Annotated in this window: 41 protein-coding genes and 2 tRNA genes; 25 read left to right on the top strand and 18 right to left on the bottom strand. The window is 74.4% G+C overall.

Features of this window, described 5'->3' with window-relative positions; translation table 11 throughout:
• Positions 1 to 36 precede the first annotated feature (36 nt).
• The 4 genes from ACFVN3_RS05310 to ACFVN3_RS05295 all read left to right on the top strand — a co-directional run bounded on the left by ACFVN3_RS05310 (position 37) and on the right by ACFVN3_RS05295 (position 2615).
• Positions 37 to 109, top strand: a tRNA-Arg gene (locus tag ACFVN3_RS05310).
• A 101-nt stretch (positions 110 to 210) separates the two neighbouring features.
• Positions 211 to 813, top strand: coding sequence for a GDSL-type esterase/lipase family protein (locus ACFVN3_RS05305; RefSeq protein WP_378231282.1), 603 nt, complete (start codon positions 211 to 213; stop codon positions 811 to 813).
• Positions 814 to 936: 123 nt separating this feature from the next.
• Positions 937 to 1545 carry a TetR/AcrR family transcriptional regulator gene (locus tag ACFVN3_RS05300; RefSeq protein WP_378231280.1) on the top strand — a complete coding sequence of 203 codons (609 nt, stop codon included), beginning with the start codon at positions 937 to 939 and terminating at the stop codon, positions 1543 to 1545.
• Positions 1546 to 1583: 38 nt separating this feature from the next.
• Complete coding sequence (locus ACFVN3_RS05295; protein WP_378231278.1) at positions 1584 to 2615, top strand: alpha/beta fold hydrolase; 1032 nt, start codon at positions 1584 to 1586, stop codon at positions 2613 to 2615.
• Positions 2616 to 2657: 42 nt separating this feature from the next.
• On the opposite strand, the gene ACFVN3_RS05290 is transcribed toward ACFVN3_RS05295, so the two are convergent.
• On the bottom strand, positions 2658 to 3113 hold the full coding sequence (locus ACFVN3_RS05290; protein ID WP_378231276.1) for a hypothetical protein: 456 nt from the start codon (positions 3111 to 3113) through the stop codon (positions 2658 to 2660).
• A 131-nt stretch (positions 3114 to 3244) separates the two neighbouring features.
• On the opposite strand from ACFVN3_RS05290, the gene ACFVN3_RS05285 reads away from it, so the two are divergent.
• A complete protein-coding gene (locus ACFVN3_RS05285) occupies positions 3245 to 3868 on the top strand; it encodes a GyrI-like domain-containing protein (protein ID WP_378231274.1) in 624 nt (207 codons plus the stop codon).
• Positions 3869 to 3913: 45 nt separating this feature from the next.
• Here ACFVN3_RS05285 and ACFVN3_RS05280 read toward each other — a convergent pair whose 3' ends face one another.
• The 11 genes from ACFVN3_RS05280 to ACFVN3_RS05230 all read right to left on the bottom strand — a co-directional run bounded on the left by ACFVN3_RS05280 (position 3914) and on the right by ACFVN3_RS05230 (position 22991).
• Positions 3914 to 4627 (bottom strand): anaerobic ribonucleoside-triphosphate reductase activating protein, encoded by a 714-nt coding sequence (locus tag ACFVN3_RS05280; RefSeq protein WP_378231272.1) that lies wholly within the window; start codon positions 4625 to 4627, stop codon positions 3914 to 3916.
• A gap of 157 nt (positions 4628 to 4784) precedes the next feature.
• Positions 4785 to 6818, bottom strand: coding sequence for an HlyD family efflux transporter periplasmic adaptor subunit (locus ACFVN3_RS05275; protein WP_378231270.1), 2034 nt, complete (start codon positions 6816 to 6818; stop codon positions 4785 to 4787).
• Positions 6811 to 7833, bottom strand: coding sequence for a hypothetical protein (locus tag ACFVN3_RS05270; protein ID WP_378231268.1), 1023 nt, complete (start codon positions 7831 to 7833; stop codon positions 6811 to 6813). The genes ACFVN3_RS05275 and ACFVN3_RS05270 overlap by 8 nt, the downstream gene beginning before the upstream one ends.
• A gap of 43 nt (positions 7834 to 7876) precedes the next feature.
• Entirely contained in the window at positions 7877 to 9094 is a 1218-nt protein-coding gene (locus ACFVN3_RS05265) for an ABC transporter permease (protein ID WP_378231265.1), read from the bottom strand.
• On the bottom strand, positions 9091 to 9840 hold the full coding sequence (locus ACFVN3_RS05260) for an ABC transporter ATP-binding protein (protein ID WP_378231262.1): 750 nt from the start codon (positions 9838 to 9840) through the stop codon (positions 9091 to 9093). The genes ACFVN3_RS05265 and ACFVN3_RS05260 overlap by 4 nt, the downstream gene beginning before the upstream one ends.
• Positions 9837 to 11321, bottom strand: coding sequence for an efflux RND transporter periplasmic adaptor subunit (locus tag ACFVN3_RS05255; protein ID WP_378231260.1), 1485 nt, complete (start codon positions 11319 to 11321; stop codon positions 9837 to 9839). Before ACFVN3_RS05255 ends, ACFVN3_RS05260 begins: the two co-directional genes overlap by 4 nt.
• A 198-nt stretch (positions 11322 to 11519) precedes the next feature.
• Entirely contained in the window at positions 11520 to 15497 is a 3978-nt protein-coding gene (locus ACFVN3_RS05250; protein ID WP_378231258.1) for a discoidin domain-containing protein, read from the bottom strand.
• Between the two features lie 337 nt (positions 15498 to 15834).
• Positions 15835 to 19551, bottom strand: coding sequence for a glycoside hydrolase family 97 catalytic domain-containing protein (locus ACFVN3_RS05245; RefSeq protein WP_378231405.1), 3717 nt, complete (start codon positions 19549 to 19551; stop codon positions 15835 to 15837).
• A 199-nt stretch (positions 19552 to 19750) separates the two neighbouring features.
• Positions 19751 to 20653 carry a carbohydrate ABC transporter permease gene (locus tag ACFVN3_RS05240; RefSeq protein ID WP_378231256.1) on the bottom strand — a complete coding sequence of 301 codons (903 nt, stop codon included), beginning with the start codon at positions 20651 to 20653 and terminating at the stop codon, positions 19751 to 19753.
• Positions 20650 to 21552 carry a carbohydrate ABC transporter permease gene (locus ACFVN3_RS05235; protein ID WP_378231254.1) on the bottom strand — a complete coding sequence of 301 codons (903 nt, stop codon included), beginning with the start codon at positions 21550 to 21552 and terminating at the stop codon, positions 20650 to 20652. The genes ACFVN3_RS05240 and ACFVN3_RS05235 overlap by 4 nt, the downstream gene beginning before the upstream one ends.
• A gap of 140 nt (positions 21553 to 21692) precedes the next feature.
• The gene (locus ACFVN3_RS05230) at positions 21693 to 22991 is read right to left on the bottom strand and encodes an ABC transporter substrate-binding protein (RefSeq protein ID WP_378231251.1); all 1299 of its coding nucleotides are present in this window, start codon (positions 22989 to 22991) and stop codon (positions 21693 to 21695) included.
• Positions 22992 to 23363: 372 nt separating this feature from the next.
• Between ACFVN3_RS05230 and ACFVN3_RS05225 the strand changes: the two genes are divergently transcribed.
• The 7 genes from ACFVN3_RS05225 to ACFVN3_RS05195 all read left to right on the top strand — a co-directional run bounded on the left by ACFVN3_RS05225 (position 23364) and on the right by ACFVN3_RS05195 (position 35818).
• Positions 23364 to 24482 (top strand): ROK family transcriptional regulator, encoded by a 1119-nt coding sequence (locus ACFVN3_RS05225; protein ID WP_141390638.1) that lies wholly within the window; start codon positions 23364 to 23366, stop codon positions 24480 to 24482.
• The gene (locus ACFVN3_RS05220) at positions 24479 to 25612 is read left to right on the top strand and encodes a substrate-binding domain-containing protein (RefSeq protein WP_378231249.1); all 1134 of its coding nucleotides are present in this window, start codon (positions 24479 to 24481) and stop codon (positions 25610 to 25612) included. The genes ACFVN3_RS05225 and ACFVN3_RS05220 overlap by 4 nt, the downstream gene beginning before the upstream one ends.
• Positions 25609 to 26421, top strand: coding sequence for an ATP-binding cassette domain-containing protein (locus ACFVN3_RS05215; RefSeq protein ID WP_378231247.1), 813 nt, complete (start codon positions 25609 to 25611; stop codon positions 26419 to 26421). The genes ACFVN3_RS05220 and ACFVN3_RS05215 overlap by 4 nt, the downstream gene beginning before the upstream one ends.
• Entirely contained in the window at positions 26418 to 27632 is a 1215-nt protein-coding gene (locus tag ACFVN3_RS05210; RefSeq protein ID WP_378231245.1) for a sugar ABC transporter permease, read from the top strand. Before ACFVN3_RS05215 ends, ACFVN3_RS05210 begins: the two co-directional genes overlap by 4 nt.
• Entirely contained in the window at positions 27632 to 28771 is a 1140-nt protein-coding gene (locus ACFVN3_RS05205; protein WP_378231243.1) for a LacI family DNA-binding transcriptional regulator, read from the top strand. The genes ACFVN3_RS05210 and ACFVN3_RS05205 overlap by 1 nt, the downstream gene beginning before the upstream one ends.
• A 173-nt stretch (positions 28772 to 28944) precedes the next feature.
• On the top strand, positions 28945 to 34371 hold the full coding sequence (locus tag ACFVN3_RS05200; RefSeq protein ID WP_378231241.1) for a GH92 family glycosyl hydrolase: 5427 nt from the start codon (positions 28945 to 28947) through the stop codon (positions 34369 to 34371).
• A gap of 151 nt (positions 34372 to 34522) precedes the next feature.
• The gene (locus ACFVN3_RS05195; protein WP_378231239.1) at positions 34523 to 35818 is read left to right on the top strand and encodes an AGE family epimerase/isomerase; all 1296 of its coding nucleotides are present in this window, start codon (positions 34523 to 34525) and stop codon (positions 35816 to 35818) included.
• 142 nt (positions 35819 to 35960) lie between these two features.
• Here ACFVN3_RS05195 and ACFVN3_RS05190 read toward each other — a convergent pair.
• A tRNA-Gly gene (locus ACFVN3_RS05190) sits at positions 35961 to 36031 on the bottom strand.
• Positions 36032 to 36184: 153 nt separating this feature from the next.
• On the opposite strand from ACFVN3_RS05190, the gene ACFVN3_RS05185 reads away from it, so the two are divergent.
• From ACFVN3_RS05185 to ACFVN3_RS05135, 11 genes are all read left to right on the top strand, one after another.
• Positions 36185 to 36826, top strand: a complete 642-nt coding sequence (locus ACFVN3_RS05185; protein WP_378231237.1) for an NINE protein — start codon at positions 36185 to 36187, stop codon at positions 36824 to 36826.
• 107 nt (positions 36827 to 36933) lie between these two features.
• Complete coding sequence (gene dcd, locus ACFVN3_RS05180) at positions 36934 to 37509, top strand: dCTP deaminase (protein WP_141390646.1); 576 nt, start codon at positions 36934 to 36936, stop codon at positions 37507 to 37509.
• A gap of 65 nt (positions 37510 to 37574) precedes the next feature.
• Entirely contained in the window at positions 37575 to 38648 is a 1074-nt protein-coding gene (locus tag ACFVN3_RS05175) for a hypothetical protein (protein WP_378231235.1), read from the top strand.
• A 192-nt stretch (positions 38649 to 38840) separates the two neighbouring features.
• Positions 38841 to 41900, top strand: coding sequence for a Na+/H+ antiporter subunit A (locus ACFVN3_RS05170; RefSeq protein ID WP_378231233.1), 3060 nt, complete (start codon positions 38841 to 38843; stop codon positions 41898 to 41900).
• Positions 41897 to 42502 (top strand): Na(+)/H(+) antiporter subunit C, encoded by a 606-nt coding sequence (locus ACFVN3_RS05165; protein ID WP_378231231.1) that lies wholly within the window; start codon positions 41897 to 41899, stop codon positions 42500 to 42502. The genes ACFVN3_RS05170 and ACFVN3_RS05165 overlap by 4 nt, the downstream gene beginning before the upstream one ends.
• Positions 42499 to 44094 carry a Na+/H+ antiporter subunit D gene (locus ACFVN3_RS05160; RefSeq protein ID WP_378231229.1) on the top strand — a complete coding sequence of 532 codons (1596 nt, stop codon included), beginning with the start codon at positions 42499 to 42501 and terminating at the stop codon, positions 44092 to 44094. The genes ACFVN3_RS05165 and ACFVN3_RS05160 overlap by 4 nt, the downstream gene beginning before the upstream one ends.
• Positions 44091 to 44690 (top strand): Na+/H+ antiporter subunit E, encoded by a 600-nt coding sequence (locus ACFVN3_RS05155; protein ID WP_378231227.1) that lies wholly within the window; start codon positions 44091 to 44093, stop codon positions 44688 to 44690. The genes ACFVN3_RS05160 and ACFVN3_RS05155 overlap by 4 nt, the downstream gene beginning before the upstream one ends.
• Complete coding sequence (locus ACFVN3_RS05150; RefSeq protein WP_378231225.1) at positions 44687 to 45094, top strand: monovalent cation/H+ antiporter complex subunit F; 408 nt, start codon at positions 44687 to 44689, stop codon at positions 45092 to 45094. The genes ACFVN3_RS05155 and ACFVN3_RS05150 overlap by 4 nt, the downstream gene beginning before the upstream one ends.
• A complete protein-coding gene (gene mnhG / locus ACFVN3_RS05145) occupies positions 45094 to 45618 on the top strand; it encodes a monovalent cation/H(+) antiporter subunit G (protein ID WP_378231223.1) in 525 nt (174 codons plus the stop codon). The genes ACFVN3_RS05150 and mnhG overlap by 1 nt, the downstream gene beginning before the upstream one ends.
• 101 nt (positions 45619 to 45719) lie before the next feature.
• Positions 45720 to 46712, top strand: coding sequence for a cation diffusion facilitator family transporter (locus ACFVN3_RS05140; RefSeq protein WP_378231221.1), 993 nt, complete (start codon positions 45720 to 45722; stop codon positions 46710 to 46712).
• Between the two features lie 79 nt (positions 46713 to 46791).
• Positions 46792 to 47817, top strand: coding sequence for a CAP domain-containing protein (locus tag ACFVN3_RS05135; RefSeq protein WP_378231218.1), 1026 nt, complete (start codon positions 46792 to 46794; stop codon positions 47815 to 47817).
• Positions 47818 to 47844: 27 nt separating this feature from the next.
• Here ACFVN3_RS05135 and ACFVN3_RS05130 read toward each other — a convergent pair whose 3' ends face one another.
• The 4 genes from ACFVN3_RS05130 to ACFVN3_RS05115 are packed head-to-tail and all read right to left on the bottom strand — an operon-like array spanning position 47845 to position 51741.
• A complete protein-coding gene (locus ACFVN3_RS05130; RefSeq protein ID WP_378231216.1) occupies positions 47845 to 48411 on the bottom strand; it encodes a methylated-DNA--[protein]-cysteine S-methyltransferase in 567 nt (188 codons plus the stop codon).
• Complete coding sequence (locus tag ACFVN3_RS05125; RefSeq protein WP_378231214.1) at positions 48408 to 50018, bottom strand: AlkA N-terminal domain-containing protein; 1611 nt, start codon at positions 50016 to 50018, stop codon at positions 48408 to 48410. The genes ACFVN3_RS05130 and ACFVN3_RS05125 overlap by 4 nt, the downstream gene beginning before the upstream one ends.
• 33 nt (positions 50019 to 50051) lie before the next feature.
• Positions 50052 to 50726 (bottom strand): YitT family protein, encoded by a 675-nt coding sequence (locus ACFVN3_RS05120; RefSeq protein ID WP_378231212.1) that lies wholly within the window; start codon positions 50724 to 50726, stop codon positions 50052 to 50054.
• Between the two features lie 43 nt (positions 50727 to 50769).
• On the bottom strand, positions 50770 to 51741 hold the full coding sequence (locus ACFVN3_RS05115; RefSeq protein WP_378231209.1) for an alpha/beta hydrolase: 972 nt from the start codon (positions 51739 to 51741) through the stop codon (positions 50770 to 50772).
• Between the two features lie 99 nt (positions 51742 to 51840).
• On the opposite strand from ACFVN3_RS05115, the gene ACFVN3_RS05110 reads away from it, so the two are divergent.
• Positions 51841 to 53172, top strand: coding sequence for an enoyl-CoA hydratase/isomerase family protein (locus ACFVN3_RS05110; protein ID WP_378231207.1), 1332 nt, complete (start codon positions 51841 to 51843; stop codon positions 53170 to 53172).
• A gap of 127 nt (positions 53173 to 53299) precedes the next feature.
• On the opposite strand, the gene ACFVN3_RS05105 is transcribed toward ACFVN3_RS05110, so the two are convergent.
• Complete coding sequence (locus tag ACFVN3_RS05105; RefSeq protein ID WP_378231205.1) at positions 53300 to 54622, bottom strand: LppM family (lipo)protein; 1323 nt, start codon at positions 54620 to 54622, stop codon at positions 53300 to 53302.
• A gap of 294 nt (positions 54623 to 54916) precedes the next feature.
• Here ACFVN3_RS05105 and clpB point away from each other — a divergent pair, with 294 nt between their 5' ends.
• Positions 54917 to 57538 (top strand): ATP-dependent chaperone ClpB, encoded by a 2622-nt coding sequence (clpB, locus tag ACFVN3_RS05100; RefSeq protein ID WP_378231203.1) that lies wholly within the window; start codon positions 54917 to 54919, stop codon positions 57536 to 57538.
• Positions 57539 to 57671: the final 133 nt, after the last annotated feature.

Raw genomic sequence — 57671 nt, 5'->3', positions numbered from 1 at the left:
CGACGGCCGGTGAGCGATCAGCGGCGAGCAGGACCAGCGCCCGTAGCTCAACGGATAGAGCATCTGACTACGGATCAGAAGGTTGGGGGTTCGAATCCCTTCGGGCGCACCCCATGACGAACGGCCTCACCCGCACGGGTGGGGCCGTTCGTCGTTTCTCTCGGCTCCGTGCGCAGCGGGTGCCGGGCGCGGCGCTCGTAGACTGCGCCGGTGCGACCTTTGGACCGTGACGTGCGGGTGTGCTTCGTGGGTGACTCGTTCGTCGCCGGGGTCGGGGACGGGTCGGCGCTGGGCTGGGTCGGGCGGGTCGTGGCCGCTTCGGCGGCCCGAGGGCTGCCCCTGACCGCGTACAACCTGGGGGTACGGCGCGACACCTCGGAGCAGGTCGCGGAGCGCCTGGCTCGCGAGGTCGCGCCACGTCTCGCCCCGGCCGCGGAGCCGCGCGTGGTCGTCTCCTTCGGCGTCAACGACACCGCCCTCGGGGACGACGCCCGCCCGCGTGTCGACCTCGCGGGCTCCCGCGCGGCGCTGCGCCGCATCGCGGCGGACCTCGGCCCGGTCCCGCTGCTCCTGGTCGGTCCGGTCGCCGTGGACGACGACGACCACAACGCGCGCTCGGCCGCGCTGGACGCCGCGCTCCGCGACGAGGCGTCGACGCTCGGCGTGCCGTACGTCCCCGTGCTCGACCGGACGGCGCGGGACGCGACGTGGCGGCGCGAGGTGAGCGAGAGTGACGGTGCGCACCCGGGCGCGGCGGGCTACGCGGTCCTGGCGGGGATGGTCGAGGAACCGGTCCTCTCCTGGATCGGCTGAACTTCGCGTGGATCGGCTGAACGTCGCGCGGGGGACCTTGCGACGCGTGCGAGGTCGTCGCCGGATGCGCGCCGTCGCCGCCGGGGGCTCCCGATTTCCGCACGATCGTGCTACGTTCTCCGGGTGACCAAGGGCGACGAGACGCGGCAGGCGATCCTGCACCGTGGCGTGGAGGCCGCGTACCGCGTCGGGCTGACCGGGCTCACCATCGGCGAGCTCGCGTCGGCCACGGGCATGTCGAAGTCCGGCCTGTACGCGCACTTCCGCTCCAAGGAGTCGCTCCAGCTCGCGGTGCTCGGCCAGGCGCGCGCGGAGTTCATCGACACGGTGGTCGCGCCCGCGCTGCGCACCCCGCGCGGCGAGCCGCGGATGCGGGCGCTGTTCGAGGGGTGGCTCGCGTGCGACCTGCGCCAGGACCCCGGCGGTTGCCTCTTCGTCAAGGCAGCGACCGAGCTCTCCGCGCAGCAGGGCCCCGTGCGGGACCAGCTCGTGCGTGACCACCGCGACCTGTGCGACGCCGTCGCGCAGGTCTTCCGCACGTGCGTCGCGGAGGGTGGCTTCCGTGCCGACGCCGACCCGGAGCAGTTCGCCTCCGACCTCTACGGCGTCATGCTCGGGGTGAACCACGCGCACGTCTTCATGGCCGACCCGCTCGCCGAGGAGCGCGCCCGGCGTGCGTTCGAGGCCCTGCTCGACGCGGCGCGCACACCGGCGCCGGTCCCCGTCCGCTGACCGCAACCGTCTGCACCACCGACCGAGAGGAACCTCCCGTGGGCGTCTCAGGCTCGAAGAAAAGCACGACCGTTCGTGCCGATCGTCGTCGTGCGGCACGACGTCGCAAGGCCGCTCTCCAGCTCACGCTCGTCCGCGCACGCCTCGCCGCATTCCAGGCGGTCTCGCCGCGCCGGGCCGCGCGCCTCGCGCTCGACCTGTGGTGCACCCCGCCCGACGGCGCCGGGCGACGTCGGGACGACCGCACGACCCCCGGCACGCTCACCACGGTGACGACCGGCGCCGGGTCACGCGTCGTCGTCGAGACGTGGGCCGCGGCCGGAGCCGGCTCCGAGGAGCGGACGGGCCGTGACGGTGGCCCGACGGCGACCGGCTCTCTCGCCGAGGCAGGCGTCGTCTACCTGGCCCACGGGTGGGGCGGGTGGCGCGGCCAGCTCGGCGCGTTCGTCGAGCCCCTCCGGGCTGCCGGCTACCGCGTCGTCGCCTTCGACGCGCCGAGCCACGGCGATGCGGGTCCCGGCCGTCTCGGTCCGCGGCGCAGCACGATGCCCGAGCTCGCGGACGCCCTCGCCGCGGTGGTGCGGGAGCACGGCGACGCGACGGCCGTCGTCGCGCACTCGCTCGGCACCGCGACGACCGTCCTCGCGGTCCGCGACGGGCTGCCCGCGGAACGGCTCGTGCTCGTCGCGGCGATCGCCGACGTGCTGGGCGAGCTCGACGGGTTCGCCGACCTGCTCGGGCTCTCGCGCCCGACCCGCGAGCTGCTCTGCAGTCTGCTCTCCGACGTCGCCGGTCGGCCACTGGCCGAGCTGGACGTGCGCGACACCCTGCGGACCCACCCGGTCCCGCCCGCGCTCGTCGTGCACGACCGGGCGGACAAGGAGGTCCCGTACCCGGTCGGCGCAGCGCTCGCCGCGGCCTGGCCCGAGGGCGAGCTCCTCACGACCGAGGGGCTCGGGCACCACCGCCTGTTGCGCGACCCCGGGGTCGTGCGCGCCGTCGTGGACTACGTGACGCCCGTGCACCCCCACGAGCCGGTCGAGCACGACCTCGCGCGCCGCGGGGCCTGAGCGGGTCGTCGTCCCGGTCACCGGGACGAGCGCGACCCCGCGTCAGGCGGGCGGCACGTAGCCCGTGGCCCGCGTGAGGGCACGCGCCCGGTTCGAGCGGGAGAGCATCACGCAGCCCGGGATGAACGCGCCGAGCAGCACGGGCCCGCCGACGAGCATGACGGCCCAGACGACGATCGCCAGGTAGCCCGCGGCGGAGTTCTGCGACGGGTCGCTGTCGGCGTACGCGAGGAGGACGATGCTGAGGACCGCCGCCGCGACCATGAGCACGACGGGCACCCAGATCAGCGTCCACGCGGTCGTCCGGTACCGGCGCGTGAACGCCGCCGGCGGGAGGGTCGGCAGCGGAGGGTAGCCCGCGTGCGGCGATCCCGGCTGCGGGTATCCCTGGCGCGGGTGTCCGGGGTGTCCGGGCGGGGGCGGCCCCGGGGCGGGGCGCGCCGGAGGGTACGCGGCGCGGGGGTCCTGCTGCGGGTACGGGGGCGGCGAGGCGGTCACACCGTGTGGATACCAGTCCCCGGACGGGGGCGCCAGCGCCGTCCACGCCGGGTGGTCGCCGCGCGGTGGGCCGGACGGGCCACGTGAGGCGCGGGCGGGCCGTCGTCGGGGGCGGCGGGTAGCGTCGGGCCATGCCCTCGGACAAGGTGGACCTCAAGGCGCAGTACCGCGAGCTGTACGCCCCGCCGCGGGGACGGTTCGTCGAGGTGGACGTGCCGACGCTCGCCTACCTGGCGGTCGACGGCGAGGGCGACCCGAACACCTCGCCCGCCTACGCGGCGGCGGTCGAGGCGCTCTTCTCCGTCTCCTACGCGGTGAAGTTCGCGAGCAAGCGGGAGGGGCGCGACTACGTCGTCGGGCCGCTGGAGGGCCTGTGGGCGGCCGAGGACCCGGGCACGTTCGTGCGGCGGGAGAAGGACGCGTGGCGCTGGACGCTGCTGGTGCTCCAGCCCGACTGGGTGGACGAGGACCTCGTCGTCGTGGCCACGGAGACGGTCCGCGCGAAGAAGGACGCCCCGGCCGCGCTCGACCTCGTGCGGCGCACGAGCCTCACCGAGGGCCGGTCGGTGCAGACGCTGCACGTCGGGTCGTACGACGACGAGGGCCCGGTGCTCGCGGAGCTGCACGACGTCTACCTGCCCGAGCACGGGCTCACGTTCGCCGGGCCGCACCACGAGATCTACCTGAGCGACGTGCGCCGCACGGACCCGGCGAGGCTGCGCACGGTGCTGCGCCAGCCCGTCCGCCCGGCCTGACCCTCGACTCGGCGACCCGCCGACGACCTGCCGACGGCCCGGCCCTCACGCGGCCGAGCGGCGGCGTGCCCAGGCGAGGTCGGTGTCGTCGAGCACGTCGGTGAGGCGGCGGCCCGCGAGCGTGCGCGCCCAGGCGGTGGACGCGCCGTCGGGCATGGCCTCCTGGAGCACCCACTCGCGCACGCCGAGGCGACGCAGGTGCGTGCCGAGCGCGAGGAGCTCGGTGCGGGAGTGCACGCTCGGGTCGACCGTGGTGCGCACCTCGTGGTCGACGCCGGAGCGCAGCAGCACCGTCAGCGCCTCGAACGCGCGGCGCCCGGACGGGATCGTCCCGGTGACGACGGGGTAGCGCGAGGGCAGGTGCTTGATGTCGAGGCCCACCCAGTCCACGAACGGCAGGAGCCGCGCGAGCCGCGCGGGCCAGGGGCCGGCGGTGTGCAGCCCGACGTCGAGGCCGAGGCCGCGCACGTCGTCGATCGCGCCGAGCAGACCGGGGTGGAGCGTCGGCTCGCCGCCCGAGAACACGACGCCGTCGAGCAGCCGACGGCGCGGGGCGAGGAACGCGACGACCTCGGACCACGGGACCGCGTCACCGGGCGGCGGCGACCCGTGGGCCGCGACCGCGCACAGGCCCGGGTGGTGGCAGTACCCGCAGTGCCACGGGCAGCCTTGCGTGAGGACCGTGGCGACCCGCCGCCCGGGCCAGTCCGTGACGGACAACCGGTTCACTCCGGCGACCACGAGGCCGGGGCGGGTCATCGGCGGCTCCTTCCGACGCACGACTGCCCGGGAGTCCGACGGGTCGGGGTGCCCGCCGCGCTGCCAGGACCTCGAACGTAGCGCCGCCGCCCGGTGCACCGGACCGGTCGAAGGTCCCGACCTGCCCGGCGCACGACGGTGGTCCCGGCCGGGGCGCTCAACCCGACGGCGGACCGCCGAACCCGCCCCCGCCCTGCGGGAACCCGCCGCCGGGGAAGCCCCCGCCGGGGACGTCCCCGCGCGCGTCCGAGCCGTCCGAGCCCAGCCCGGTCAGCCCCGACGACTCGTCGTCGTCCTGGACGAGCTGCTGGGCGAGGTCCGCGAGCACGACCTCGTCGCCGGCCGAGAGACCGTCCGTGATCTCGGTGAGCTCCGGCCCGACGGCGCCCGTCGTCACGGTCACGGTGCGGACGTCGGCGCCGTCGAGCACCCGGACCGTGCGCGCCGACCCGTCGGCCGCCACGGCGGACGTGGGCACGACGAGCACGTCGTCCACGTCGGCGACGGCGATGGTGGCGGCCGCGGACGCCCCCTCCGGCAGCTCGCCGTCGACCCGGTCGAGCGCGACGGTCGCCGCGTAGGACGGGGTCGAGGTCTGGGAGTCGCTGAGCACCGCGATGCTGCTCACGGTCCCCGTGTACTCGGCGCCGGTCGCCGGGACGGTCGCCGTGACGGCCTGCCCGACCGACACGACCTTCACGTCCGCGAGGTCGAGCGTGGACGACAGCACGTACCCGCCGTCTCCGAGGATCGTCACCGCGACGTCGCTCGTGCCGACCGACGTCCCGGCGGCCACGTCGACCTGCGCCACGGTCCCGGCGATCGGTGCGGTGAGCGTCCCCGCGGCGGCGGCGGCCTCCGCGACGTCCACCTGCCGCTCCGCGACCGTCACGGCGGCGCGGTCGGCGAGGATGCGCTCGGCCGTGACGGTTCCCGACGAGGTCGCGCGCCCGGCGGCACCGCTTCCCGACGGCGCGGAGCCCGCGGAGGGTTGGTCGTCGCCGCCCGACGAGCCGCCCGACGAGCCGCCCGACGCACCTCCCGGCGCCGCGCCGGACGTCCCGCCCGAGGGTGCCCCGGAGGCGCCCCCCGACGGCGCGGCGGTGCCCGGGCCGGGCGTCGTCGCGGAGCCGCCCGAGCCGGAGCCCCCTGAGCCCCCGGTCCCGCCGCTGCCGCCGGCCCCGGCCTCCTGCGCGTCGAGGAGGGCCCGGACCGCGGCGTCGAGCGCGGCGGACCGCTCGCCGAGCGTGGCGACGGTGTCGTCGAGGTCGGCGACGAGGTCGACGAGCACGCCCTGCGCGGTGCCCGTCGTCCGCTGGGCGGCGTCGGTAGCGACCAGCGCCTCCTGCGCGGCGACGACCGCCGCGGCGCACGCGGCGAGGTCGTCGGCGGTGGCCGCCGCACCGGCGTCGGCACCGAGGACGACGGCGCACGCGCCCTGGTCGCCCGTGGCAGCCTCGACGGCCGCTCCCGAGGCGCCGAGCGCCGTCGTGCCGGCGAGCACCGCGTCCTCGACGGACGCGTACCCGGCGAGCAGGGCGTCCTGCGCCGCCTGCACGTCCGCCTGCGCGGCGGCGAGCGCGTCGCGCGCGGCGACGACGGCCCGCTCGGCCGCGGCGGCGCTGCTCGCGTCCACGGCCACGGCACGCGTCTCGCCGGTGCTCGTGGTGCCGACGACCAGGACCGCGGAGCCCGCGGCAGAGCTCGCGCCGACGCCCCCGGTACCGGACGCGCCGGACGCGGCGCTCGTCGACGAGGTGCTCGACGAGGTGCTCGACGACGCGCTCGACGAGGTGCCCGACGCCTGTGCCTCGAGGTCGTCCGCCAGCACCTGCTGCGCGTCGGCGAGCGTCTGCCGCGCGTCGTCGACCGCGTCCTGGAGGTCGTCGGCGTCCAGGGTCGCGAGGACGTCGCCCGCCTCGACGCGGTCGCCCGCCGCGACGGCGACGGTCGCGACCGTCCCCGACGTGCCGAACGTCGCGTCCGCGCGGGCCGCCGACGCGACCGTGGCGCTCGTGGACACCTGCTGCGCGACGTCGCCCGTCGCGACGGTCGCGGTGCGGTACTGGGCGTCCGCGGGACGCAGCGCGTAGGCGGCACCGCCCACGCCCACCACCGCGACCGCCACGCCCGCCGCGACGAGCCGGTGGCGCCGTGACCGGCGACGCCGACGGACGACCGCGTCACGCATCGCTACCACCGGCACCCCGGTCGCCCTGGCCCCGCTCCTGGCCGTCGCGACCGCCGGGGAAGCCCCCGGGGAAGCCGCTCGTGCAGCCGTCGTCGCCCGGCACGGAGAGGGTCAGGCTCGTCGCGGTGAGTGTGCCGTCGTCCCCGCTCTCGCCCTGCGCGCTGACGCACTGCCCGACGACGACGTCGTCGCCCGACCCGGCGCGCTGGACCGTGTAGGCGGTCGCGTCGTCGACCGTCACGGTCTCCTCGCCGCTCTTGCCCTCCGGCGTGGTCGTGCGCACCGTGATCGTGGCGCCGTCGACGGCGGTGACGAGTCCCGTCGTCAGGCCACCGAAGCCGCCACCCGGGCGCCCCTCGCCGTCGGGTGCGCCGGACGGCGCGTCGGTCGGTGCGCCGTCCGGCCGCTCGGGAAGGTCGGTGGGCAGGTCGCTCGGCGCCCCGTCGGGGCGCTCGCCGCCGGGGAACCCGCCGCCTGCGACGGCGCCTCCCAGGCCGCCGGCGCACTCGCCGTCGACCGGATCGCTCACGGACACGGTCGCGACCGCCGCGTCCTCGGTCGTGTCGTCGCTCTCGCCACCGGGCGCGGCGCCCGGGGTGCCGGTCAGGACCACGACGCACGACCCGACGGCCACGTCGGCGAGCGTGCCGTCCACGGTCACGGTGACGGTCGTGCCGTCAGACCACGAGACCGCGGTCTGGGACTCGCCGTCCTGGACCTGCGCCGTCGTGCCGTCGACGGCGGCGACCTCGCCCGAGACGCCGGGCGTGCGACCGCCACCGCCCGGGACGGCGTCGTCGGGTGCGCCGTCCTCGGCGGACGAGGAGGACGTCGCGGGATCGGGGGTCGCGGCGCCGGAGGCCGAGCAGGCCGTGAGGGCGAGGGCGAGCCCGACGGCGCCCGTCGCGACGAGCGCGGCGCGCGAGCGTCGCCGGGACGCGCCGACGGGTACGCGGCCAGGCACGGGGTCGGCGGTGGGGCGGGGGAGAGGGGGAGCGGTGGTGCGCGGGGTCATGGGAGTCTCCGGTTCGGGAAGGTGGGGCGCTGCGGGCACGCGGTCACTCGCTCCGCAGCGCGTCGATGGGCGCGAGGCGCGCGGCCCGCACGGCGGGGTAGACGCCGAACACGAGCCCGATGGCGAGCGCGACGGCGATCGAGCCGCCGACCGCGAGGGGCGAGACGACGATCGACGAGCCCAGGGCGGCGGGGAGCGTGAGCGCGGCGACGACGCCGAGGAGCGCACCGACGAGACCGCCGGTGACGCCGAGGATCGACGCCTCCGTGAGGAACTGGCGGCGGATGGCGCCGGGTGGGGCACCGAGCGCCTTGCGCAGGCCGATCTCGCGCGTCCGCTCCGTGACGGACACGAGCATGATGTTCATGACGCCGATGCCGCCGACGAGCAGGGACAGGCCCGCGACGCCCGCGAGCAGGACGGTCAGGGTGCGGTAGACCGACGTCGCCGTGGACACGAGCGAGTCCTGGGAGTCGATCGTGAAGTCGGCCGCGTCCGCGCTGCTCGCGCCGTGCAGCGCGAGGAGCAGGGACTCGGCCTCCTGGTGGGCCGCGGAGATCGCGTCGGTGTCGGTCGCCTTGAGGTAGATGGTGCTGACCGACGTGTCGGTGCCGCCCGTGACGGCCGACGTCATCGCCGTGAGGGACACGACCGCCGTGTCGTCGAGGTTGGTCGACGCGCTCGACCCGGCCGCCTCGAGCACGCCGACGACGTCGAACGTCGTCCCGGCGATGCTCACCGTGCGGCCGACGACGTCCGCCCGGCCGAACAGCTCGGTCGCCGTCTCGGGACCCAGGACGACCTCGTCGGTCGACGCGGGGTCGACGAACTCCCCGGACGCGAGCTCGCGTGAGCGCACCTCGAGCCAGTCGCCCGTGACGCCCGCGACGGTCGTGGTCCAGTTGGCGTCGCCCGCCTCGAGCGACTGGGACGACTCCTTCTCCGCGGCGACCGCCGCGACGTCGGGCACGGCCACGTCCGAGGCGAGCGCCTCGGCGTCGGCCACGGTGAGGGTGGAGGCGGAGCCGAACCCGCCCCGCAGCCCTGACGAGTCGGTCGACGACCCGGGCGTGACGATGAGCAGGTTCGACCCGAGCGCGCTGATGTCCTCGGACACGTCCTTCTGCGTCCCGAGCCCGAGCCCGACCGTGAGGATCACGGCGGCGATCCCGATGAGGATGCCGAGCACCGTGAGGAGCGAGCGCATCGTGTGCGCGCGGATCGCGTGCCACGCCGTGGCGGCGGTCTCGGTCCAGCTCATGCCGCGACCACCCGCTCGTCCGACGTCACGAGGCCGTCGAGCACGCGCACGACCCGCCGGGACCGCTGCGCGACCTCGTGCTCGTGCGTGATGAGGACGATCGTGCGGCCCTGCGCGTGCAGGGCGTCGAGGAGGTCGAGCACGTCCGCCGTGGAGCGCGAGTCGAGGTTGCCCGTCGGCTCGTCCGCGAGGACGAGCGCCGGCTCGCCGACGAGCGCCCGCGCGACCGCGACGCGCTGCTGCTGTCCGCCCGAGAGCTGGCCGGGGCGGTTCGCCGTGCGGTCGGCGAGCCCGACGCGCGCGAGCGCCTCCGCGGCCCGGTCGCGGCGCTCCGCCGGGGCGACGCCCCGGTAGACGAGCGGGAGCTCGACGTTGCGCAGCGCCGACAGCGACGGCAGCAGGTTGAACTGCTGGAACACGAACCCGATCTGCTCGTTGCGCACGCTCGCGAGGTCGGTCTCGTCCATGTCGGCCACGTCGTCGCCCGCGAGCCGGTACGTGCCCGAGGTGAGCGTGTCGAGGCAGCCGAGCACGTTCATGAGCGTCGACTTGCCCGAGCCGGACGGCCCGACGATCGCCACGTACTCGCCGCGCTCGATCCGCAGGTCGACGCCGCGCAGCGCCTCGAACTCGAGGTCGCCCGTGCGGTAGGTCTTGCGCGCGCCGCGCAGGTCGATGACGGGCGCGGGCCCCGGCGTCGTGTCCCGGGCCGCGAGCCCGACGGCGGTGGCCGCCGCCGCGGTCACGAGTTCCCGCCCTGGCCGGGACGGGCGCCCATCTGGGACGGGTCGAACCCCTCGGGGAAGCCCTGTCCGCCGCCCTGCCCGCCCATCGGAAGCTGGGACGGGTCGAAGCCCTCGGGGAACCCCTGCCCGCCCGTGCCGCCCTGCTCGCCGACCTGCCCTCGGCCCGCGCCGGGCGTGAACGCCGTGTACTGCACGGTGTCGCCCTCGGCGAGGCCCGAGACGATCTCGACGGACTGGCCCGACGTCTCGCCCGTCTCGACGACCTGCTCGGAGGTGGAACCGTCGTCGGCCACGAGCGTGACCACGGACCCACCGTCGTCGTTCGTCGAGACCGCGGCGGCGGGGACGGAGAGCACGTCGGTGCGGCGCTCGGTGACGATCGAGACGTCGACGCTCACACCGTCGTACAGACCTTCGGGGCTGCCGGTGACGGTGATCGAGACCGGGTACGCGACCGCGCCCTGGGTCGTGGACGGCAGGCGACCGATCTCGCTCACCGTGCCGAACACGGTGTCGGCGAGGTCGTCCGAGGTCATCTCGACCTGGTCGCCCGTCTCGATCGCCGCGACGTCGGCCTCGCCCACGCTCACGTCGACGGTCCACGCGTCGGTGCCCACGATCGTGAAGGCGGCGGTGTCGGACGAGCCCGACGACGCGCTGCTGCCGGACCCGCCGGTCGACGCCCCGGGCACCGTGCCGGTGCCGCCGGGCGAGCCCGACCCGGTCGACGCGGACGAGCCCGTCGAGCCGACGGTGTCGCCGACGGCGACGCCGACCGACGTCACGAGACCGGCGGCCGGGGCAGCGAGGGTCGCGTCGGCCATCGCCGCGTCGGCGTCGTCGTACGCCTGCTGCGCGACCGCGACGGCGGACTCGCGCGCCTCGACCGCGGCCCCGGCGGCGTCGCTGCCGTCGTCCGACTCCTGCGCGTCGGCGAGGTCGGCCTGCGCCTGCGCGAGGTCGGCGTTCGCCTGCGCGAGCGCGGCGTCGAGCTGGAGGGTGTCGAGGGTGGCGAGCGTCTGGCCCGCCTCGACCGTGTCGCCCGCGGCGACCTCGACCGTCAGCACGGTGCCCGCCGCCGCGAACGAGACGTCCTCCTGGACGCTCGGGGTGAGCGTGCCCGTGGTCGTCACGGTCTGCTCGAACGTGGCCGTGGTCGCCTGCGCGGTGACGGGCTGCGCGGCGCCCGCCTCCTGGGCCGACGACGCACGGGGCCGCAGGACCGTGAGGTACACAACGAGCGCGGCGACGACGACGAGGGCGACCGCGCCGACGACGAGCGCGCGACGGCGCGGGCGCGGGCCGCGGAGCCGACGCGCGAGGCGCTCGCGGCGTGTGCCGACGGTGCCCTCGTCCGGCGTCGTGCCATCGCCGGGACCGGGCGCCGGCCCGGGGTCGGTGCCCGCCGAGGTGCCGGGCGGGTGGTCGGGGGAGGTCCCCCTCGGTGCGGTCGCGGACGACCGTGCGCGTTGCTGCAGCACCCTCGTCTCCCTGGCTCGGTGCCACCGGGTCGGCGGCGGTCGATCGGGAGGCTAGGGACGCAGGGTGGGGCGAACGTAGCGCGGGGCTGTGCGCAGGCTATGAGCACGTGGTCCTCGACATGGCCGAACCCGGGGTCGCTCCTCGATCCGGAGGTGGATCGGGGAGCGACCCCGGGTTCGGGGTGGGCCGGCCGTGGGTCAGCCGCAGGTCGGCTGGCCGTGCTCCGGCGTCGCGACGGTCTCGCGCTCGTCGGCGTCGTCGGTCGGCGCGGCGGTGACGGTCACGGGACCGTCCGTGGCGTCGCCGCGCACGGCGAAGGACTGGTACGCGTTCTTGCCGGGGGCCACCGACGGGAAGCTCTTCGAGCCCCACGGCGTGGCGACCTCGACGTCGAGGCGCGCGTCGTCGTCGTTCACGACCCGCACCGCGACGTACGGCTTACCGCCGAGGCACCGGACCTCCGCCGTCGCGGTGACGGCGACGGCGGCCGGCGACGTCGGGTCGGCCGCGCCGGGCGCGAGCACCCGCAGCGCGGTGAGCCCCGGGTCGCCGTCCTGCCACGACGTGCTCAGCGCGACGTACCGGGCCGTGCGGTCGACGGCGAGCGTGCCGCGGACGTCACCGGCGCCGATCGTGCCGACGTCGGTGAAGGTCAGGCCGTCGTCGCTCACGGAGACGACCGACTCCGGCGCCCCGCCGCGCTCCCACGCGGCGACGACGGTGCCGATCTCGCGCGGCGTGCCCAGGTCGGTGACCATGCGGCCGTCCGGTCCGGGGACCCACGTCGTGGCGGCGTCGCCGTCCACGGCGAGCGAGGGCGACGTCATGCCCTCGGGCAGCACCGACGCGGGGAACGTGAGGGTGCTCAGCGCGCGGTCCGCGACCGGGAACGGCGTCGCGTCCCGGAACATGACCCGCGTGCCCGACGGCGTCGCCCCGACCGTGCGGGTCGCGCCCGTCTCGGCGTGGCGCAGCTCGACCGGCGTGCCGTCGCCGCTCACGCGGAACGAGCGGGCGTCGGCGACGGCGACCGTGACCCCGGCGGGGGTCTGCCCGGCAGGCGTGGCGACCGTCGCGCGCGGCGCGAGGACGACCGCGTCGCCCGCGGGGACGGTGACCGCGATCGTCGAGGCGTCCGCCCCGACGGTCTGCGTGCCCGCGTAGACAGGGACGGCCCCGCCGTCGTGCGGGACGGTGAGCGTCGTCGCGACGTCCGCGCCCGTGAGGTTGAACGCCACGACGTACTCGTCGACGGCGCTCACGAGCACCGCCGGGTCCTCGGCCGTGGGCACGCGGGCCCCGGCCTGCGCGGCGGTCGCCGCGGCGTCGCCCGGGACCATCTCGACGAGCCGGGGGCCGGTCGCGCCGTCCGTGAGCCGCACGACGTGCCGCGTGTCGCTCGCGCGCGACACGGTCACGGGCGCGTCCGAGCCGCGTACGACGAACCCGGCCTCGCCCTCCACGTTGAGCCAGTCGCCCTCGCTGCGCAGCACCTGGTCGCCCGTGTACCGGAACGACGCGGCGTCGTGCCACGTCTGCCCGTCGAGAGACGTCTGGACGCGGTACTCCTGGCCCGCGGCGACCTCCCAGCCGAGCTGTACCTGGCTCACCGCGGTGGGCGCCCCGAGATCGACCTGGACCCACGAGTCGGGCTTCGTACGGTCCGCGACCGACACGGCCCAGCGGGTCGTGGCCGAGCCGTCGGTCACGGCGCTCGCGGGGTTCGACCCGTTGGCGCTCGACGCCGAGGCCGGCTTGCCCGCGGCGACGTCGGCACCCGTCGGGGAGAACGCGCGCAGGTGGTAGAGCGAGTAGCCGTACGCCGCGTCACCGCGCACGCCCTGCATGCGGACGTAGCGCGTGGTGACCGGCGCGGGCTCGTCCGCACCCTCGGGCGTGAGGTCCACGGTGTCGAGGCGCGCGACGTTCACGTCCGCCGGGGCCTTGCCGTAGGCGGTCGCGGTGGTCCAGGTCTGGCCGTCGGTCGACGTCTGGACGAGGTACCGCGCGCCCGCGCTCGCCTCCCAGGCGAACCGGACGCCGCCGACGGTGGTCTCCTCGCCGAGGTCGACCTGGATCCACGAGTCGGGCCGCATGCGCTCGCCGACCGCGACGGCCCAGCGGGTCGACGGGTTGCCGTCCGTGACGCGCGCGGCCTGGCGGCCGCCCGCGACGTCCTGGCTCGACGCCGTCGCGACCTTGCCGGCCGCGAGGTCGGTCGCCGACCCCTCGTCCGCGCCGTAGGCGTGGAACGCGAACATCGAGTAGCCGTACTGCGGGTGGCCCTGCTGGCCGAGGAGCCGCACGTACCGCGCCGTGACGGGCGCGAACGTGAGGTCGTCGACGCGCGCGGCCTTGGCGTCCGCCGGGTCGGCGGGCCGGGTGACGGGCAGCGTCGCGGTGGTCTCGCCCTCGGCGGTCGTGTAGGTGCGCGACCCGTCGAGCCCGGAGTAGCCGTTCATGTCGAGGTTGCGGACGGACAGGCTCGCGTCCTCCGTGCCGGCGCCGGTCGACGCGTAGACGGCGGCCCCGGTCGGGAGCGTCACCTGGCCCGCGTAGCCGCTACCGACGCGGAACACCGACGACGTGCCCTCGAAGCCGTCGCGCGGCTCCGTGTAGGTCGTCACGTGCCGCTCGTCGACGGTCGCGCCGGTGGTGGGGTAGAGGTACGGGGTCGAGCCCGAGACGTGGAAGAGCCACGAGTCGTGCGACGGGACCCACGGGAACTTGACGAAGCCCTTGCGGCTCGACGCCGCGGCCCAGGCGTCCGCGGTCTGCTGGACCGTCAGGCCAGGGCCGGCACCGAAGTCGCGCACCCCGGCGAGGCGCTCGAAGAAATCGTCCTGCGGCGTCGGCTCGACCGGGCCCTCGGGGGACTCGGCGGCCTCGACGTGCAGGAGGTAGGAGATGGCGATCTCCGCGCGCGCCTCGGGCTCGTACTTGGGCTCGCCCGAGAACTTCGCGAGCCGGTAGACCGGCGCGTAGGACTGGTAGTCCGCGAGCGCGGCGGCGAGGTTCGCCTCGGCGCGCGCGGCGTCGGGGTCGCGCAGCACCTGGCCGAGGAACGCCATGGGGATGGCGTCGCGGCCGTAGAGGAACTCGCGGTCCGCGACCATCGGCATGAACGGCTCGCCCGCGTCGGACATGACGAGCTTGATCGACTCCCACAGCTCCGCCGAGTTGGGCTGGTGCGTGAGGATCTCCGGCAGCGGCTCGTCGCGCAGCAGGAAGTGGATCGCGTTGCGCCCGCCGGACCGCCAGATGTCGGACTGGTAGTGCGGGCCGAACGACCCGTGGTTCTCCACGAGGTAGGTGTCGTGGATGGTCTGCATCGTGTTGGTCGACACGGGCTTGCCCGCGACGACGGCCGGGTTGTTGCGGTCGGCCGTCGGCTGGCCCGCGGCGCTGCGGCCCCAGTCGCCGAGCTGCTCGGCCCAGCGTGCGGCGTCGGGGTCGTCGGGCGCCCAGGCGAGGCCGGGCGCGAGGGCCTGCGTGTAGACGCCGACCTCCTCCTGCGCGGTGTCGCCCTCGTGCTTGCCCGTCGGCCAGTCGGCGGTCCAGGAGCCCGAGAGCGGGTCCTTGCCGAAGTCGAGGTCGGCCGTGTACGACGACTGGCTCGTCGCGATGGTGGTGAGGTTCGCCTGCGTCGTCGCGTCGAGCTCGTCCCACAGGAGGGTCCCGGCCGCGAGGAAGTACGACTGGAACGTCGAGTCCCAGAACAGCCTCTTGCCCCACGTGCCCGCCGTCGGGTCGACGAACCGGTTGGTCGCCGCGTAGTGCCGGATCGTGGCGAGCGTGTGCGCGCGGAGCGTCTCCTCGGAGACGCCCGCGAGCTCCGCGTCGTACTGACCGTGGGTCAGGAGCACCGCGTTGCCCAGCACGACGGCGAAGTTGAAGTCCTTGAGCTGGTACACCCCGGCGGGCTCGTCCCAGACGGACTCGACCCAGCGGGTGTGGCGCAGCAGCGCGCCGTAGTAGTCGGCGGCCGTCGCGTCGGGGGCGCCGAACGCGGGGGCGGCGTCGAGCGTCGCCGTGGCGGCAGGCGAGGCGGCCGACGGCGCTCCCTGCGCGACCGCGGGCGTGAGCAGCAGGGCCCCGGCGGTCGCGAGCGCGACGGCGGCGGTGGCGCGGCGGCGTGCGCGCCGTCCTGGCGGTGGGGCGGGCGGACGGGTCATGGGGGCCTCCGGGCGTCGTCGAGCGGCAACGGTGCTGGTGCTCGGGCGGGTGGTACGGGTGCGGGCGGGGTGCGTGGGGGTGGTGCGGGGTTCGCGCGGGGAGCGTCGGTCCAGGGTCGGACGACCGGCGCCCCCGCGCGGGTCGGGGGGCGCTGCTCAGGCGGAGCGGGGGGTGCTCACGGGTGCGTTCCTCTCGGTGGTGCGGCGTCGCACGCTGTGGCGCGAGGCCACCTGACAGCGCTGTCGAATGGAGTATAGGCGGCGATCCCCCGGGAGTGAAGGGAGAGCCGCGGACTTCGCCCGGTCGGTCGTCGCGACGACCGACCGGGCGGTCCGCTCAGCCGCAGTCGACGGCGGGCACGTCGACCGAGACCTGCGCGTCCACGGGCTCTCCGCCCAGCTCGCCGTGGGCGGTCACGACCGCGGTCGTCGCCTCGACGGCCTGCGCCCGCGTCGCGAACGACTGGTAGCCGGACGCGCCGGGCACGACGTCGGAGACCGTGCGCTCGCCGAACGCGGTCGCCAGGCCGAGCGAGAGCCCGACCGGGACGTCCTCGCCGTTGAGCGCGCGCAGGGCGATGTACGCCTTGCCCGCCAGGCACCGCGGCTGCACCTCGACCCGGACGTCGGCGGCGGTGCCGGCGGCACCCCCGGCCGACCCGACGACGACCCCGCGGTCGGGCACGAGCCGCACGTGGTCCACGTTCACGTTGCCCGTGTCGCCGCGGTCGTAGCGCAGGCCGACGCGGGTCGTTCCCTCGCCCACGGTCACGCGGACCGGCTCCGTGAGGCCCCAGCGACGCCAGCGCTCGGCGTCCTGGCCGAGGTTCGGGAACGGGACGGGCCTGGCGGACACGCCGTCGACCGTGAGCGAGAGCTGGCGGTCGAGCGGTGCGACGACCATGCCGTTGGCGTAGCGGAAGCTCACCTCGTAGGTGGTTCCCGGCGCGACGTCCGCGACGTCCACGGCGAACGCCGCACCCTCGCGACTGAGGGTCCGCACGAAGCCGGTCCCCGTGTAGCCGGGGTGCTCGGTCGTCGTGATCGCGCCCCCGCTCAGGGTCCCGGCCTCGGCCTCGAGCACGAGCTCCTCACGCTGGGCCGCGACGAGCCCGCCCAGGGTCTCGACCGCGGGCCCGGCGGGCAGCGCGGCGAGCGCGGCGGCCGCCCGGTCGAGAGCCCTGCCCACGGCCGCGTCGTCGTCGCGCGTCGCGGCACGGACCGCGGCGGCCAGCGGCGCGCGCGCGGCGGCCGCGTCGCTCTCCGCGAGGTCGCCCGCCTCCTCGGCCGCGTGCAGCGTGGCGAGCATGCGCGGCAGCCCGACCCGCTCGCCGAGCCACGGCGCGACCGCGGCGTCGAGCGTCGCGAGCGCGGAGCCCCCGACCTGCTCGCTCGAGCGCGTGAGCAGGACCGTCCGCACGCTCTGGGCGGCGACCCGGGCGGCGCCCAGGTCGGCGTCGGCCGCCGCGGCGACGAGCGCCCCGACGCGGGTCGAGAGCAGCCCCGCCGTCGCGGGGTCGAGGCCGCCGTCCGCCCGGGCGGCGGCCACGAGGGCCTCCAGGGCAGCGCCGTCCGGGTACGGCAGGAGCGCCGCCCGGGCGGGTTCGCCCGACGCGCCGTCCACCCCGGCGACGGCGAGCTCGTTGTGCTCCGCGTAGGAGACGTCGGCCGCGTCGAGCGTGAACGAGAGCTCCCGGGCCTGGCCGCCGCCGACCCGTGCGGTCGTGCCCGCGACCCTCTCGCCGTCGAGGACCAGGTGCGCCTCGGCGACCGTGGTCCCCGCGTTGGCGACCTCGGCCGAGACGCTCACGGTGCCGGTGGCCGGGTCGAACGTGGCCTGCGGCGCGCCCGTGAGGTCGAGACGGGCCCGCTCGTACGGCGCCAGCGCGGCGAGGTCCTCCGCGGTGGCCGGCCGGAGCCGGACCGCCTGCCCGCCCGCCCCGACGAGCGACGCGCTGAGGACGTCGTCCGAGGTCACGAGGGACCGCGTGACCTCGACCGCGGTGGGGTTGCCCTTCCAGCTCGCGTCCTGGGCGTCGGCCCAGACCTCCGCGACGTACGTGACGCCGTCGTCCAGCATGTCCAGCGGGACGTCGAGCGTGCGGTCGACCTCGTCGGTCACGACGCCCACGTACCAGGTGTCGCCGCTGCGGCGGGCGGTCGTGACGTGGTCGCCGATCTGCGCGTCCACGCGCGAGTCGTCCCACGTCGCGGGCATGCCGCGCAGGTACTCGAACGCCTCCGCGTGCTTCGCGTAGTTCTCCGGCGTGTCCGCGAGCATCTGGAGCGGGCTGTAGAAGGTCGTGTAGAGCGCGAGCTGGGTGGCCGTGGTCGTCTGCACCCGCGTGTTGAGCCCTGCCGGGTCCCACAGCACGTCGAGGACCCCCGGCGTGTAGTCGGCCGGGCCGCCGATCCAGCGCGTGAACGGCAGGATGGTCGCCTGCTCCGGCGGGTTGCCGTTCGCGCCCATGTAGTTCTGCTGCTCCATGCCCGCGACGCCCTCGCCGGTCATCATGTTGGGCCAGGTGCGGTCCTTGCCCGTGGGCTTGATCGCCTCGTGCGCGTTGACGGAGATGCCGTGCCGGGCCGCCGCCTCGACGACGCGCTGGTAGTGCTTGACGGCCTCCTGGTCGTAGTGGCTGCGGTTGACGCCGCCGAGCTGGAAGCGGGTCGCGTAGCCCGTCTTGATCGCGTGGATCCCCCACTCCTCGTACTGGGAGAAGATCCGCTCGAGGTTCTGGTCGTAGTAGTCGACGTAGCCGCGGGTCTCGTTGTGCGCGACGAACCCGACGCCCTTCTCGGCGCCGTAGCGCAGCACCTCGTCGAGGTCGACGTCGGGCATCGGCGTCGTGAAGTCCTGGTTGGTCCAGGATCCCCCGGCGTTGGTGTTCCAGCCCTCCGCGAGCACGTACCGCGCCCCCGCGTCCGCCGCGAGGTCGATGTAGTCCTTGATCCGTGCGGTCGTGGCGCCGTGCTTGGCGCCCGCGGTCCAGGTCGTGTCGCGGCGCTGGAGCTCCCACCACACGCCGGTGTACGTCCCCGCCTCGATCCAGTCGGCCGTGTCGGCGGTGCCGTCGCCGTCGGAGTCGACGTCGCAGACGGCGCAGGGCGGGTTGAGGTTCTGCACCAGGTGCGACTCGGCGAGGTCGCCCGCCGCGCGTCCCACCTGCACCGTGCGCCAGGGCGTCACGACGTCCTTCTCGCGGGCGTCGAGCACCGCCTTGGTGCCGTCCGGCAACGCGACGAGCTCGCTCACCAGGGTCCCGGGCGTCGCCCCGCGGACGAGCGTCATGCTCGCGTAGTCCGTGAGGTCGGCCTCGTGGACCGCGAGGAACATGTCGTCGCCGCGGGAGAGCGTGAGGGGCGTCTGCGCGTCGGGGACGTCCCCGACCGGTGCCGTCCGGTAGTGCTTCTCGTCCGCGTTCCAGTCCTTGCCGGCGCGGATGAAGTACGCGGTGAGGTCAGCCGGCAGCGCGAACTCGGTCCGCTCGGCCGTCACGACGAACGGGCCGCCCGCGAGCGCGTCCTGGCGGGGCAGGACGTAGCGGAACCCGACGCCGTCGTCGAACACCCGGACCACGACGTCCAGCGCCAGGCCGGAGGAGTGGCGCGCGTGCACGGTCAGCTCGTTCGCGTGGTTGCGCACCGACGAGCTCGTGCCCCACGCGGGGGTCCACGTCTCGTCGATCTCGTCGCGCTCGACGGACTCGACCGTCATCCCGGACGTGAGGTCGGCGTCGGGGCCTCGCAGCACGAGGCCGAGACCGGAGGCGCCGACGACGGTCGTCGTGCCGTCCCGCACGACGTCGTAGGTGAGACGCCCGTCGACGACGCCGACCGTGAGGTCGAGGCTGCCGTCGGGCGACGAGACCTCGTGCCCGTCGAGCCGGTCGACGGCCGACGCGGCGGCGAGGGCGACCGGTGCGCCGGGCGCGGCGAGCGCGGGGGTCGCGGCGCCGACGGGCGCGACGAGCGCGAGCGCGAGGGCGGCGCCGGACAGCAGCCGGCCGCGGCGTCGTGCGGTGGGTGGGGGCGGGGTGGGGTCGTGCGACATGCGGTACACGGGGCTCCTTGAGACGTCGTCGTCCTGGGGGCCGTCGGCGGTCCGCGGTGGTGCGCGGGCGCCGCGCGGCGCGGCGGTCACGGGGTGCGTGGCCGCCGTCGTGCGGTGGGTGGTGGTACGACGGAGGGGCGGGCCGGACCTGGTACGACCAGGTCCCGCCCGCCCCCCGCGTGCTCGGTCCGACCGGAGGTCAGCCCTTGACCGAGCCGGACATGAGTCCGCCGATGAAGTACTTGCCGAGGATGATGTACACGAGCAGCGTCGGCAGGGACGCGAAGAGCGCACCGGCCATGGACACGCCGTAGTTCTGGAGCAGCGCGCCGTTCGCGAGGTTGTTCAGCGCGAGCGTCACGGGGCCGTTCTGGCTCGAGGAGAAGAACACCGCGAAGAGGAAGTCGTTCCACGACGAGGTGAACTGCCAGATGAGCACGACCACGAAGCTGGGGATCGAGATCGGCAGGATGATCGACCAGTACGTGCGGAACATCCCGGCGCCGTCGACGCGCGCGGCCTCGATGAGCTCGTGCGGCACCGTCATGTAGTAGTTGCGGAAGATGAGCGTGGTGATCGGGATGCCGTACACGACGTGCAGCAGGATCAGCGACGGCACGCCGCTCGGGATGCCGAGGTCCAGCACGAGCTGGTTGAGCGGGATCATCACGGCCTGGTAGGGGATGAACATCCCGAACAGGATGAGCGTGAAGACGAGGTTCGAGCCCTTGAACGACCAGCGCGAGAGCACGAAGCCGTTGAGCGAGCCGAGGAAGGCCGCGATGATCGCCGACGGCACGACCATCTGGAGCGTGCGCAGGATCGCGGGGGACAGCGCGGTCCACGCCGTCTGCCAGTTCTCGAGGGTCCACACCTGCGGCAGCGACCACGCGCGGGTGGGCGACGCGTCGCCGGCGCCCTTGAAGCTCGTCACGAGGAGCACGTAGACCGGGATGAGCACGATGACCACGAAGAAGATCAGCGCGGCGTACTTGAGGGTGCGACCCACGGAGAACCGGTTCTTGGGCACCGTGCGGTGCAGGTCGATCGGGCGCCCGGCGGTGTCCGGCGCCGGCGCCGAGGTGGCTACGACGTCGGTCATCGCTTCTCCTGACGGTTGGTGCGGACCAGGTAGGGCACGATGACGACGGCCACGATGATCAGCAGGATCGAGCCGACCGCCGCGGCGTTCGCGTAGTCGAAGCTCGACTTGAACACGTACATGTCGACGGCCGGCACCTTGGTCTGGTAGTTCGCCGGCTTCGAGATCGACATGATGAGGTCGAACGACTTGAGCGACATGTGGCCGATGATGATGAGCGCCGAGAGCGCCACCGGCGAGAGCTGCGGGAAGAGCACGTGCCGGTAGAGCTTCCACTCGCTGGCGCCGTCCATGCGGGCGGCCTCGCGCAGCTCGTCCGGGATGCCGCGGAAACCGGCGAGGAAGAGCGCCATGACGTAGCCGGAGAGCTGCCAGATCGCGGGGATCGCGATGGCCGTGATGCCCCACGTGACGTTGTTCCACCAGTTGTTCTGCAGGAAGTCGAGCCCGATGATCTGGAACAGCCGGTTCAGGCCGCTCGCCTGCGCGTCCTGGTTCGAGTTGAGGAGCCAGCGCCACACGACGCCGGAGGCGACGAAGGACACGGCGAACGGGAACAGGTAGACGGAGCGGAAGAACCCCTCGCCCTTGACGGGCTTGTCCATCATCCACGCCCAGAGGAAGCCCATGACGAGCGTGCCGGCGAGGAACACGACGGTGTAGAGGACGAGGTTCTTCAGCGAGTGCTGGAACGCCTCGCTGCCGAGCAGGTCGAAGTAGTTCTCGAACCAGACCACCACGGACGGCTTCTGTCCCGTGGCCTGCGCGGCGGTGTGGTTGTCCGTGATCGACGTCTGGAAGTTCGCGCCGATGAGGCCGTACACGAACACGCCGACGAGGATCAGCGAGGGGGCGAGCATCAGCAGCGCGGGGCCGGCTCGTCGCAGTGACTTGAGCATGGTGGGTCTTCCCGGTCGTGGGGGCGTGGGCCGCGGGCGCTCGCGAGCGTCGGCGTCCCGGGGAGGGGTCCCGTCGCGCGGGGCCGCCGCGCGCCGTCGGGGTGCTCCCGACGACGCGCGGCGGATCCGGGGGACGGGTCTCAGCCCTCGGTGGCGGTGACGAGCTCGGACTGGAAGGTCGCGAGGTCGGAGCCGCCGGACGTGAACTTGCTCGTCGCGTCGGAGATCGCGTTGAGCGTCGCGACGGGCGCGGCGGCACCGTGCGCGAGCGAGGACACGATGGTGTCCTGGCCGAACGACTCGATCGCGGTCTGCTGGTACTCGGAGAACTCCGACGGGTCGGCGTCGGTACGGGCCGGGATGGAGCCCTTGGCCTTGTTGAACGCGACCTGGCCCTCGAGCGAGCCGACGGTCTCGAGCCACGCCTTGGCGCCGTCGGGGTGCGGCGCGCCCACCGGGAGGGTGAACGAGTCGGCGAGGAAGTCGAACACGCCGTCGGTGCCCGGGACGGGAGCCGCGGTGAAGTCGGTGCCGAGGGTCTTGCCCTGCTCCTCGAACGCCGCGACGGCCCAGTCGCCCATGACGTTGAACGCGGCGTTGCCGTCGATCACCATCTGGGTCGCCTCGGGCCAGTCGAGCCCGTCACGGTCGGTGTTGGTGTAGCTCATGAGCTTCTCGAAGTCCTCGAGAGCCGTCGTCACCTCGGCACCCGACCAGTCGGTCGAGCCGTCCCACAGGCCGTTGTACGCCTCCGCGCCGAGGTCGGCGAGGAGCACGGTCTCGAGCAGGTGGACCTGGGTCCACGTCGTCGCGACCGAGAGCGGCGTGACGCCCGCGGCCTTGAGCGTGTCGAGGTCGGCCATCCAGGCGTCGAGGTCCGCGTACGTCGCGGCCGGGTCGATGCCGTTGGCCTCGAGGACCGTCGGGTTGGCCCACACGACGTTCGCACGGTGGATGTTCGACGGGATCGAGTAGATCGCGCCGTCGTCGGACTTGAGGCGGTCGACGAGGTCGGCCGGGAAGACGTCCGTGAGGCCGAACTCGTCGTAGAGCGACGAGACGTCCTCGATCTGCGCGGCGTCGATGTAGTCCTGGAGCTCCGCGCCGGCGTGCGCCTGGAACGTGTCCGGCGGGTCCTGCGCCTGGAGGCGCGACTGGAGGAGGTCCTTCGCGGCCGAGCCGGCGCCGCCGGCGACCGCGCCGTTGATGAACTCCACGTCGGGGTGCTGCTCGTTGAACACGCCGACCAGCGCGTCCAGACCCGCCTTCTCCGAACCCGCGGCCCACCAGGTGAAGACCTCGACCTCGTCGCCGCCCCCCGAAGCGCCCCCGTCGCCGGTTCCCCCGTCACCGGAACCACCGCCGCTGCACGCGGCGAGTGCGAGACCCACGAGGGCGGCCGTCGCCACCGTCGCGCTCGTCCTGCGATCGATTCGCATCGTGATTTCCCTACGCCTTCTTCGGTCGTGGGGGACCGGCGGACGACCACGTCGCACCGGCCGGGCGCACCGGCGCGCCCTCGAACCCGATGCCCATACAACGACCGGTCGCGGCTTGATGTCAAGAAATGAACGCAAGCGTCGCCGAATCGTGATCTAGGCATCACGTCCTGCACGCAACCAGCAGTTCTGCCGAGTCTGACGAACGTTGACAGCGCTGTCCAGTTTGTTCGGAGGATCGGCTCAGCGTCCACGACCCGGCCTGTCCCACCTGGACGGGGGTGTCCCGGCGGTATCCTGACCTGCGTGCGCGCTGACCGGGTGACCCCGGGCTCGCAGACTTCACTGCGTGAGGCCAACCGAGCTCGGATCGTGAGCGCCGTCCAGCAGCGTGGCTCCCTCACGCAGATCGAGCTGGCCGGCGTCACCGGGCTGTCCCCGGCCACCGTCTCCAACATCGTCAAGGAGCTCACCGGCGCGGGCGTGCTGCACACCTCGCCCTCCACGCGCAGCGGGCGCCGCGCGCTCCAGGTCACCCTCGCGCGCAACCTCGGGCTCGTCGCGGGCGTCCACTTCGGCACACGGTCGATGCGCGTCGCGCTCGCCGACGCGTCCATGCGCGTCCTCGCGGACCAGCGCATGCCGCTCGCCCCCGACCATCGCGCGGACACCGGGCTCCAGCGCGCCGCGCTCCTCGTCGAGGAGATGGTCGCTTCCGTCGACGCAGCGCCCGACGAGCTCCTCGCCGTCGGCGTCGGCGTGCCCGCGCCCGTGGACGTGCGCGCGGGCCGCATCGCGACCGTCGGGATGATGCGGGGCTGGGACGGCGTCGTCGTGCCCGAGATGCTGGAGGCCGAGCTCGGCGCGCCCGTGACCGTGGACAACGACGCCAACCTCGGCGCGCTCGCCGAGACCCGGTTCGGGGCGGCGGTCGGGCACGACGCTGTCGCATACCTGCGGGTCTCCCACGGCGTGGGCGGAGGGCTGGTCCTCGGGGGGCGGGTCGTGCACGGGCGCGCGGGCGTCGCGGGGGAGATCGGGCACGTGACGATCGACGAGAACGGCCCGGTGTGCCGGTGCGGCAACCGCGGCTGCCTCGAGATGTACGTCGGCGCCGGGGTCCTGCTGTCCATGCTCTCCGAGAGCCGTGGTCCTCTCACGCTGCGTGACGTCATCGCGCGCGCCCAGGAGGGCGACCCCGGGTGCCGGCGCGTCCTGTTCGACGCCGGCCAGCACCTGGGCGTCGCGGCCGCCAACCTGTGCAACCTGGTCGACCCCGAGATCGTCGTCGTCGGGGGGCAGCTCGCCGAGGCGGGCGAGGCCCTGCTGGGCCCCCTGCGCACCGCGCTCGAGCAGCGCACGGTGCCGAGCACCGCGGGCCCCGTCCAGGTCGTCGCGTCCGAGCTGGGGTCCGCCGCCGAGGTGCGCGGCGCGCTCGCCGTCGCGCTCGACCTCGCGCGCGTCAGCGGCTCGCTGGGGGTGAGCGCATGACCGGGGCCACGCTCCTGGGGTCGGGAACGCCCCGTCGTCGCGCCCGCGCGGCCCTGACCGCCGCCCTGGCCGCCGTCGTGGTCGCGCTCCTCGCGCTCGCGGGCTGCGCGGCGCCCGAGGAGCCGGCCGGCCCGTCCGAGGGGACCATCGGCCTCCTCCTGCCCGAGGCGAAGACCGCGCGCTACGAGACCACCGACCGGCCGACCTTCGTCGGCGTCGTCGAGCAGCGCTGCCCCACGTGCGAGGTCCTGTACGCCAACGCCGCGCAGGACGCCGCCAACCAGCAGCAGCAGGCCGAGTCGATGCTCGCGCGCGGGGCCGACGTCCTCGTCCTCGACGCCGTCGACGCCGTCGCCGCCGTGAGCATCGTCGCGGAGGCCCAGCGGCTCGGGGTGCCCGTCATCGCCTACGATCGCTTCGTCGACGGTGCGAACTACTACGTCTCGTTCGACAACGAGCTCATCGGGTACCTCATGGGGGAGGCGCTCGTCGGCGCGGTCCTCGACCGCGCGGAGCAGGACCCGCCGGGGCAGGGCCGGCGGCCGGGCGTCCTGCTCGTGCAGGGCTCGCCCACCGACCCGAACGCCGCGGAGCTCGCCGCCGGCGTCCACCGCGCGCTCGACGGAGAGGACATCGACGTGCTCGCCGAGTACGACACCCCCGACTGGAGCCCCGACAAGGCGACCGAGTGGGTCGAGGGCCAGCTCACGCAGTACCCCGGCCGCGTCGACGGCGTCTTCGCGGCGAGCGACGGCATCGCGGGCGGCGCGATCGCCGCGATGAAGGCTGCGGGCCTCGACCCCGTCCCGCCGACCACGGGCCAGGACGGCGAGCTCGCGGCGGTCCAGCGCATCGTCTCCGGCGACCAGTACATGACCGTCTACAAGGCGACCGCCCAGCAGGCGCGCACGGCTGCCGAGCTCGCCGTCCGCGTGCTGCGCGGCGAGGACCCGCGCGCGACCGCGAGCATCGACGGCGTCCCCAGCCTCCTCCTCGCGCCGCGCGCGGTCGGGATCGACGACGTGCAGCGCGTCATCGTCGACGGCGGCGTCCACACGGTCGACGAGATCTGCACCCCGTACTACGTCGACGCGTGCGTCGAGGCGGGGCTCCTGGAGGCCGCCCCGTGAGCGCGCCCGTCCTGTCCCTGCGCGGGGTCTCCAAGAACTTCGGCGGAGTCCGCGCGCTCGTCGACGTGGACGTCGACGTGCGCGAGCACGAGGTGCTCGCCGTCGTGGGAGACAACGGGGCCGGCAAGTCGACGCTCGCCGGCGTCGTGGCGGGCGCGTTCCGGCCCGACGCGGGCGAGGTCCTGCTCGACGGCGCGCCCGTCGTCCTCGACTCGCCCGCGGCGGCGCGCGCGCACGGCATCGCGGCGGTGTTCCAGCAACTCGCGCTCGTCGACGACCTCGACGTCGTCGAGAACGTGTTCCTCGGCCAGGAGACGCTGCGCGGCCCGTTCCTCGACGAGATCGCCATGGAGCGCGAGGCGTGGGGCCTGCTCGACCAGCTCGCCGCGACCGTCCCGTCGGTGCGCCAGCCCGTGCGCACGCTGTCCGGCGGGCAGCGTCAGGTCGTCGCCGTGGCGCGTGCGCTGCTCGGCGCGCCGCGCGTGCTCGTCCTCGACGAGCCGACGGCGGCCCTCGGCGTCCGGCAGACCGCCGAGGTGCTCAACCTCATCGAGAAGCTGCGCGAGCGCGGCCACGCCGTCGTGCTCATCAGCCACCAGGCGGGCGACCTCCAGGCGGTCGCCGACCGCATCCTCGTGCTGCGGCTCGGTCGCGTGCACGGCGAGTTCGCCGGCGACACGTCCTACGAGGACCTGCTCGCCGCCATGACCGGCGCGGTCCGGCCCGCGCGGCCGGGCGGCTCGGCGCGGCTGTCGACCGACCCGGGGCGCGAGCGGCGCTCCGGCGGCACCGGGGCGGTGCACCGATGAGCGTCCCCGGCCGCACCTCGGGCGCGGCGCTCGACCGCTCGTCGACCGGCGCGCTCTCCGGCAGCGTCGTCCGGCAGCTGCGCGGCGCCCACCTCGGCATGCTCCCGATCGTCGGAGCGCTGCTGCTCATCTGGGTCGTGCTCGGCGCGATCAACCCGGCGTTCCTCTCGGCGGAGAACCTCGTCAACCTCACCCTCCAGAGCGCGCCCACGGGGATCATCGCGCTCGGGGTCGTGCTCGTGCTGCTCGTCGGCCAGATCGACCTGTCCGTCGGATCCGTGAGCGGGCTCGCGGCGGCGGTGCTGGCGGTCGGGACCGTCAACCTGGACTGGCCCGTCGGGCTCGCGATCCTCGCGGCGCTCGCGGTCGGCGTCGTGGTCGGCCTGGGGTACGGGCTGCTGTCCACGCGCCTCGGTCTCGCGTCGTTCGTCTTCACGCTGGCCGGGCTGCTCGTCCTCGCGGGCGTGCAGCTCCGGGTCCTCGGCCCCACGGGCTCGATCAACATCCCTTTCGAGTCCTGGCTCGTGCGCACCGTGCAGCAGGGCTTCCTCGCGCCGGCCGCCGCCTGGGGCCTCGTGGTCGTGGTCGTGGTCGGGTACGCCGCGCTGCGGGTCGTCGACCACCTGCGCCGCGTGCGCGCGGAGCTGCCGAGCCCCGGGCTCGGCCGGATCGCGATCCGCACCGCGGTCCTCGCCGCGGTCCTCGTCGGCACGGTCGCGTACCTGGGGACCGCGCGGGGGATCGGCTACACGGTCGTGCTGTTCGTCGCGCTCGTCGTGGTGGTGGACGTCCTGCTGCGCCGCACCCGGTGGGGCCGGTCCGTGCGCGCGGTGGGCGGGAACCGGCGCTCAGCGCTCCTCGCCGGCGTCGCGGTGCGGCGGACGGTCGTCTCGTGCTTCGTCGCGTGCTCCACGTTCGCCGCGCTGGGCGGCATCCTCGCGGCCGGGCGTCTCGCCGCCGCGAACCAGGGCACCGGCGCCGCGGACACCTACCTCACGGCGATCGCCGCGGCGGTCATCGGCGGGACGAGCCTGTTCGGCGGGCGGGGGAGCGCGTGGTCCGCGCTGCTCGGCGTGCTGGTCATCCAGTCGATCGCCAACGGCCTCACGCTGCTCAATCTCGACACGGCGACGCGGTACATCGTGACCGGAGCGGTGCTCCTGCTCGCTATCGTCGTCGACATGCTCATCCGCGGTCGACGGGAGGTCTGATGATGGTGATGCAGGGGGAGAGCACGGGCACGCTCCCGCCGGGCGGGAGCGCGGCCACGGCGCCGGGTGCCGGGACGGGCACCCCGACGGAGACGTCGACGCGCCCGCACGCAGGGCGCGGCGGCCGACGCCCGACCCTCGCGGCCGTCGCGGAGGTCGCGGGCGTCAGCCTCAAGACGGCGTCGCGCGTCCTCAACGACGAGCCGAACGTGGCACCGCAGACGCGGGCCAAGGTGCAGGAGGCCGCGCAGCGGCTCGGCTTCCGCCGCAACGCGGTCGCGGCGGACCTCGCGCGCGGCGGCTCGTCGCGGCTCGTCGGCTTCGTCACCGGCGACCTCGCGAACCCGTTCTACTCCGCGCTCGCGAGCGGGATCGAGCGCGAGCTGCGCCACCACGGGCTCCAGCTCATCACGACGAGCTCCGACGAGGAGCCCGAGCGCGAGCGCTCGCTCACGGAGGCGCTCGTCGAGCGCCGCGTCGGCGCGCTCGTGGTGACGCCCACGTCGACGGACCACTCGTCGCTGCGCCGCGAGCTCGACGACGGCCTGCCCGTCGTGTTCATCGACCGTCCCGCGCAGGGCGTCGACGCGGACACCGTCGTCATCGACAACCGCGGCGGCGTGCGCGACGCCGTGACGCACCTGCTCGCGCACGGGCACCGGCGGATCGCGCTCGTCGGGGACGTGTCGCGGCTGTGGACGTTCCAGGAGCGTCGCGACGAGTTCGTCGCCACGCTGCGCGGCGCGGGCGTCGAGGACCCGTCGCGGTACGTGCGCGACGGCGCCCACGACGCCGAGCTCGCGCGCGCGTTCGTGGCGGAGCTCCTGGCCCTGCCCGAGCCCCCGACGGCGTTCGTCACGGCGAACAACAAGATCACGGTCGGCGCGCTCCACGCGCTGCGCGACCGCGCGTCCGCGGGCGGCCCGGCCGACGTCGCGCTCGTGGGCTTCGACGACTTCGAGCTCGCGGACCTGCTGAACGTGACCGTCGTCGGGTACGACGTGGTCGAGATGGGGCGCCAGGCCGCGTCGCTCGCGGTGTCACGGGCCGAGAACCCGGAGCTGGCCCCGCGCCTCGTCGTGGTGCCCACGCGCCTTGTCGTGCGGGGTACGGGCGAGGTCTCCGGCCCGGGGGCCTAGGCCGGGCGCGCGGGCCCCGAGCCGTTCGCTCCCGGCGGCTTCGACCGCGTTGACAAAGACCGTGGCTCCCGCATAAGTTCGGGCTGCCCCTGACAACGCTTCCCCCCTGCGCGTTGTCAGGGGCACCCCTGCAGCCTGACAGCGCTGTCAGATGATCGAAGGAGATCGCGAGCATGACCAGACCCCAACCGCCCGGACGCGCGGCCGCCGCGCGTTCCGGAAGCGGCCGCGCACGGCCCCTCGGCCTCGCGCTCGCCGCGGCACTCACCGTCCCCCTCGCAGTCCCCGTCGGCGTCCTCACGGCGGCCCCCGCCGCCGCCGCGGAGCCCGGGGACTTCTCGTCGTCCTTCGAGTCGGGAGACCCGGCCGCGCTCGCCACCACGGTGGCCGAGCGCGACGGCGCGCCCTGGCAGGCGAACGTCGGGTCGTTCACGAGCGGCCTCCCCGGCAGCGTGCTCGCGAAGCTCAAGGCCGTCACGGCGAGCGCCCAGAACCTCCCGAACGAGGGCGCGGCGAACCTCGCCGACGGCAGCTCCGGCACCAAGTGGCTCGCGTTCGCCTCGACCGGCTGGGTCCGGTACGAGTTCACCGAGCCCGTGTCGTTCGTCGCGTACTCGATGACGTCGGGCGACGACTCGGCGGGCCGTGACCCGAAGACCTGGACGATCGAGGGCTCGAACGACGGCTCCACGTGGACCCCGCTCGACCAGCGCACCGACGAGGACTTCCCGAACCGGCAGCAGACGCGCAGCTTCGAGCTCGACGAGCCCACCGAGGCCTACACCTACCTGCGTCTCAACGTCACGGCGAACTCGGGCGACTCCATCGTCCAGCTCGCCGGGTGGGACCTCTCGGCCGACCTGAGCGCCGGCCCCTCGGCCGCACCCATGAACACCAAGGTCGGCACCGGGCCGCGCGTGAACTTCACCAACAAGGCGGGCGTCGGGTTCTCCGGCCTGCACTCGCTGCGGTACGACGGCTCGCACCTCGCCGACGGCGAGACCTACGCGACGAACGTGCTCTACGACGACGTCGACGTCGTCGTCGGCGAGGACACGCGGCTGAGCTACACGATCTTCCCCGAGCTGCTCGACGACCTCCAGTACCCGTCGACGTACGCGTCCGTGGACGTGCTCTTCACCGACGGCACCTACCTGTCCGACCTCGGCGCGCGCGACGCGCACGAGACCGTCGCGACGGCCCAGGCGCAGGGCGAGGGCAAGATCCTCTACGCCGACCAGTGGAACTCCGTGCGGATCGACCTCGGCGACGTCGCCGCGGGCAAGACCGTCGACCAGGTGCTGCTCGGCTACGACAACCCGGGCGGCCACGCCGGCACCAAGTTCGCGGGCTGGCTCGACGACGTCGCGATCACCGCGAGCCCGGCGACGATCGACGGCTCGAGCCTCGCCAACTACGTCGACACGCGCCGCGGCACGCTCGCGTCGGGCAGCTTCTCGCGCGGGAACAACATCCCGGCGACGGCGACGCCGAACGGCTTCAACTTCTGGACGCCGTACACCAACGCCTCCTCGCAGAGCTGGCTGTACGAGTACCACAAGGCCAACAACGCCAACAACAAGCCCGTGCTCCAGGGCTTCGGCATCTCGCACGAGCCCAGCCCCTGGATGGGTGACCGCAACCAGCTGACGTTCCTCCCGTCGACGGTGTCCGGCACGCCGAACGCCACGCTCTCGACGCGCGGGCTCGAGTTCGACCACGCCGACGAGCTGGCGCGCCCGGACTACTACGGGGTCACGTTCACCAACCAGTCCGTGATCGAGGCGACGCCGACCGACCACGGCGCGGTGCTGCGCTTCTCCTACCCCGGGAACACCGGGCACGTGCTCGTGGACAAGGTGGACGGCTCGTCCAAGCTCACGCTCGACGCGGCGACCGGGACGGTCTCCGGCTGGGTCGAGAACGGCTCGGGCCTGTCCGTGGGCCGCACGCGGATGTTCGTCGCCGGCACCTTCGACCGTAGTCCGACGGCGGTCGGGACGGCGGCGGGCAACCGTGCGGACGCGCGCTTCGCGACGTTCGACACGTCGTCCGACAAGACGGTCGAGCTGCGCGTCGCGACGTCGTTCATCAGCCTCGACCAGGCGCGCAAGAACCTCGACCTGGAGGTGACGGGCAAGACCTTCACCGAGGTCAAGGCCGCTGCCGCCCAGGCGTGGAACGACCGTCTGGGCGTCATCGAGGTCGAGGGCGCGAGCGAGGACCAGCTCGTCACGCTGTACTCCAACCTCTACCGCCTCAACCTGTACCCGAACTCGCAGTTCGAGAACACGGGCACGGCGCAGGCGCCGGTGTACAAGTACGCGAGCCCGGTCTCGGCGACCACCGGATCGGCGACGGACACGCAGACCAACGCCAAGATCGTCGACGGCAAGATCTACGTGAACAACGGGTTCTGGGACACGTACCGCACGGCGTGGCCGGCGTACTCGCTCCTGTACCCCGAGCTCGCGGGCGAGCTCATCGACGGCTTCGTGCAGCAGTACCGCGACGGCGGCTGGATCGCGCGCTGGTCCTCCCCGGGCTACGCCGACCTCATGACGGGCACGAGCTCCGACGTCGCGTTCGCGGACGCGTACCTCAAGGGCTCGCTCCCGACGGACTCCGCGCTCGAGGCGTACGACGCCGCGCTGCGCAACGCGTCCGTCGCGCCGCCGAACAACGCCGTGGGCCGCAAGGGCCTGCAGACGTCGCCGTTCCTCGGGTTCACCCCGGAGTCCACGCACGAGTCCGTGTCGTGGGGCCTGGAGGGCCTGGTCAACGACTTCGGCATCGGCAACATGGCCGCCGCCCTCGCGGAGGACCCGGCCACGCCGGACGAGCGCCGCGAGACGCTGCGCGAGGAGTCCTCGTACTTCCTCGAGCGCGCCACGCACTACGTCGAGCTGTTCGACCCCGAGGTGGACTTCTTCGTGCCGCGGCACGAGGACGGCACGTGGGCCGTCGACCCGGAGACCTACAACCCCGAGGCGTGGGGCGGCGGGTACACCGAGACGAGCGGCTGGAACTTCGCGTTCCACGCGCCGCAGGACCCGCAGGGTCTTGCCAACCTCTACGGCGGCAAGCAGGGCCTGGAGGACAAGCTCGACCTGTTCTTCTCCACGCCGGAGAAGGGCGCCGGCAACGGCGGCATCCACGAGCAGCGCGAGGCGCGCGACGTCCGGATGGGCATGTGGGGCATGAGCAACCAGGTGTCGCACCACATCCCGTGGCTGTACGACGCCGCGGGCGCCCCGTCGAAGACCCAGGAGAAGGTCCGTGAGGTCACCCGCCGCCTGTTCGTGGGCAGCGAGATCGGCCAGGGCTACCCGGGCGACGAGGACAACGGCGAGATGTCGTCGTGGTGGATCTTCGCCTCGCTCGGCCTCTACCCGCTCCAGGTCGGCTCCGACGAGTACGCGGTCGGCTCGCCGCTCTTCGACAAGGCGACCGTGCACCTGCCGGACGGCGACCTCGTGGTCAACGCCGAGAACAACTCGGTGGACAACGTCTACGTGCAGTCCCTCGCGGTGGACGGCGAGGCCCGCACCTCGACGTCGCTCTCGCAGGCCGACCTCTCGGGCGGCGCGACGCTGGACTTCGTCATGGGTCCGGAGCCGTCCGCCTGGGGCACCGGCGAGGACGACGCCCCGCCGTCGCTCACCGAGGGCGACGAGCCCCCGGCACCGGTCCAGGACGCGACGACGTCGGGCCTCGGCACGACGACCGTCGCCGACGGCGACGCGACCACGAGCGCCGCGGCGCTGACGGACAACACGTCCGGCACGCGCACGACGTTCGCCACGGCGACCCCGTCGATCACGTGGGCGGGCAACGGCATCCGGCCGACGGTCGAGTCGTACACGCTGACCTCCGGGGCGAGCGGGACGGCGTCGCCGTCCGCGTGGACCCTTGAGGGCTCGGACGACGGCGAGACCTGGACGACGCTCGACGAGCGGTCCGGCGAGCAGTTCCGCTGGGCGCTCCAGACGCGGCCGTTCACGGTCGCGGAGCCGACGGCGTTCGCGCGGTACCGCGTGACCGTCACCGCGACCGCCGGATCGGGCGCGCTGTCGCTCGCCGAGGTCGAGCTCCTGGCCGACCCGAAGGCCTCGGGCGCCGAGGAGCTCACGCTCTCGGCGGCCCCGGACCGCGACACGGTCACCGGGCGCGAGGTCTCGGGCTCGTTCGCGACCCTCACCGGGGTCGAGGGCGACGCGTCGGCGCTCGACGTGCAGGTCGCGTTCGGCGACGGCTCCGAGCCGGTCGCGGGCTCCCTCCAGGCGGGCGCATTCGGCGGGTACGCCGTGAACGCCGCGCACTCGTGGGCCTCCCCGGGCGTCTACCCGGTGACCGTCACGGTCTCGGGCGAGGGGATCGAGCCCGTCTCGACCTCCTCGTACGTCACGGTCTCGCTCCTGCGCGAGGGCTCGCTGCTCGGTGCGTACGACAACGTCTGCATCGGCGACCTCGGCACGACCGTCGGCTCGTGCGACGGCCAGGGCGTGTTCTTCGACCGGGCCCAGCTCGCGGCGAAGGGGTTCGTCCAGGGCGAGCGCGGGACGGTGCCCGGCACCGACCTCGCGTTCGACGTCCCGGCGATCCCCGCCGGCCAGCCGGACAACGCGACGGGTGACGGCCAGACCATCGAGCTCGAGGTCCCCGCGGACGCCGAGCAGCTCTCGGTGATCGGTACCGGCACGGAGAAGAACCAGCAGGCCCAGGGCGTGCTGACCTTCGACGACGGCTCGTCGCAGCCCATCGACCTGAGCTTCGGCGACTGGTCGGGCGCGGCGCGCAACCCGGTGTTCGGCAACATCGCGGTCGCGGTGACGGACAACCGCCTGCGCGGCGGGAGCCCGCAGACCGGTACCCCCGCCGCGTTCTTCGCGACGGCGCCGATCACGCTCCCCGAGGGCAAGCGGGCCGTGAGCCTCACGCTCCCGGACCAGCCGGGCACGCTCGCGAGCGACGGTCGCATCCACGTGGTCGCGGTCGCGCACGACGGCACGTTCGCCGAGCACCCCGCGCTCGAGGTGACGGCAGCGGACGGCGTGACCCTCGCCGCGGGCCAGTCCACGGACGCGGTGCTCGCCCAGGTGACCGGCGGCCGTGAGGGCGCCGAGCTCCGCGCGGCGGTCACGTGGGGCGACGGCTCCGACGTCGCGGCGGGCACGGTGACGGACGGGGCGGTCTCTGGCTCGCACGCCTACACGGCGGCCGGGACGTACACCGCGTACGTCGTGGTCGACGACGGCTGGACCAGCAAGGTGGTCGAGGTCCCCGTGACCGTGACCGAGGGTCAGCCGACGCTCGCGATCGACGTCACGGTGAGCACGCGCTGCCTCGCCGGCAAGGCCTACGTCGCGGTCCGTGCGGAGAACGGCGAGGACGCGCCCGTCGCGATCCGGCTCGTCACGCCGTTCGGTACCAAGGAGTTCGCGGCCGTCGCGCCGGGGTCCAACGCCTACCAGTCGTTCGCGACGCGGGCGGCGTCGGTCGAGGCCGGCACGGTCACCGTCGAGGCGACCCGCGGCAGCGGCGACGAGGAGGTGACGGCGTCGATCACGGCGGACTACGCGGCCGTGACCTGCGGCTGACCCCCTGAGCCCACCGTGCGCCCCGGTCTCCGGGGCGCACGGTGAGCATGCACCACCGGCGGTGCCCCGGGATGATCGTCCCGGGGCACCGCGCCGTACCGGCACCGCGCCCGGTGCGGCACCACGTTCCCAGCACGAGAAGGACCGAGACATGACCGAGCACCCGTCCGAGCAGCCCTCGCCCGCAGCGGCCCCCCGGGTCGACCCCACGGCCGACCTCACGGCCTGGCGGCGCGACCAGCTCGCCGACCTCCTGTACTTCGGCGCGGCCTCGCTGCGGTCGGACGGCGCCGCGCAGTGGCTCGACGACGACGACGTCCCCGACCTCGCGCGGCCGGTGCACACGTGGATCACGTCGCGCATGGCGCACGTCTACTCCTTCTCGTCCCTGCTGGGCGTCCCCGGCGCGGGCGAGCTCGCGGACAAGGCGCTGCGTGGCCTGCGGGGCGTTCTCGTCGACGCGGAGTACGGCGGCTGGGTGTCCTCGCGCGGTCCGGGCCCCCGCCCTGGCGACCTCTCGGCGACGGAGGAGGGGGCGGTCGACGGGACCAAGAGCGCGTACGCGCACGCGTTCGTCGTGCTCGCCGCGGCGTCGGGGACGATCGCGGGCCGCGAGGGCGCGCGCGAGCTGCTCGACGCGGCGCTCGCCGTGCTCGACGAGCGGTTCTGGGAGCCCGGGCCCCGGATGCACGCGGACGAGTGGTCGCGCGACTGGACGACGCTCGACGAGTACCGCGGGGTCAACGCCAACATGCACTCGGTCGAGGCGCTGCTCGCGGCCCACGACGCGACCGGTGACGTCGAGTGGCTCGTCCGCGCCGCGTCGATCGCGGACCGCGTGATCGGCTGGGCGAGCGAGAACGAGTGGCGCATCCCCGAGCACTTCGACGCGGACTGGAACCCGCTGCCCGACTACAACGCCGACCGCCCGCGCGACCCGTTCAAGCCGTACGGGTCGACGCCGGGGCACGGGCTCGAGTGGGCGCGCCTCCTCCTCCAGGTCGACATCGCGTCCGGCACGCCCGGCGCGCGCACCGAGGCCGCGGTCGCGCTGTTCGACCGCGCCGTCGCCGACGGCTGGGACGGCGAGCACGGCGGCGGGTTCGTGTACACCGTCGACTGGTCCGGGGTGCCCGTCGAGCCGCGCCGCTACCACTGGGTCGCGGCCGAGGCGGTGGCCGCGGCCGACGTGCTCGGCCGGGTCACGGGGGAGTCGCGCTTCACCGAGGCCGCCGCGGGCTGGTGGGCGTGGATCGACCGGTTCCTCGTCGACCCCGAGCGCGGCTCGTGGCACCACGAGCTCGACACGGCCAACCGGCCCGACGGCGTCACGTGGGTCGGCAAGCCCGACGTCTACCACGCCGCCCAGGCGGTGATCCTCCCGGACCTGCCCTTGACGGGCTCGCTCGCCGCATCGGCCAAGGCCGCGGGCAGCATCCTGGGCTGACGCCCACCCCAGACCGCCGAGCCCGGGGTCGTTCCCCACGTCACCGTCGCCGTGAGGAGCAACCCCGGGCTCGGCGCTGCGCTTCACCGGGCACGGACGAGGAGAGCCCCGCACCTGTTCGGTGCGGGGCTCTCGTGTGCTGAGCGGGTGACGGGAATCGAACCCGCGCTATCAGCTTGGGAAGCTGAAGTTCTACCATTGAACTACACCCGCGCGGCGCTGGTGGCGTCCGCCCCGGGGCCTCTGGGAGGATCCTCGGCGAACCAGCGCGCGCCCCGATCATAGCGGACGTCGCCGGTGATGCCAGAACCCGACCGCACGACGACCCGATCCGCGCCCGTGTGCGGCGCACGCCGAGGAGCAGCCTTGTCCGAGAACCCGTACCAGCAGCAGCCCGACCCCGCGCAGGGGAGCCCGGCCCCGGGCGACCCGGTCTACGGGGGCGGGGCGACGCCGTCGGGCGCGGCTCCCGCGGGCCAGCCCGGCTCGGGGCAGCAGGCCTACGGCGAGCAGGGCTACGGCGAGCAGGGTTACGGCCAGCAGGGCTACGGCCAGCCGCAGGGGTACGGGGACGCCTACGGCCAGCAGCCGTACGGGACGCCCGGCGCGCAGCCGGGGTACGGCCAGCCGCAGGGGCAGGCCTACGGCGCCGACCCGCAGCAGGGCTACCCCCAGCAGGGCTACCCGCAGCAGGGCTACGGCCAGCAGCCGGGATACGCGCAGCCCGGCCCGTACGGGCAGCCGGGCTTCGACCCCGCGTACGACCCCCAGGCCAAGTCCCGGCTCGCCGCGGGCCTGCTCGGCATCCTCGTCGGGAGCCTCGGCATCCACCGGTTCTACCTGGGCTACACGGGCATCGGCCTGACGATGCTGCTCGTGTCGGTGCTGTCGTTCGGCTTCGCCGCGCCGGTCATCGCGATCTGGGGCCTCGTCGAGGGCATCCTCTACCTGACCTCGAAGACGGGCTACTACTCGGTCGACTCGACGGGCCGCCCGCTGCGCGCCTGACACCTCGCCGAAGCCTGGACCGCTCCCCACGACGCGCCGTGCCCGGGGAGCGATCCAGGGTTCGGCGGCGGGTCCGGACACGCTCCGTCGTCGGCTAGCGTGGGCCCGTGCTGCTCTCCGACCGCGACATCCGGGCCGAGCTCGACGCCGGGCGCGTCCAGCTCGAGCCGTACGACCCGTCGATGCTCCAGCCGTCGAGCATCGACGTGCGCCTCGACCGGTTCTTCCGGCTGTTCGACAACCACAAGTACCCGTTCATCGACCCGTCGCAGGACCAGCCGGACCTGACGCGCCTCGTCGAGGTCGACCCGGCGGAGCCGTTCGTGCTGCACCCGGGGGAGTTCGTGCTCGGGTCGACGTTCGAGACCGTGACCCTGCCCGACGACGTCGCCGCGCGCCTCGAGGGCAAGTCGAGCCTCGGCAGGCTCGGCCTCCTCACGCACTCCACGGCCGGCTTCATCGACCCGGGGTTCTCGGGGCACGTGACGCTCGAGCTGAGCAACGTCGCGACGCTGCCGATCACGCTGTGGCCGGGCATGAAGATCGGGCAGCTCTGCTTCTTCCGCCTGTCGTCGCCCGCCGAGAACCCGTACGGCTCGAGCGTCTACGGCTCCCGCTACCAGGGCCAGCGCGGCCCGACGGCCTCCCGCTCGTGGCAGAGCTTCCACCGCACCGACGTCTGAGCGCGGCACGCCGCGTCGGACGCCGTTCGACCCCGCAGGACCCGAGGACCGGAGGACCGCACCGCATGAGCCCGCTCCCGCCGCTTCCGTACCCCGACGGGCCCGGCGCCGCGCAGTCGTACCAGGCGCGGCACCTGCTCGGGCTCCCGGCCGACGTCGTCGTCGACGAGGTCGAGACGCTCGCGCTGTCGCGCTTCGCGGGCGCGCGCTGGGACGTCGCGCCGGAGGGCACGGAACCGCTCGTGCCGCCCGCCCGGACGGCGGCACCGGGGGCGCCGGGCGTGCTGCGCACGTCGCGCCACACGACGGTCACGGGCCCGTACGCGGGCCCCGGCTCCGGCCTGCCGCCGGGCACGGCGCTCGTGTTCGACGTCGTGTGCCCGCGCGAGCGCGGCGACGTCCCGTACCCCGGTGGCGGGGACCGCGACGGGATCGGCCGCGCGTTCCCCGGCGGTCTGCCGGTGCGCGAGGAGGAGCGGGTCGTGGCGTTCCTCGTCGCCGCCGCGCGCCGCCTCGGCGGATCGGTGCGGACCGATGTCGGCAACCCGGCGGGCCCGGGCGTCGTCCTCACGCCCGACCCGGGCGTCGCGATCGACATGACGCTGTACTCGGACGTGTGGCTGGACCCCAACGCCGCGCTCGCGCTCGTCGCGCGGCTCAACCCCCGCACGCGGCTCGCGACCGAGGGGAAGTCGTACGAGGGCCCCCCGAAGGGCATCGCCGACCTGCCGCTGTACCCGGGCGAGAAGATGGACCCCGCGCTGCGGCGCGCGATCCACGCGGCCGCGGACGACGTCGACATCAAGGCGCTGACGACGCGCGCGGTCCTCGACGGCTACGGGCTGATCGTCGACCTCGGCATGGACGGGCTTGTCGCCGTCGAGGTGGGCGGCGAGGAGGCCCTGCCGCTGCTGCTGCGCGGCCTGCCGTGGACGGCGGACGGCGCCGTGAGCTACCGCGTGCGGTGGGAGCCGCGGGACCTGGTCGAGTCCCAGCAGGAGCAGCCGTCGCTCGACCACCAGGTCGCGCGCAAGCGCGCGGCGGAGGTCGTCGCGCAGGTCACCCGGACGTTGTTCGGAGCCGTCGGTGGCGAGATCGCCGACGAGGCCGAGTTCCTCGTGGACCCCGAGGATCTCTGACGGGAGACTGAGGAATCGGTCACGGTCCGGGCTGTGGGGCCGGTGCAGGGCTGACGAGTCGGTAAAATGGTTCGCGGCACGGCATCGCCGTCGCCGTGAACTGTCGTGCCCTGCGGCTCCCCTCCGCGGGTGCGACGATGACAAGTCCAGCAAGACCTGCCCACCCCGCCCCCGACCCGGACGGAGCGGCCCGTGCTCTACGTGCTCGTTGCCCATCTCGTGATGGCACTGGGCGCGCCCGCACTCGTCTCGTTCCTCGGTCGCCGGGCGTTCCTCGTCATGGCGCTCGCGCCGGCGTCGGCCGCGGTCTACGCGCTCGCCTGGACCGACCGGGTGATGTCGGGCGAGCACCCGACGCAGGTCGTCGAGTGGGTCCCCGGCCTGGGACTCGAGCTCGCCTTCCGCATGGACACCCTCTCGTGGCTCATGCTGCTGCTCGTCGGCGGGGTCGGCGCGCTGGTGCTCGTCTACTGCTCGGCCTACTTCTCGCCCACGGCGCAGGGCCTGCGGCGGTTCGGCGGCGTGCTCACGGCGTTCGCCGGGGCCATGGTCGGGCTCGTCACCGCGGACGACATGCTGCTCCTGTTCGTCTTCTGGGAGCTCACGACCGTCTTCTCCTACCTGCTCATCGGGCACTACGCCGACCGCAAGGCGAGCCGTCGCGCCGCGATGCAGGCGATCGTCGTGACGACGGCGGGCGGCCTCGCGATGCTCGTGGGCGTCGTGATCCTCGGGGTCCAGGGCGGGACCTTCCGGATGTCGGAGATCATCGCCGACCCGCCCACGGGCGGTGCGGTGACGGCCGCGATCGTGTGCCTCCTCGTGGGCGCGGCGAGCAAGTCCGCGCTCATCCCCCTGCACTTCTGGCTGCCCGCGGCGATGGCCGCGCCGACCCCCGTAAGCGCCTACCTGCACGCGGCCGCGATGGTCAAGGCCGGCGTCTACCTCGTCGCGCGGTTCGCGCCCGCGTACTCCGACACGACCGTGTGGCGGTCGATGGTCATCGCGCTCGGCGCGGGCACGCTGCTCGTCGGTGGCTACCGCGCGCTGCGCCAGTACGACCTCAAGCTCGTGCTCGCGTTCGGCACGGTGAGCCAGCTCGGTCTCATCATCCTGCTCGTCGGCCTCGGGACGCGCGGCGCGGCGCTCGCCGGGCTCGCGATGATCGGCGCGCACGCGATGTTCAAGGCGTCGCTGTTCCTCGTGGTGGGCGTGGTCGACGCCGCGACCGGGACGCGCGACCTGCGCCGCCTCACGGGCGTGGGCAAGGCCCTGCCGTGGACGGCGGTCGCGGGCGGGCTCGCGACCGCGTCGATGATCGGGCTGCCGCCGTTCGCGGGGTACGTCGCGAAGGAGGCGGCGCTCGAGTCGCTCCTGCACGGCGAGGGGCCCGTCTGGGTCGACACGGTCGTGCTCTGGGCGGTCGTCGTCGGGTCGATGTTCACCGTCGCGTACGGGATCCGGTTCTGGTGGGGCGCGTTCGCGTCCAAGCCGCACCTCGGCACGCCGCCGGCGCGCGCCAACGAGCACGTGGGTCTGCGCGCGGCCGCCGCGCGTCGCCCGGCGGTCGAGGCCGACGAGCCCCCGATCGACCCGGCGCGCATCCATCGCCAGCCCGTCCTGCTGGTGGGGCCCGCCGTCGTGCTCGCCGTGCTCGGCCTCGCCACCGCGCTCGTGCCCCACTTCGGCGAGGAGCTCCTCGCGCCCTACGCGGACACGTACCCCGTCGGCGAGCCCGGGCACCTCGTCCTGTGGGCGGGCTTCACCCCTGCGCTCGCGCTCACGGTCCTCGTCCTCGCGGTCGGCGTCGTGCTGTTCTGGCAGCGAGCGCGCGTCGAGCGCTTCCAGGCGTCGCTGTGGACCGGCCCCGAGGCCGACGTCACCTACCGCAAGGTCATGCGCAAGCTCGACGACCTCGCGGCGGACGTCACCGCCGTCACGCAGCGTGGCTCGCTGCCGTTCTACCTCGGTGCGATCCTCGTGGTCCTCGTCCTGGGGCCGGGTGTCGTCATGGTCGCGCAGACGGCGTGGCCCGAGCAGCTCAAGGCGTGGGACCGCCCCGCGCAGCTCGTCGCGGTCGCCGCGATCTGCATCGCCTCGGTGCTCGCCGCACGCTCGCGCCGCCGCCTCAAGGCCGTGATCCTGGTCGGCATCGCCGGGTACGGCAACGCCGTCCTCTTCCTCCTGCACGGCGCGCCCGACCTCGCGCTCACGCAGGTCCTCGTCGAGACGATCACGCTCGTCGTCATGGTGCTCGTGCTGCGCCGTCTGCCCGCGTACTTCTCGAACCGGCCGCTCGCCGCGAGCCGGTGGGTGCGCCTGGGGATCGGCCTGGCCGTCGCCGTCGTCATGATGGGCTTCGCGGTCGTGGCGCCGCTCGCGCGGGTCGCGACGCCGATCTCCGTCGACTTCCCGGCCGAGGCGTACGAGTTCGGGCACGGCAAGAACATCGTCAACGTGACCCTCGTCGACATCCGCGCGTGGGACACGATGGGCGAGATCTCGGTCCTCCTGGCGGCGGCCACGGGTGTCGCGTCGCTCGTGTTCCTGCGCACCCGCAGCGGCGAGATCCTGCGCGCGTCGGGAGCGAAGCCTGCGACGACGTCGTCCGGCTCGGGCGTGTGGAGCGAGGGCGGGGCGGACCCGGGTGCCGCGCTCCGCCGTCGCGGGGTCGCCGAGAAGGACCAGCCGCGCATGCTCGTGTGGCTCAGCGCGGGCCGCACGCTCGCGCCCCAGAGACGCTCGGTGATCTTCGAGGTCGTCACGCGCGTGCTGTTCCACGCGATGATCGTCTTCGCGCTCTTCCTGCTGTTCTCCGGCCACAACGCGCCGGGCGGTGGCTTCGCGGCCGGGCTCGTGGTCGGGATCGCGCTCATCGTGCGCTACCTCGCGGGCGGCCGGTACGAGCTCGGCGAGGCGGCGCCGGTGCACCCGGGTCTGCTGCTCGGCACAGGACTCTTCCTGTCCGCGGGCGTGGGCCTCGTCGCGTTCCTGCTGACCGGCAACGTGCTCGGCAGCGACGCCTACGACATCGCGCTCCCGCTCGTCGGGGAGATCCACCTCGTCACGTCGCTGTTCTTCGACGTCGGCGTGTTCCTCGTCGTCGTGGGCCTGGTCCTCGACATCCTGCGCACCCTGGGGGCGGAGATCGACCGGCACGCCGAGCGCGCCGCCGCCGGGCGCGAGCCGGGCGAGGACACCGGGCCGTTCGAGGCCATGGAGCCCGACTCGATCGGAGGTGGCCGACGGTGAACGTCATCGACATGACCCCGAGCGTCGTCCTCGTGCTCGCGATCGGCGTGCTCTTCGCGGCGGGCGTGTACCTGCTGCTCGAGCGCAGCCTCACGCGCGTCCTGCTCGGCTTCATCCTCATGGGCAACGGCGCGAACCTGCTGTTCCTCGTCGCGGGCGGGCGGGCCGGGGGCGCGCCCCTCATCGGCACGACGCCCGAGGACGAGATGAGCGACCCGCTCGTCCAGGCGATGGTGCTCACCGCGATCGTCATCACGCTCGGCATCACGGCCTTCGTGCTCGCCATGGCCTACCGGTCGTGGCAGCTCCACGGCCACGACGAGGTGCAGGACGACCTCGAGGACCGCCGCGTCGCGCGGCACGCCGCGCGCAACGCCCCCGCGTTCGAGGACGCGGACACGGAGGAGAGCGGCGCGAGCCTGGACGACGAGGCCGCCGAGGTCCGCGACGAGACCGACGGCGACGGCGACGGGATCACCGACGGGCAGGAACCGCCGTCGTCCCCGGCACCCCGCACCGCGGGGGGCGACGGGCCCGAGCACGACCGCCCGGACGACCCAGGACCTGACGACCGCAGCGACGACGGGAAGGAGCCGCGATGAGCCTCACCGCCGCGGCGCTCGTCCCGCTGCCCGTCGTCCTCCCGCTCGTCGCGGCCGGCGCCGCGCTCGCGCTGTGGCGCCACCCGCGCGCGCAGCGGCTCATCACGGTCGCCGCCCTCGCGCTCGTCCTCGCGGCGTCGGTGGGGCTGCTCGTCGCCGCCGACTCCGGGCCGATCGTCGTCGACGTCGGCGGCTGGGCGGCCCCGGTCGGGATCGATCTCGTCGCGGACCGGCTCTCGGCCCTCATGCTCGTCGTGTCGAGCTTCGTCATGCTGTGCGTCCTGCTCTACTCCCTGGCGCAGGGCGTGGCGGACGGCGACGAGGAGGCGCCGGTCGCCATCTACCACCCGACGTTCATGGTCCTCGCGGCGGGCGTGTTCAACGCGTTCCTCTCGGGCGACCTGTTCAACCTCTACGTCGGGTTCGAGATCTTCCTCGCCGCGAGCTACGTGCTCCTCACGCTCGGCGGCACGGGCGAGCGCATCCGGGCGGGGTCGATCTACGTCGTCGTGGCGCTGCTGTCGTCCATCGTGTTCCTCGTCGCGATCGCGCTGACCTACGCGGCGACGGGCACGGTGAACCTCGCCCAGCTCTCCGAGCGCTACGCGGAGATCGACCCGGGCATGGCGCTGACCATCCAGCTCCTGCTGCTGCTCGCGTTCGGCATCAAGGCGGCGATCTTCCCGCTGTCCGCGTGGCTGCCCGACTCCTACCCGACGGCGCCGGCGCCCGTCACGGCGGTGTTCGCCGGCCTGCTCACCAAGGTGGGCGTCTACGCGATCATCCGCACGCAGACGCTGCTGTTCCCCGAGGACAGCGTGGTCGACGACGTGCTCATGTGGCTCGCGCTGCTCACGATGGTCGTCGGGATCCTCGGCGCCGTCGCGCAGAACGACATCAAGCGACTCCTGTCGTTCACGCTCGTCAGCCACATCGGCTACATGATCTTCGGCATCGCGCTCGCGTCCGAGCCGGGCATGGCGGCCGCCATCTTCTACGTCGTGCACCACATCACCGTCCAGACGACGCTGTTCCTCGTCGTCGGCCTCGTGGAACGCCGCGGTGGCTCGACGTCGCTCGACCGGCTCGGCGGGCTCGCCAGGCTCGCGCCGGGGCTGGCCATCCTGTTCTTCATCCCGGCGATGAACCTCGCCGGGATCCCGCCCCTGTCGGGCTTCCTCGGCAAGGTGGGCCTGCTGGAGGAGGGCGTGGCGCAGGGCACGCCGCTCACGTGGGCGCTCGTCGTCGGGTCCGTCGTCACGTCGCTGCTCACGCTCTACGCGATCGTCAAGGCGTGGAACAAGGCGTTCTGGCAGACGGCGCCCGTCGAGATCCCCGCGGACGCGCGCCTCCCGCGCGGCATGGTCGGGCCCGCGACGGCGCTCGTCGCGTTCGGCCTCGCGCTCACCGTGGTGGCCGGCCCGCTCTACTCGTACACCGAGCGCGCCGCCGCGACGCTGCTCGACGGCCACACGTACGTCGACGCCGTGTTCCCGGGCGACTCCGACCGCGGGCAGGGCGAGTCGAACGAGGTCGCGACCGGCGAGACGGACACGGAGCCCGCCACGACGACCGGGGGTGGGGACGGATGAGCCTGCACCGCCGCCGTCGCGCGCTCGCCTCCGGCTGGTTCGCGCGCGTCACCACGCAGTGGCGCACGATCCTGTGGCTGACGGTCGTCTGGGTCATGCTCTGGGGCGACCTGTCGTGGGGCAACGTCCTCGCGGGCGTCATCCTCGGCTTCGCCGTCATCACGTTCTTCCCGCTGCCGTCGATCGCGGCGCGCGGGAAGCTCCGGCCGTGGCCGTTCGCCGTGCTCGTGGGGCGCTTCGTCGCCGACCTCGTCGTCGCGTCGTTCCAGGTGAGCCTCCTCGCCCTCACGCCGCGCCACACGCCGCGCGGCGCCGTCGTGGGTGTGCGCCTGCGCAACCCGTCGGACATCTACCTGACGATCACCGCCGAGCTCTCCTCGCTCGTGCCCGGGTCGATCGTCGTCGAGGCCCACCGCCTCACGGGGATGCTCTACCTGCACGTGCTCGACGTCGAGGCCGCGGGCGGGGTGGAGAAGGTCCGCCAGGACACGCTCGCGCTGGAGGCGCGCGTCTTGCACGCCTTCGCGTCGAACGAGGACCTGCGGGCCGCCGGGCTGTACCGGGAGCCGTCCGCGCGAGAGGTGGCCGAGGCATGAGCGACACCGTGTACCTCGTCGTCGTGATCGCGGCCGCCGCGCTGCTCGCCGTCGGCGCGAGCCTCGCGATCGTCCGCGCCGAGCGTGGCCCGTCGATGCTCGACCGCACCATCGCGCTCGACGTCTTCACGACCACGCTCGTCGGCGCGATCGCGCTCGAGGCCGCGTTCTCGCGGCGCACGGACACCATCCCGATCCTCGTCGTGCTGTCGCTCGTCGGGTTCGTGGGCTCGGTGACGATCGCACGGTTCGCGTCCGTCGAGCCCGAGGACGAGGGCCGCATCCGCACGGCCGACGAGGTCGCGGCGGAGGACGCCGCGCGCCGCGAGGCCGAGGAGGCCGACCGCGACTCCGCCGTGGACCCCGAGCACCACGGCGGGGCACCCGAGGGGGAGGTCCGCTGATGGATCCGACGACCGCGTTCTGGGACACCGTGGCCGACGTCGTCTCGGCCGTCTTCCTGCTGTGCGGTGCCTTCCTCGCGTTCGCCGCGGGCGTCGGCGTCGTGCGCTTCCCCGACCTCCTCGCGCGCATGCACGCGGCCACGAAGCCGCAGGTGCTGGGGCTCATCCTCGTGCTCGCGGGGCTGAGCCTGCGGCTGCGCTCGTGGGGCGCCGTCGCGACGCTCTTCCTCGTCGTGATCTTCCAGCTCCTCACGTCGCCCGTCGCGGCGCACATGGTCGGCCGTGCCGGGTACCGGACCGGCAAGGTACGCACCGACCTGCTCGTCGTCGACGAGCTCACGCGCGACCAGGACGCGGCCGAGCGCGAGGACGTCGGCGAGCACGAGGGCGCCCGGGGTGCCGACCGGCCGGCGCCCGGCGAGGGGGCCGAGCCCGCAGCCCCGGGCGACGTGGACCTCGCGGACACCGCCGACACGGCCGCCGGCGACGTCGGTCCCTCGGGTTCCGAGACCTCGGAGCGCTGAGCCGCCCGGTCGGAACGCGCCGCACCGGCGGCGGGCTCTCCCGAGCGGCAGACGCCGCTGCTCCGCGCGCGGGCCGTGAGCACGGCTGGTAGACCGGCAGCATGGCCGACGCCCCCACGCCCGCCCCGCCGCAGCCGGAGTCGCGCAACCCGCGGGTCGCCCGGCCGGAGGACGGCGGCGAGAGCACCGTCACCGTCATCGTCGCGTTCCTCGCGAACGCGCTCGTCGCCGGGGCGAAGACCGTCGCCGCGACGATCACCGGGTCGGCGTCGATGCTCGCCGAGGCCGTGCACTCGTGGGCGGACACCGGCAACGAGATCTTCCTGCTCGTCGCCGACAAGCGCTCGCGGCGGCCCGCCGACGCCGAGCACCCGCTCGGGTTCGGCCGCGAGGCGTACGTGTGGTCGATGTTCGCGGCGATCGGGCTGTTCGCCGTCGGCGCGGGGGTGTCCATCACGCACGGCATCCAGGAGCTCGTGCACCCCGAGCCGGCGGACAGCTACGGCGTCGCCTACGCCGTCCTGGCGCTCGCGTTCGTCCTGGAGGGCGTGTCGTTCCTCCGGGCCCGACGCCAGGCGCGCGACGAGGCGCGGGCCGCGGACCGGGACACGCTGCACCACGTCCTCGTGACCTCCGACCCCACGCTGCGCGCCGTCTACGCGGAGGACGCCGCCGCGCTGGTCGGCCTCGTCGTCGCGTTCGGCGGAGTGCTCGCGCACCAGCTCACGGGGTCGCCCGTCCCGGACGCGATCGGGTCGATCGTCGTCGGCGTCGTGCTCGCGGTGGTGTCCGTCGTGCTCATCGACCGCAACCGCCGGTTCCTCGTGGGCGAGGCCGCGATGCCCGCGACGCGCGCCGCCGTCCTGGAGGGCATCCGGGACCTGCCCGAGGTCGAGCGCGTGACGTACCTGCGCCTCGAGTACGTGGGCCCGCGCGCGCTGTACCTCGTGGCGAGCGTGGACCTGCGGGGCGACGAGTCGGAGACGTCGGTCGCACGACGGCTCGACGAGCTCGAGCGCCGCGTGACGTCCGTGCCGCTCATCGCCGGCGCGGTGTTCACGGTCTCGGCGCCCGAGGAGCCGTCGATCGCCTGACCCCTTCGGCGGGAAGGGGACCGCGGGCAGAACGGACGAAGCGGTACACATCCACGGCCAGGCTGGGTAGGGTCGAGCGATGGCCACCCAGCGCACGCCCCGGCACCGGGCCGGAGCGCCCGCGGAGGTGCCCCGGTCGCGACCGGCACCCGGGACCTCGCGGGCCGCGCGTCCGTCGTCCGCGGCTCCGGCGTCCGGGGCGGTCCGACGGCGGGGCGGCCCGTTCGCGCGCCACCTGCGGTCCGGGCCGCGGGTCGCCGTGACGTCGGGGGTCGCCGCGGCGCTGCTGCTCGGCCCGCCGCTGGGCGTCACGGTCGCGACGGCGACCGGCGAGCTCCGGCCGGAGCACGTCGGCCCGCTCGGACCGGTGGTCGCGGCGCTGCCGTGGCAGGGGACCGACCCGGAGTCCTGGCTCGACGGCCGGGACCCGCGCGACGACCACTCGTCACGGACGCTGGCCGACGGTCGCTCGGCGGACGACCTGGAGGACTCGCCGGGCACTCCGGCGGCGCAGGCCGCGCCGGGCACCCCGCCGGAGGGCGCCGCGCAGAGCGAGCCGGGCGGGGCCGACGCCGACGAGGAGCCGGCCCCGGCGCCGTCGGGCACGCCGGACCCGGCGGCGGGCGACGCGCAGGTCGACCCGGCGCCGTCGGGCGAGGTCACGGACCCCGCGCCGAGCGTGACGCCGGCCCCCGCCCCGGCGTCCGCTGCTGCGGTCCCGGCCGGGCCGGGCGCGATCTCCGCGGAGGGCGCGGCCGTCGTCGAGCGGACCAACGCGGAGCGCGCCGCGGCGGGCTGCGGCCCGCTCGTCGTCGACGAGCGGCTCACGGCCGCGGCGCAGCTCCACAGCGAGGACATGCTCGCCCAGGGCTACTTCGACCACACGAGCCTCGACGGGCGCTCGCCCTGGGACAGGGCGAAGGCCCAGGGCTATGCCAACCCCGGCGCCGAGAACATCGCGAAGGGGCAGGCGACGGCCGAGGACGTGGTGCGCGCGTGGATGGACTCGCCCGGCCACCGGGCGAACATCCTCAACTGCGACCTGCGCGAGATCGGCGTCGGGCACGCAGACCGGGTGTGGACACAGCTCTTCGGCTGGGGCTGAGGGCGCGGCGCGGCCGACCCGCCGGGCTCAGAGGAGCGACGGCTCCCCGGCCGCGCGCGCCTCCCGGTCGAGCAGGCTGCGCTTGACCTCGAGGCCGTAGCGGAACCCGCCGAGGCTGCCGTCCGTGCGCAGCACGCGGTGGCACGGCACGAACAGCGCGGCGGCGTTCATCGCGCACGCGCCCGCCGCGGCGCGCACGGCAGCGGGCCGTCCCGACAGCTCGGCGTACCGCGTGTAGGTCACCGGGTCGCCCGGTTCGACCGTGCGCAGCACGTCCCACGCGTGCGCGCGGTAGGGGCCCGAGACCTGGCGCACGGGGACGGCGTCGATCGCGTGCACGTCGCCCGCGTAGTACGCCCGGACGGCGGCGACGGCCGGGACGACGGCGGGTGCGTCGTCGGGCGCGGGCGAGACGTCCGCGGGGCGCAGGTCGGGGTGGACGAGCGCGACGAGCGCCGCGGGCTCGGCGGTCCAGCCGGAGGCGAGGACCGTGCCGTCGGGGTCGACGACGACCGTGAACGGGCCGTCGGGCGTCTCGACGGTCGTGGTGACGGCGGTGGTCGCCGTCGCGGGGGCGGTCGGTGCGGTGGTCATGGGGTCTCCATCGTGGGGGTGGTCGAGGGTCGAGGGGCCGCGGCACGCCACAGGTGCATCGCGGCGTACGAGCGCCACGGCGCCCAGCGCTCCGCGTGCGCGGCGAGCGCACGACGCTCGTCGGGCAGGCCGAGCGCCGCGGCGCCCGCGCGGAGGGCGAGGTCGCCGTCGAGCAGGACGTCGGGGTCGTGCAGGACGCGCATGGCGACGTACCCGGACGTCCAGGGGCCGACGCCGGGCATCGCCTCGAGCGCCCCGCGCTGGGCCGCCGGGTCGTCGGCGGACGAGAGCGCGAGCGACCCGTCGGCGAGCGCGCGCGCGACCCCGAGGATCGCGGCCGTGCGGCGCGCGGGCCCGCGCACGTGGTCGGCGCCGCCCTCGGCGAGCTGCGCGGGCGTCGGGAAGAGGCGGGTCGGCCCGAACCGGGACGCGAACGGCGTGCCGAGCGCGACGGCGAGCCGCGAGAGGTGCGTGCGCGCGGCGGCGACGGAGATCTGTTGTCCCACGAGCGCGCGGACGACGATCTCCGTCGCGTCCACCGCGCCCGGGACCCGGATACCGGGCACGGCGCGCACCGACGCGGCGAGCGCCGGGTCGGCCGCGAGGGCGGCGTCCACGGCCGCGGGGTCCGCGTCGAGGTCGAACAGGCGGCGGACCCGGGCGATCGCCGCGGGCAGGTCGGCCACGGACGTGAGCTCGAGCTCGACGTGGAACCGCGCCGTGCCGCGGGCGCGCCCCGGCGGCGGGCCGTACGTCGCGCGGAACGCTCCCGGGCCGTGCGGGAGCGCGAGCGTGCGCGCGTACGAGAGGACGGGCCCGGCGAGGTCCGCGACCTCGACGCCGTCGACGGCGCGCGCCGCGAGGAACGCGAACACGCCGCGTGCGTCGAAGGGCTCGCGCAGGGGGAGCGTGAGGTCGAGCACGGCGGTGGTGCCGCCGTCGTCTCCGACGGCGCCCGGGCCGTCGGGAACATGCCCGCCCGAGCCTCTGCGGGGAGGGGCCGGGCGGTCGCGCCGCGCCCGACGGCGCAGCTCGCCCGGCGTCGTGTCGAAGACCTCGGTGATCGTGTCGTTGAACTGCCGGACGCTGCCGAAGCCCGCGGCGAACGCGACGTCGGCGAGGCGGAGGTCGGTGCCCGTGAGCAGGGCGCGCGCGGTCTGGGCGCGCAGCGCGCGGGCGAGCGCGACCGGGCCGGCGCCCAGCTCCGCGACGAGGACGCGGTGCACGTGCCGGGGCGAGTACCCGAGGTGGGCGGCGAGGCCGTCGACGCCCTCGCGGTCCACGACGCCGTCGGCGACGAGCCGCATCGCGCGGGCGGAGAGGTCGTGCCCGAGGTCCCAGGTCGGCGTGCCGGGCACGGCCTCGGGGAGGCAGCGCTTGCACGCGCGGTAGCCGGCCTCGTGCGCGGCCGCGGACGTGAGGTAGAACGTGACGTTCTCCGGCTTGGGCGTGCGCGCAGGGCACGACGGGCGGCAGTAGATGCCCGTGCTGCTCACCGCGGTGATGAACTGTCCGTCGAACCGCCGGTCGCGCGACGCGATGGCGCGGTAGCGCTCCGCGAACACGGGGTCCGTCGTCGCGCGGGGAGTCGCGAGGGTCGTCGTCATGACTCGATCCTCACCCGCGGGGCGACCCCTTGGCTAGCGGGATTCGGACACGACGGTGGGGGCGTCGTCGGGCAGGGCGCGCCGCAGCAGGGGCTTGTTCACGCGCTCGGTGAAGAAGTCGATGAGCGGGCCGGCGAAGAACGCCGTCATGACCGTCCCCACGCCCACGGGGCCGCCCAGCGCGATCGCGAGGCCGACGAACGCGAGGTCCTGGACCACCCGGACGACGCGGTACCGCGCATGCGTACGGTCGACGACGATCGGGGCGATCGCGTCGTACGGCGCCGTCCCGACGCCCGCCGTCATGTACGCGGACGCACCCGCGGTGAACAGGACGATCCCCACGACGAAGAGCGCGGTCTGCAGGAGGCGGCTCGGCGGGTCCGGGACGAGCGGGGCGAGGAGCGCGGAGAACCACTGGACGAAGAACCCCGTCATGACCATGTTGATGATCGTGCCGACCCCGATGTACCGGCGTCCCCACACCACGACGGGGACGAGGAGCACGGCGTTGATCGCGAGCTGGTAGACGCCCAGGTCGACACCGAGCAGGGTGCTCGCGCCGATGTTCGCCGCGGTGAAGGGGTCCACGCCGACGTGCGCGGACAGCAGCACCGCCGAGCCGAGCCCGAGGACCGCGACCCCGAGGAGCGCCCACACGGCACGCAGGACCACGTGGGAGGGGCGGGACCGCGGCGCGCTCGTCACACGCTGACGCTAGGGGAGCGGTCGGGCGGGCGCGACCGGGCCGTCAGACCCGGGCGTCGAGCCAGTCGAGGACCTCTCGCAGGTAGGTCGACCGGGCGGGCTCGGGGGAGAGGGCGAGGTCGTGCGCGCCGCCCTCGACCGCGACGACCGTGACGTCGTCGCCCAGCCGCTCGGCGCGCGTCGTGATCTGCCCGACGTCGAGCACGCTGTCGGTCGTGAGCAGCGCGTCGTGCCAGCCGGACGCCGGGCCGCTGCGCGCGGACGCGAGCACGAGGACCGGGCAGTCGACGTGCAGGCCCCGCGCGACGCGCGCGTGCCCGCGCCGCACCGCCCGCAGGAACCCCGCTCGTACGGGAAAGCCCTCGATCGGCTTCCAGGCGAGGTCGAAGTCCCACTCGCCGCCCGTGCTCGCGTGCAGGGCCTCCGCCCAGTGCGGGTCGAGCCCGCCCACGACGAGCCGCGGCGCGACCCGGCCGACGACGTCGACCACCCACGTCACCGGTCCGCGGAACACCCACGGCCGGTTGAGGTCGAACCACGGGCTGTTGAGCACGAGCGCCGCGAGCCGCCCGGGACGCGCGTCGGCCCACAGGCTCGCGACGAGACCGCCCGTCGAGTGGCCCAGCACGACGAGCCGCTCGTGCCCCTCCGCGCGGATCGCGCGCGCGGCCGCGTCGAGGTCGTGGGCGTAGACGGCGAGGTCGGTGACGAAGTTCGGGTCGTCGTCGGGCCGCGACGGCGCCCCCGTGCCGCGGCCGATCGAGCGCCCGTAGCCCCGCAGGTCGAGCGCGTAGAACCGGTACCCGCGCGCCTCGACCGCCTCGGCGACGTGGGTCTGGAAGAAGTAGTCGATGAACCCGTGCACGTACAGCACCGCGGGCCGGTCGCCCGAGGGCGCCGCGACCTCGCGCCGCACCAGGGTCGCGACCGCGCCGTCCGGCAGGTCGAGGTCGCGCGCGACCCAGTCCCCGCCCAGCACGTCCGTGCGCCACTCCGGCGTCCGCGTCTCGGCCATCCGCTTCTCCCGTCCTCGCCCCACCACGTGTCTGCAGATTCTCGCCTCCCGGCGCGATCCCGCGGCGACAACGCGCGGGTGGGAGGTAGCGTGACGCGGATGACGAGCGAGATCCTCGCCCGCGTCGACGACGGCGTCGGGCACCTCACCCTGGACCGCCCCCGCGCGCTCAACGCGCTCGGCTACGCCATGCTCGGCGAGATCGCCGACGTGCTGGAGGAGTGGCGGGTCGACCCGACCGTGCGCCTCGTGCTGCTCGACGGTGCGGGCGACCGCGGCCTGTGCGCGGGCGGCGACGTCCGGGAGCTGCGCGCGTCGATCGTGGCCGGGAAGCAGGCCGAGGCGCGCCGCTACTTCCGGCGCGAGTACGCGGTCGACGCCGCGCTCGCGGAGCTGCCCACGCCCGTCGTGACGATCATGGACGGCATCACCATGGGCGGTGGGGTCGGCCTCGGCGCGCACGCGCCGGTCCGCGTCGTGACCGAGCGTTCGCGCGTCGCCATGCCGGAGACGCGGATCGGCTTCACGCCCGACGTCGGCGGCTCCTGGCTCCTGGGCCGCGCGCCCGGGCGGCTCGGGGAGCTGCTCGCGCTCGGCGCCGTGACGATGGACGCCGCCGACGCGATCTTCGCCGGGCTCGCCGACCACTACGTGCCGAGCGAGCGGCTGCCCGTGCTCGCCGCCGACCTCGCCGCGCTCGCGACCGCGGGGGTCGACCCGCTCGACGTCGAGGACGTGCGGGAGGTCGTGCGCCGCCACGCCCTGCCCGCACCCGTCTCGCGGCTCGTCGCGCGCCAGGCGGCGGTCGACGCCACCTACGCGGCGGACTCCGTGCCCGAGATCGTGGCGCGCCTGCGCGCAGCGGCCCGGGACGGGGACGAGCAGGCGGGCTCCGAGGCCGACGCGCTCGAGCGGCTCTCGCCCACCGCGGTCACCGTGGCGCTCGCGGCGGTGCGCAGCGCGCGCGGGCTCCCGGACCTGCGTGCCGCGCTGGAGCAGGAGTACGGGCTCGTCTCGTGGTTCGTCGACACGCAGCCGGACCTCGTCGAGGGTGTCCGCGTGCAGGTGGTCGACAAGGACCGCGACCCGTCGTGGCGCCCGGCGACGCTCGCCGAGGTCGACCCGGGCGTCGGGGCGGAGGCGCTGGCGTACGTGCCCGCGGAGGCGCTGTGGGACGACGCCCTGAGCCCGCGCCTGGCACGCCGCGCCGTCGAGGCCGTGGTCCGCCGGTTCGGCGAGGACGAGCCGACGCCCGACGAGCTCGCGGAGGCGAGCGACGACCTCATGGTCGAGCTCGTCGAGCGGCACGACGACGGCGGCACGGTCGTGCACCTCGCGGACTCGTGCGGGGAGCACTTCCTCGACGGGTACTGGCCCGCGGTGCGGTTCGACGCCGTGGGCGACGTCGTCGAGGTCACCGTCGAGTCCTGACGCGACCACGCCGTACGAGCCGACGACGCACGACGGCCCGCCCCGGGCTCCCGGGGCGGGCCGTCGATGCGTGGTGCTGCGAGTCACCCACCTCGCACGGCGCGTGCCGCGCGAGGCGTCGCTCGCGTCACTCGGGCGGCGGGCGCAGACGCGTGGCGTCGTCGATCTCGTCGTCCGGACCGGCGGACCCGTCCGGCCCCGGGGTGCCCGGCTGCGGCGGGAGCGGCTGGGTCGGGGCGGGCTGCTGGTACGGCGGCAGCGGCTGGGTCGCGCCCGGCGGGACGGGCGGCTGCGCGGGGAGCGGCGTCGTCGGCGACGACTGCGGGTGCGGCGCGCCGGGAGGGGCGTACGGGGCCGCGCCGGGGTAGCCGCCCTGCGGCTGCGGCGGGGCCGGCGGCTGGGCGCCGTACTGGCCCGGCGCCGGGGGCTGCGCCCCGTAGCCCTGCGGCGCGCCCGGCTGGCCGGGGTAGGCGCCCGGCTGCTGACCCGGCTGGCCGGGGTAGGCGCCCGGCTGCTGACCCGGCTGACCCGGGTACGCGCCCGGCTGCTGACCCGGGTATGCGCCCGGCTGCTGACCCGGGTAGGCGCCGGGCTGCTGGCCGGGGTAGCCGCCCGGCTGGCCGGGGTACTGGCCCTGGGGCTGGCCGGGGTGCTGGCCGGGCTGACCCGGTGCCGGGTAGGCGCCGGGCTGACCCGGGTAGCCGCCCTGCTGGAAGCCGGCCGCCTGGCCGTCCTGCGCACCCGGCTTGGAGCGGAGCACGAGCCACAGCACGAGGCCGATGATGCCGAGCAGCACGACGCCGCCGATGACGAACCAGAGCCAGGCCAGGGAACCGGAGTCCGAGGCGTCGCCCGCGCTGTCGCCGCCGTCGGGCGCGGTGGCGCCGTCGGAGTCTTCGGTCGCCTCGTCCGAGCCCTCGTCGCCCGACCCTGCCGCGCCGCCCGCGACGGCCGAGCCGCGCGCCGTCATCTCGTTGACCTCGCCGACGACGGGCGTCCAGATCACCGTGTTGCCGTCGATCTCGCCGTTGGACTCGGCGACCTCACCGGGGAACGTGATGGAGATCTTGATGTCGAGGCTGTCCATCATCTGCTGCGTCAGCTCGTCGCTCGTCGCGTCACCCGTGTCGGGGTTGAACTCCTCGCCGGTCATGTCCATCGACCCGCTCACGACGTACTCGTCACCCTCGCGCGTGACCGAGATCGAGTCGGCCCCGGCGGACGAGAGCTGTGAGATGGGCTGGTCCGCGTACGTGATCTTGGTGCCCGTGTACCCGTCCTGGGCGTACGGCTCCTGGGTCGCGCCCTCCGGGAGCTCGGACTCCATCTCGGAGCCCATCTGGTCCCACAGCTCCTGCGGGTCCGACCCCATCGACGTGGCGAGCTCGTCGCTGAACGCCATGACGACGCTGCCGTCGAACGTGTCGTCCTCGTTGAGGGTGAGGGCCATGTCCATCCTCATGCACCCCGCGAGGAACAGTGCGAGGGTGGCGAAGAGGGCAGCGAGGCCGAGTCGTCTGCGCAAGGGTGAGGAGTTCACCCGCCCAGCATGTCGCGGATCGCCGCCCGAGGCGAGGGTCGATGCCGATTTGAGACGGAATGCGGCCGGGAGTTCATCCGCGCCGGGCGACGGGTGACGGGGAGGTCAGGCGCGAGGCTGACGAAATAAGTTGAGCGGAATACACTCAACTTCGGAGTCGTTCCACTGGTCAGACCACCTTTCGAGCACCACACCGGAGCACCTATGGAAACGAAGTTCACCACGATGTCGCAGCAGGCGATCGGCGAGGCGATCCAGACCGCGTCGGCCGCCGGCAACCCGCAGCTCGAGCCCACCCACCTCCTCGCCGCGCTGCTCACGCAGGAGGGCGGGGTCGCCGTCGGGCTGCTCGACGCCGTCGGCGCGGACAAGCAGGCCGTCGGCCAGAAGGTCCGTGCCGCGCTCGTCGCGCTGCCCACCGCGAGCGGGTCCGCCGTCGCGCAGCCGACGCCGTCGCGCGCCACGTCGACGGCGCTCGACAACGCCTCGATGGAGGCGCAGGCCCTCGGCGACGAGTACGTCTCCACCGAGCACCTGCTGCTCGGCATCGCCGCGGGCTCGTCGCAGGCCGCGACGATCCTGCAGCAGGCCGGCGCGACAGCCGACGCGCTGCGGTCGGCGCTGCCTGCCGTGCGCGGGAGCGCGCGCGTCACTAGCCCCAACCCCGAGGGCACGTACAAGGCCCTCGAGCAGTACGGGACCGACCTCACGGCCGCGGCCGCCGAGGGCAAGCTCGACCCCGTGATCGGCCGCGACTCCGAGATCCGGCGCGTCGTGCAGGTGCTGAGCCGCCGCACCAAGAACAACCCTGTCCTCATCGGCGAACCCGGCGTCGGCAAGACGGCCGTCGTCGAGGGCCTCGCGCAGCGCATCGTCGCGGGCGACGTCCCGACGTCGCTCCAGGGCAAGCGGCTCGTCTCGCTCGACCTCGCGAGCATGGTCGCGGGCGCGAAGTACCGCGGCGAGTTCGAGGAGCGCCTCAAGGCCGTCCTGGAGGAGATCCGGTCCTCCGACGGCGAGGTCGTCACGTTCATCGACGAGCTGCACACGGTCGTCGGGGCGGGGGCGGGCGGCGAGGGAGCGATGGATGCCGGCAACATGCTCAAGCCCATGCTCGCGCGCGGCGAGCTGCGCCTCGTCGGCGCGACCACGCTCGACGAGTACCGCGAGTACATCGAGAAGGACCCGGCGCTGGAGCGCCGCTTCCAGCAGGTGTTCGTCGGCGAGCCCTCCGTCGAGGACACGGTCGCGATCCTGCGCGGCCTCAAGGAGCGGTACGAGGCGCACCACAAGGTGACGATCGCCGACTCGGCGCTCGTCGCTGCGGCGTCGCTCTCCGACCGGTACATCACCGGCCGCCAGCTCCCGGACAAGGCGATCGACCTCGTCGACGAGGCGGCGTCGCGCCTGCGCATGGAGCTCGACTCCTCGCCCATCGAGATCGACGAGCTGCAGCGCGCGGTGACGCGCCTGGAGATGGAGGAAGTCGTGCTCTCCGAGTCGACCGACCCCGCGTCGCTCGAGCGGCTCGAGAAGCTGCGCGCCGACCTCGCGGACCGGCGCGAGGAGCTCGCCGCGCTCACCGCGCGCTGGGAGGCCGAGAAGGCCGGCCACAACCGCGTCGGCGACCTGCGGGCGAAGCTCGACGAGCTGCGCGTCCAGGTCGAGCGCGCGATCCGCGAGGGCGACCTCGAGACGGCGGGCCGGCTCCAGTACGGCGAGATCCCGCAGCTCCAGCGAGAGCTCGACGCCGCCGAGGCCGAGGAGCAGGCGGACGACGCGTTCGCCGCGTCCGGTCCCGAGGCCGCCCCGATGATCGCCGACAAGGTGGGCGCGGACGAGATCGCGGAGGTCGTGTCCGCGTGGACCGGTATCCCCGCGGGCCGCATGCTCCAGGGCGAGAGCGAGAAGCTCCTGCACATGGAGGACGTCATCGGCGAGCGCCTCATCGGCCAGCAGGCCGCCGTCCGCTCCGTGTCCGACGCCGTCCGTCGCTCGCGCGCGGGCGTCGCCGACCCGGACCGCCCCACGGGCTCGTTCCTCTTCCTGGGCCCGACGGGCGTCGGCAAGACGGAGCTCGCCAAGTCGCTCGCGGACTTCCTGTTCGACGACGAGCGCGCCATGGTGCGCATCGACATGTCGGAGTACTCCGAGAAGCACTCGGTGGCCCGGCTCGTCGGCGCGCCCCCGGGGTACGTCGGCTACGAGGAGGGCGGCCAGCTCACCGAGGCCGTGCGGCGCCGGCCGTACTCGGTCGTGCTGCTCGACGAGGTCGAGAAGGCGCACCCGGAGGTCTTCGACATCCTGCTGCAGGTGCTCGACGACGGCCGCCTCACCGACGGCCAGGGCCGCACGGTGGACTTCCGCAACGTCATCCTCGTGCTCACGTCGAACCTCGGCTCGCAGTTCCTCGTCGACCCGATGCTCGACGACGCCGCGAAGCGCGAGGCCGTGATGAGCACGGTGCGGTCGAGCTTCAAGCCGGAGTTCCTCAACCGCCTCGACGACGTGATCGTCTTCGAGCCGCTCACGCTCGACGAGCTCGGCCGGATCGTCGACATCAGCGTCGCGCACCTCGCGAGGCGTCTCGCCGACCGGCGCATCACGCTCGACGTCACCACGGCCGCCCGCGAGTGGCTCGCGCTCGAGGGCTTCGACCCCGCCTACGGGGCGCGCCCGCTGCGCCGCCTCGTGCAGCGCGAGATCGGCGACCGCCTCGCGCGGATGCTGCTCTCGGGCGACGTCGCCGACGGCGACGTGGTGCGCGTCGACCGTGATCCCGAGGCCGAGGGCCTGACCCTCGGGACGGAGATCCTCACGGCGTGATCCTCCGGGGCCCGAGGTAGAGCCCTGGTCCGCGGGGGGGTGGTCCCTTGTGATAGAACACGGGGGTAAAACGCCCGACCCCGGGGCGGGGGCGGGGTGTTATAAAAAAAAAACAAGCCACCACAACCACACG

Origin of the sequence: Cellulosimicrobium sp. NPDC057862, from assembly GCF_042797035.1 — a bacterium.
GTDB lineage: Bacteria > Actinomycetota > Actinomycetes > Actinomycetales > Cellulomonadaceae > Cellulosimicrobium.
Note: the sequence above shows the minus strand (reverse complement) of the source record. Positions and strands in the feature narration are given on the sequence as shown.

Bases quoted from the DNA above. Each gene is read 5' to 3' on its own strand.
- ACFVN3_RS05285 (WP_378231274.1), top strand. From the start codon at position 3,245: ATGCCCTCGGACAAGGTGGACCTCAAGGCGCAGTACCGCGAGCTGTAC.
- ACFVN3_RS05280 (WP_378231272.1), bottom strand. From the start codon at position 4,627: ATGACCCGCCCCGGCCTCGTGGTCGCCGGAGTGAACCGGTTGTCCGTC.
- ACFVN3_RS05275 (WP_378231270.1), bottom strand. From the start codon at position 6,818: ATGCGTGACGCGGTCGTCCGTCGGCGTCGCCGGTCACGGCGCCACCGG.
- ACFVN3_RS05270 (WP_378231268.1), bottom strand. From the start codon at position 7,833: ATGACCCCGCGCACCACCGCTCCCCCTCTCCCCCGCCCCACCGCCGAC.
- ACFVN3_RS05265 (WP_378231265.1), bottom strand. From the start codon at position 9,094: ATGAGCTGGACCGAGACCGCCGCCACGGCGTGGCACGCGATCCGCGCG.
- ACFVN3_RS05250 (WP_378231258.1), bottom strand. From the start codon at position 15,497: ATGACCCGTCCGCCCGCCCCACCGCCAGGACGGCGCGCACGCCGCCGC.
- ACFVN3_RS05245 (WP_378231405.1), bottom strand. From the start codon at position 19,551: ATGTCGCACGACCCCACCCCGCCCCCACCCACCGCACGACGCCGCGGC.
- ACFVN3_RS05240 (WP_378231256.1), bottom strand. From the start codon at position 20,653: ATGACCGACGTCGTAGCCACCTCGGCGCCGGCGCCGGACACCGCCGGG.
- ACFVN3_RS05235 (WP_378231254.1), bottom strand. From the start codon at position 21,552: ATGCTCAAGTCACTGCGACGAGCCGGCCCCGCGCTGCTGATGCTCGCC.
- ACFVN3_RS05230 (WP_378231251.1), bottom strand. From the start codon at position 22,991: ATGCGAATCGATCGCAGGACGAGCGCGACGGTGGCGACGGCCGCCCTC.
- ACFVN3_RS05220 (WP_378231249.1), top strand. From the start codon at position 24,479: ATGACCGGGGCCACGCTCCTGGGGTCGGGAACGCCCCGTCGTCGCGCC.
- ACFVN3_RS05210 (WP_378231245.1), top strand. From the start codon at position 26,418: ATGAGCGTCCCCGGCCGCACCTCGGGCGCGGCGCTCGACCGCTCGTCG.
- ACFVN3_RS05205 (WP_378231243.1), top strand. From the start codon at position 27,632: ATGATGGTGATGCAGGGGGAGAGCACGGGCACGCTCCCGCCGGGCGGG.
- ACFVN3_RS05200 (WP_378231241.1), top strand. From the start codon at position 28,945: ATGACCAGACCCCAACCGCCCGGACGCGCGGCCGCCGCGCGTTCCGGA.
- ACFVN3_RS05195 (WP_378231239.1), top strand. From the start codon at position 34,523: ATGACCGAGCACCCGTCCGAGCAGCCCTCGCCCGCAGCGGCCCCCCGG.
- ACFVN3_RS05175 (WP_378231235.1), top strand. From the start codon at position 37,575: ATGAGCCCGCTCCCGCCGCTTCCGTACCCCGACGGGCCCGGCGCCGCG.
- ACFVN3_RS05160 (WP_378231229.1), top strand. From the start codon at position 42,499: ATGAGCCTCACCGCCGCGGCGCTCGTCCCGCTGCCCGTCGTCCTCCCG.
- ACFVN3_RS05155 (WP_378231227.1), top strand. From the start codon at position 44,091: ATGAGCCTGCACCGCCGCCGTCGCGCGCTCGCCTCCGGCTGGTTCGCG.
- ACFVN3_RS05150 (WP_378231225.1), top strand. From the start codon at position 44,687: ATGAGCGACACCGTGTACCTCGTCGTCGTGATCGCGGCCGCCGCGCTG.
- mnhG (WP_378231223.1), top strand. From the start codon at position 45,094: ATGGATCCGACGACCGCGTTCTGGGACACCGTGGCCGACGTCGTCTCG.
- ACFVN3_RS05140 (WP_378231221.1), top strand. From the start codon at position 45,720: ATGGCCGACGCCCCCACGCCCGCCCCGCCGCAGCCGGAGTCGCGCAAC.
- ACFVN3_RS05135 (WP_378231218.1), top strand. From the start codon at position 46,792: ATGGCCACCCAGCGCACGCCCCGGCACCGGGCCGGAGCGCCCGCGGAG.
- ACFVN3_RS05130 (WP_378231216.1), bottom strand. From the start codon at position 48,411: ATGACCACCGCACCGACCGCCCCCGCGACGGCGACCACCGCCGTCACC.
- ACFVN3_RS05125 (WP_378231214.1), bottom strand. From the start codon at position 50,018: ATGACGACGACCCTCGCGACTCCCCGCGCGACGACGGACCCCGTGTTC.
- ACFVN3_RS05115 (WP_378231209.1), bottom strand. From the start codon at position 51,741: ATGGCCGAGACGCGGACGCCGGAGTGGCGCACGGACGTGCTGGGCGGG.
- ACFVN3_RS05110 (WP_378231207.1), top strand. From the start codon at position 51,841: ATGACGAGCGAGATCCTCGCCCGCGTCGACGACGGCGTCGGGCACCTC.
- ACFVN3_RS05105 (WP_378231205.1), bottom strand. From the start codon at position 54,622: ATGGCCCTCACCCTCAACGAGGACGACACGTTCGACGGCAGCGTCGTC.
- clpB (WP_378231203.1), top strand. From the start codon at position 54,917: ATGGAAACGAAGTTCACCACGATGTCGCAGCAGGCGATCGGCGAGGCG.